Source organism: Variovorax flavidus (assembly GCF_030317145.1).
In the GTDB taxonomy this organism is placed as follows: Bacteria; Pseudomonadota; Gammaproteobacteria; order Burkholderiales; family Burkholderiaceae_C; genus Variovorax; species Variovorax flavidus.
In genome coordinates this window covers 338,636-388,615 of sequence record NZ_JASZYE010000004.1, presented here as the reverse complement: position 1 = coordinate 388,615, position 49,980 = coordinate 338,636, and the positions used below count along the sequence as shown (strand labels likewise).

43 protein-coding genes are annotated in these 49,980 nt (G+C 62.4%); 17 read left to right on the top strand and 26 right to left on the bottom strand.

Annotation, left to right across the window (positions count from 1 at the left end; all coding sequences use genetic code 11):
• Positions 1-268 precede the first annotated feature (268 nt).
• The 3 genes from QTH90_RS21690 to QTH90_RS21680 all read right to left on the bottom strand — a co-directional run bounded on the left by QTH90_RS21690 (position 269) and on the right by QTH90_RS21680 (position 1,639).
• Positions 269-577 carry a DUF6980 family protein gene (locus QTH90_RS21690; RefSeq protein ID WP_286666638.1) on the bottom strand — a complete coding sequence of 103 codons (309 nt, stop codon included), beginning with the start codon at positions 575-577 and terminating at the stop codon, positions 269-271.
• 98 nt (positions 578-675) lie between these two features.
• Positions 676-1,281 (bottom strand): hypothetical protein, encoded by a 606-nt coding sequence (locus tag QTH90_RS21685; RefSeq protein WP_286666637.1) that lies wholly within the window; start codon positions 1,279-1,281, stop codon positions 676-678.
• Between the two features lie 97 nt (positions 1,282-1,378).
• Positions 1,379-1,639, bottom strand: coding sequence for a hypothetical protein (locus tag QTH90_RS21680; protein ID WP_286666636.1), 261 nt, complete (start codon positions 1,637-1,639; stop codon positions 1,379-1,381).
• 803 nt (positions 1,640-2,442) lie between these two features.
• Between QTH90_RS21680 and QTH90_RS21675 the strand changes: the two genes are divergently transcribed.
• Positions 2,443-3,732, top strand: a complete 1,290-nt coding sequence (locus tag QTH90_RS21675; RefSeq protein WP_286666635.1) for a TniQ family protein — start codon at positions 2,443-2,445, stop codon at positions 3,730-3,732.
• Here the strand turns inward: QTH90_RS21675 and QTH90_RS21670 are convergent.
• The 6 genes from QTH90_RS21670 to QTH90_RS21650 all read right to left on the bottom strand — a co-directional run bounded on the left by QTH90_RS21670 (position 3,729) and on the right by QTH90_RS21650 (position 11,470).
• A complete protein-coding gene (locus QTH90_RS21670) occupies positions 3,729-4,976 on the bottom strand; it encodes an ATP-binding protein (RefSeq protein WP_286666634.1) in 1,248 nt (415 codons plus the stop codon). The genes QTH90_RS21675 and QTH90_RS21670 overlap by 4 nt on opposite strands.
• Positions 4,973-7,228: a TnsB C-terminal domain-containing protein gene (locus QTH90_RS21665; RefSeq protein ID WP_286666633.1), complete on the bottom strand. Its 2,256-nt coding sequence runs from the start codon at positions 7,226-7,228 to the stop codon at positions 4,973-4,975. Before QTH90_RS21665 ends, QTH90_RS21670 begins: the two co-directional genes overlap by 4 nt.
• Positions 7,213-8,109, bottom strand: coding sequence for a PDDEXK family nuclease (locus tag QTH90_RS21660; RefSeq protein WP_286666632.1), 897 nt, complete (start codon positions 8,107-8,109; stop codon positions 7,213-7,215). Before QTH90_RS21660 ends, QTH90_RS21665 begins: the two co-directional genes overlap by 16 nt.
• Before the next feature lie 124 nt (positions 8,110-8,233).
• Positions 8,234-9,466 carry a TniQ family protein gene (locus QTH90_RS31540; RefSeq protein WP_353506625.1) on the bottom strand — a complete coding sequence of 411 codons (1,233 nt, stop codon included), beginning with the start codon at positions 9,464-9,466 and terminating at the stop codon, positions 8,234-8,236.
• Between the two features lie 208 nt (positions 9,467-9,674).
• Positions 9,675-10,661, bottom strand: coding sequence for an AAA family ATPase (locus QTH90_RS21655; protein WP_286666631.1), 987 nt, complete (start codon positions 10,659-10,661; stop codon positions 9,675-9,677).
• A gap of 308 nt (positions 10,662-10,969) precedes the next feature.
• A complete protein-coding gene (locus QTH90_RS21650; RefSeq protein ID WP_286666630.1) occupies positions 10,970-11,470 on the bottom strand; it encodes a hypothetical protein in 501 nt (166 codons plus the stop codon).
• A gap of 264 nt (positions 11,471-11,734) precedes the next feature.
• Here QTH90_RS21650 and QTH90_RS21645 point away from each other — a divergent pair, with 264 nt between their 5' ends.
• A complete protein-coding gene (locus QTH90_RS21645) occupies positions 11,735-12,022 on the top strand; it encodes a helix-turn-helix domain-containing protein (protein ID WP_286666629.1) in 288 nt (95 codons plus the stop codon).
• A gap of 883 nt (positions 12,023-12,905) precedes the next feature.
• On the opposite strand, the gene QTH90_RS21640 is transcribed toward QTH90_RS21645, so the two are convergent.
• Complete coding sequence (locus tag QTH90_RS21640) at positions 12,906-13,526, bottom strand: ATP-dependent DNA ligase (RefSeq protein WP_286666628.1); 621 nt, start codon at positions 13,524-13,526, stop codon at positions 12,906-12,908.
• Positions 13,527-13,676: 150 nt separating this feature from the next.
• Here QTH90_RS21640 and QTH90_RS21635 point away from each other — a divergent pair, with 150 nt between their 5' ends.
• The gene (locus QTH90_RS21635; protein ID WP_286666627.1) at positions 13,677-13,853 is read left to right on the top strand and encodes a DUF3606 domain-containing protein; all 177 of its coding nucleotides are present in this window, start codon (positions 13,677-13,679) and stop codon (positions 13,851-13,853) included.
• 653 nt (positions 13,854-14,506) lie between these two features.
• Here QTH90_RS21635 and QTH90_RS21630 read toward each other — a convergent pair.
• Entirely contained in the window at positions 14,507-15,862 is a 1,356-nt protein-coding gene (locus QTH90_RS21630) for an HNH endonuclease signature motif containing protein (RefSeq protein WP_286666626.1), read from the bottom strand.
• Positions 15,863-16,416: 554 nt separating this feature from the next.
• On the opposite strand from QTH90_RS21630, the gene QTH90_RS21625 reads away from it, so the two are divergent.
• On the top strand, positions 16,417-17,403 hold the full coding sequence (locus QTH90_RS21625) for a hypothetical protein (RefSeq protein ID WP_286666625.1): 987 nt from the start codon (positions 16,417-16,419) through the stop codon (positions 17,401-17,403).
• A gap of 382 nt (positions 17,404-17,785) precedes the next feature.
• On the opposite strand, the gene QTH90_RS21620 is transcribed toward QTH90_RS21625, so the two are convergent.
• From QTH90_RS21620 to QTH90_RS21610, 3 genes are all read right to left on the bottom strand, one after another.
• Positions 17,786-18,400, bottom strand: coding sequence for a hypothetical protein (locus QTH90_RS21620; protein WP_286666624.1), 615 nt, complete (start codon positions 18,398-18,400; stop codon positions 17,786-17,788).
• 1,454 nt (positions 18,401-19,854) lie between these two features.
• The gene (locus tag QTH90_RS21615; RefSeq protein WP_286666623.1) at positions 19,855-20,505 is read right to left on the bottom strand and encodes a hypothetical protein; all 651 of its coding nucleotides are present in this window, start codon (positions 20,503-20,505) and stop codon (positions 19,855-19,857) included.
• A gap of 153 nt (positions 20,506-20,658) precedes the next feature.
• Positions 20,659-22,440, bottom strand: a complete 1,782-nt coding sequence (locus QTH90_RS21610) for an adenylate/guanylate cyclase domain-containing protein (RefSeq protein ID WP_286666622.1) — start codon at positions 22,438-22,440, stop codon at positions 20,659-20,661.
• An 853-nt stretch (positions 22,441-23,293) separates the two neighbouring features.
• On the opposite strand from QTH90_RS21610, the gene QTH90_RS21605 reads away from it, so the two are divergent.
• A complete protein-coding gene (locus QTH90_RS21605) occupies positions 23,294-23,953 on the top strand; it encodes an NUDIX hydrolase (protein WP_286666621.1) in 660 nt (219 codons plus the stop codon).
• 654 nt (positions 23,954-24,607) lie between these two features.
• The gene (locus tag QTH90_RS21600) at positions 24,608-27,253 is read left to right on the top strand and encodes an excinuclease ABC subunit UvrA (protein ID WP_286666620.1); all 2,646 of its coding nucleotides are present in this window, start codon (positions 24,608-24,610) and stop codon (positions 27,251-27,253) included.
• An 89-nt stretch (positions 27,254-27,342) separates the two neighbouring features.
• On the opposite strand, the gene QTH90_RS21595 is transcribed toward QTH90_RS21600, so the two are convergent.
• The 5 genes from QTH90_RS21595 to QTH90_RS21575 all read right to left on the bottom strand — a co-directional run bounded on the left by QTH90_RS21595 (position 27,343) and on the right by QTH90_RS21575 (position 32,662).
• Entirely contained in the window at positions 27,343-30,177 is a 2,835-nt protein-coding gene (locus QTH90_RS21595; protein ID WP_286666619.1) for an ATP-dependent Clp protease ATP-binding subunit, read from the bottom strand.
• Positions 30,178-30,190: 13 nt separating this feature from the next.
• Positions 30,191-30,643 (bottom strand): PRC-barrel domain-containing protein, encoded by a 453-nt coding sequence (locus QTH90_RS21590; protein WP_286666618.1) that lies wholly within the window; start codon positions 30,641-30,643, stop codon positions 30,191-30,193.
• A gap of 30 nt (positions 30,644-30,673) precedes the next feature.
• On the bottom strand, positions 30,674-31,237 hold the full coding sequence (locus QTH90_RS21585; protein ID WP_286666617.1) for an Hsp20/alpha crystallin family protein: 564 nt from the start codon (positions 31,235-31,237) through the stop codon (positions 30,674-30,676).
• A 28-nt stretch (positions 31,238-31,265) separates the two neighbouring features.
• Complete coding sequence (locus QTH90_RS21580; RefSeq protein ID WP_286666616.1) at positions 31,266-31,883, bottom strand: HdeD family acid-resistance protein; 618 nt, start codon at positions 31,881-31,883, stop codon at positions 31,266-31,268.
• Positions 31,884-31,990: 107 nt separating this feature from the next.
• Complete coding sequence (locus QTH90_RS21575) at positions 31,991-32,662, bottom strand: BON domain-containing protein (RefSeq protein ID WP_286666615.1); 672 nt, start codon at positions 32,660-32,662, stop codon at positions 31,991-31,993.
• A gap of 572 nt (positions 32,663-33,234) precedes the next feature.
• Here QTH90_RS21575 and htpX point away from each other — a divergent pair.
• The 4 genes from htpX to trxA all read left to right on the top strand — a co-directional run bounded on the left by htpX (position 33,235) and on the right by trxA (position 36,953).
• Positions 33,235-34,140 (top strand): protease HtpX, encoded by a 906-nt coding sequence (gene htpX, locus QTH90_RS21570; protein WP_286666614.1) that lies wholly within the window; start codon positions 33,235-33,237, stop codon positions 34,138-34,140.
• A 10-nt stretch (positions 34,141-34,150) separates the two neighbouring features.
• On the top strand, positions 34,151-35,437 hold the full coding sequence (locus tag QTH90_RS21565; RefSeq protein WP_286666613.1) for an NAD(P)/FAD-dependent oxidoreductase: 1,287 nt from the start codon (positions 34,151-34,153) through the stop codon (positions 35,435-35,437).
• Between the two features lie 278 nt (positions 35,438-35,715).
• Positions 35,716-36,555, top strand: a complete 840-nt coding sequence (locus tag QTH90_RS21560; protein WP_286666612.1) for a universal stress protein — start codon at positions 35,716-35,718, stop codon at positions 36,553-36,555.
• A gap of 14 nt (positions 36,556-36,569) precedes the next feature.
• Complete coding sequence (trxA, locus tag QTH90_RS21555) at positions 36,570-36,953, top strand: thioredoxin (RefSeq protein ID WP_286572592.1); 384 nt, start codon at positions 36,570-36,572, stop codon at positions 36,951-36,953.
• A 27-nt stretch (positions 36,954-36,980) separates the two neighbouring features.
• Here the strand turns inward: trxA and QTH90_RS21550 are convergent, their stop codons facing one another.
• Positions 36,981-37,778 (bottom strand): MEDS domain-containing protein, encoded by a 798-nt coding sequence (locus QTH90_RS21550; RefSeq protein ID WP_286666611.1) that lies wholly within the window; start codon positions 37,776-37,778, stop codon positions 36,981-36,983.
• An 83-nt stretch (positions 37,779-37,861) separates the two neighbouring features.
• On the opposite strand from QTH90_RS21550, the gene QTH90_RS21545 reads away from it, so the two are divergent.
• The 3 genes from QTH90_RS21545 to QTH90_RS21535 all read left to right on the top strand — a co-directional run bounded on the left by QTH90_RS21545 (position 37,862) and on the right by QTH90_RS21535 (position 40,731).
• Positions 37,862-39,313: a sigma-54 interaction domain-containing protein gene (locus QTH90_RS21545; RefSeq protein ID WP_286666610.1), complete on the top strand. Its 1,452-nt coding sequence runs from the start codon at positions 37,862-37,864 to the stop codon at positions 39,311-39,313.
• Positions 39,314-39,635: 322 nt separating this feature from the next.
• On the top strand, positions 39,636-40,475 hold the full coding sequence (locus QTH90_RS21540; protein WP_286666609.1) for a helix-turn-helix transcriptional regulator: 840 nt from the start codon (positions 39,636-39,638) through the stop codon (positions 40,473-40,475).
• The gene (locus tag QTH90_RS21535) at positions 40,465-40,731 is read left to right on the top strand and encodes a hypothetical protein (RefSeq protein ID WP_286572596.1); all 267 of its coding nucleotides are present in this window, start codon (positions 40,465-40,467) and stop codon (positions 40,729-40,731) included. The genes QTH90_RS21540 and QTH90_RS21535 overlap by 11 nt, the downstream gene beginning before the upstream one ends.
• Positions 40,732-40,796: 65 nt before the next feature.
• Here the strand turns inward: QTH90_RS21535 and QTH90_RS21530 are convergent, their stop codons facing one another.
• Together QTH90_RS21530 and QTH90_RS21525 are read right to left on the bottom strand one after the other, a co-directional pair.
• Positions 40,797-40,919, bottom strand: coding sequence for a hypothetical protein (locus tag QTH90_RS21530; protein WP_286666608.1), 123 nt, complete (start codon positions 40,917-40,919; stop codon positions 40,797-40,799).
• A 135-nt stretch (positions 40,920-41,054) separates the two neighbouring features.
• Positions 41,055-42,200, bottom strand: a complete 1,146-nt coding sequence (locus QTH90_RS21525; RefSeq protein ID WP_286666650.1) for an EAL and HDOD domain-containing protein — start codon at positions 42,198-42,200, stop codon at positions 41,055-41,057.
• A gap of 409 nt (positions 42,201-42,609) precedes the next feature.
• On the opposite strand from QTH90_RS21525, the gene QTH90_RS21520 reads away from it, so the two are divergent.
• Positions 42,610-42,909: a hypothetical protein gene (locus tag QTH90_RS21520; protein ID WP_286666607.1), complete on the top strand. Its 300-nt coding sequence runs from the start codon at positions 42,610-42,612 to the stop codon at positions 42,907-42,909.
• Positions 42,910-43,498: 589 nt separating this feature from the next.
• On the opposite strand, the gene QTH90_RS21515 is transcribed toward QTH90_RS21520, so the two are convergent.
• Positions 43,499-43,945 carry a hypothetical protein gene (locus QTH90_RS21515; RefSeq protein WP_286666606.1) on the bottom strand — a complete coding sequence of 149 codons (447 nt, stop codon included), beginning with the start codon at positions 43,943-43,945 and terminating at the stop codon, positions 43,499-43,501.
• A gap of 194 nt (positions 43,946-44,139) precedes the next feature.
• Positions 44,140-45,183, bottom strand: a complete 1,044-nt coding sequence (locus QTH90_RS21510; protein ID WP_286666605.1) for an LLM class oxidoreductase — start codon at positions 45,181-45,183, stop codon at positions 44,140-44,142.
• A gap of 189 nt (positions 45,184-45,372) precedes the next feature.
• Between QTH90_RS21510 and QTH90_RS21505 the strand changes: the two genes are divergently transcribed.
• The 3 genes from QTH90_RS21505 to QTH90_RS21495 all read left to right on the top strand — a co-directional run bounded on the left by QTH90_RS21505 (position 45,373) and on the right by QTH90_RS21495 (position 48,261).
• Positions 45,373-46,794 carry an aminotransferase-like domain-containing protein gene (locus QTH90_RS21505; protein ID WP_286666604.1) on the top strand — a complete coding sequence of 474 codons (1,422 nt, stop codon included), beginning with the start codon at positions 45,373-45,375 and terminating at the stop codon, positions 46,792-46,794.
• Positions 46,795-47,062: 268 nt separating this feature from the next.
• Positions 47,063-47,371: a sensor histidine kinase gene (locus QTH90_RS21500; RefSeq protein WP_286666603.1), complete on the top strand. Its 309-nt coding sequence runs from the start codon at positions 47,063-47,065 to the stop codon at positions 47,369-47,371.
• A gap of 386 nt (positions 47,372-47,757) precedes the next feature.
• Positions 47,758-48,261 carry a hemerythrin domain-containing protein gene (locus QTH90_RS21495; protein WP_286666602.1) on the top strand — a complete coding sequence of 168 codons (504 nt, stop codon included), beginning with the start codon at positions 47,758-47,760 and terminating at the stop codon, positions 48,259-48,261.
• 128 nt (positions 48,262-48,389) lie between these two features.
• On the opposite strand, the gene QTH90_RS31535 is transcribed toward QTH90_RS21495, so the two are convergent.
• Both QTH90_RS31535 and QTH90_RS21490 read right to left on the bottom strand, forming a co-directional pair.
• A complete protein-coding gene (locus tag QTH90_RS31535; RefSeq protein WP_353506167.1) occupies positions 48,390-48,602 on the bottom strand; it encodes an FAD-dependent oxidoreductase in 213 nt (70 codons plus the stop codon).
• 126 nt (positions 48,603-48,728) lie between these two features.
• Positions 48,729-49,949, bottom strand: coding sequence for an alkene reductase (locus QTH90_RS21490; protein WP_286666601.1), 1,221 nt, complete (start codon positions 49,947-49,949; stop codon positions 48,729-48,731).
• Positions 49,950-49,980: the final 31 nt, after the last annotated feature.

Here is a 49,980-nt window from a genome sequence, read left to right as displayed (position 1 = left end):
TAGAACTCAATCGTTCGGTCCACGCGCGCAACACAGAGAACGATGTGATCCAGGCCAGCAATTTTCATGGTTGCCCCCTTTAAATGCGACGCGTCGCGCCGTCGATCGACCTGACGTTTGTCCCGCTTCCGGAGATTTCTGAGCTTCGAGTTGAACGAGGTCCTGCGCTGAAATAGTCGAATCACGACCGGGGGGCTGCTCCCAAGGCGTGGCGAACGTCTGCTTTCCCGTGAATTCTGGGACGCCTGCGACCGACCGGTATTGGCCGTCAGGCGTCACGATACCAAGCGTCTGTCTTGTACTTCTCGGGGATTTCTTGCGCAGTTGGCTCATCGAAGCCGAGCGCCTCTAGCTCGTCGAACCACCGATCTCGACGCGAGTCCGGTAGCTTTGCACCGCACCAGGGACAGTGGCTTATCAAACGCACGCTCTGGCCGCCGTCGCGGATGATGAGCCCGTATTCGTCATAGCGAGCCGCATATGCAACGAGCACATCGGGACACTCAAACAAATCCTTGTGCATGTCACACTGAAAACTGACCTGTTCGCGCATCGCTGGGCAACAGTGACTGTTCATCGAAGTCCTTCTCGCAACGTCCGCTCCTAGGCGAATTCTGCCCCGCCGCCGAATGACCGGTCCTGGCCGTATTCCGCCGCTCCGCCCTTTCGGATTGCTCAGAGCCGCAGGTCGTCGCTCACGTTGCCAAACATCATGACCCGGTCCACGCACTCTTCATCGGGAGTCCTGTTGACGAAGAGTACCCCGCGGCCTTTTCGAAACGTGCGCACGGGAGGCACCGACAAGAGAGTCTTGTGTTCGGCTACAACGCGCCAGCCTATCCTCGTCGCGGCTTCCTCAAAGTCCCTTGCCTGAAGGCAAATCTCTACCCGGGTATCCTGCGCGCGACGGGGTTCGAAGCTAAATGCAGCGGCTCCGTTGGGCTGTCTCGATACATGCAGCTTGAAGTACCAATCTTTCCCTGGAACGACTTCGAAGCCATCCCCGGCGCAGGGAGCCGAGCAGGCCTGCTGGCGAGGAATCTCTATTGCGAAGATTTGCTCCGCAGTCTCGCGCGTGATGACGCCGTCTGGAGCGGAAATCACTTGCTCCAACTGAGCTTCCAGCTTGCCGGCGGCCTCGAAGTAGCGCCCTGAGTAGGCTGGCCGGCCATTGACTGCGGCCCCGGGAGTTGGCGCGCCTTGCCCATGCGCGTGCACAAACGGCAGGACGCATAAAGCAAGGATTAGCAGCGCCCTGAGCGAAAGGTTTGGTTTATGCATTGGCACCGCTCGGAATGTGAGGCTTGGGTATGCATCTCGTTCAAAACTGGAGCGATTCTGCATTGTGTGGCTGCGTCCCTTATAGGCCGGCATCGCACTATCGGCCAGGCGGCTTCCTAACCGATTCTTTGATGTGCGCGGACCGGTAGCGCCAAGCCAGCAAGCCAAGGCCGGGCACCGCTATGACAAGCGCGACCGCGGCCCAATTCTCTCTGATGAAGCTGAAGGCCGACCAGACGGCGATGGCCGCGAAGACGACCACCATCGCGACGAGCGGAAAGTGGAAGGCGATGGTCTCCAAAGCTCCGACTGCCAAATCGTCTGGCCGGTGCTCCTGAACGTCATCCTTTTTATTCATAGCGCGACGTTATCGACTCGCCTCACGTCACGCAAGCGGGACGAAGGTCCGCAATTTGCCGCATTCTGCCTTTCCTGCTGACGCCGCCACGGGCGTCGAGGGCTGGCTGGCTACCTTGGAGTTCCCGCGACCTATGAGGTCCCACGCAAGGCCAGCAACCCAACCGATGCCCACCAACCATGCCCGGCCTGAATGGTGTCGATGTCGCCCGCGCAGCCCAGTGGACCACCATCGCGAGCGCCAAGCCGGCAAGGGCGCCAAGACGAGACCAAGGTGAAACGAGAGCATCAAGCATTTGGGAGGTCGCGGCGAATGTCTGGTCCTGGCCGTCAGCAGGCGGGGGCCCAAAGTTCGAACGTACTAACGCGCGGAAGCTCACTGTTCCAGCGGAACTGATGCTCCCAGTAGCCTACCTCCTCAGCCGTCGTGTTGTGAGTCGGGAGTTGTTGTGCGAAGGCCGACTCACGAGTCCCCCCGGAGTGAGCCTGTAGCTAGCGTCCTCGCGGATGAGGCGGCCTTTCTCCACCCAGAAGCCCAGCGCGCGGCCCTTGACAAGAAATTCTAGTACCGGCTTTGACAACGCGATAGGGAGAGCTGGTCGCTTCCTTGCGCGACGCGAAAAGCCGCGACTGTATACACCAGACCCGACGAGTCAATGCGGGGGGCCGTCTGTCGTGTTGGGCGCACAACTTGCCGCCGGGGTGCTCGGCGGTGCCTTTCCATGTCGCGCCGATACGCTGACTATTGAATAGCGGCCCCTCGTCTGCTGCAATGTGTCTTGACTAGGCAACCAGGGTGCGAGCATGGAGTCCAGTACGACCAATCTAGACAATCCACCTTTCATCAGGCCGATCCTAATGCCCGACGAACTCGGAGGCTGGGGCCATATAGGGCGCCTGAAGGCGCTCAATGGGTTCATCTCCGTCGACGCCACTCGTCAACACCTTTTCTCCTGGACCGGCGAGGATTCCAAAGCTCATGGCAAACGAAACGCGACGATAGTGAGGCCCCTGGCGGCCGCCGCCGGCCTGGAACCAATCGACTACCTGCAGCATCACTCTTTGCACTACCTCAGCAATGCAATCTGGCAGCCCGGGCAACAGCGCCTGGGGCTTGGGCAGTCGTTGATGCTCCTGAGGCCAAACGTTTACCTGTGCAGAAGATGCGTGCAGGACGACTTGCAGCATTACGGTATGGCCTACTGGCACCGCGAACATCAACTGCCGGGCAACTATTGGTGTTTCGTCCACGAAAGTCCCCTCAAGTGCGTTGAGAACAGCAAGGCTCTTTACCACAGCCCCTCACAAGCGCTGAGGAACTGCTCGAAAAGTCAGTTCTCCCGGCTTGAAGATATGGGTCATGCCAATCTCATCAAGCGCTTCCTGCAGATTGAAAAGGGATTCCTCGCGGCTCACAAGCCCTTGGATGGTCTGGCCGTAACACGCGTATTGCTCGAAGCCGCCGCCAAAGCGGGGGTTCGCGATTGGCGAGGAGCCAATCACACGCCGTTCAGCGACTTGCTGCACTCCAAGTTCAGCGCTCAGTGGCTCTGCTCAGTTCTTCCCGTGTTCAGGGAGAAGCAGATGGGTTTACGATTGGAAACCATCGACAAGGGACTGAGTAAGGGATACGCAAGTGTGACCGCCTTCATCGTTGCTCTGGCCGCGCTATACGACGCCGGCTCCTCTGAGATCGATGCTCTGCTCTCGGAGGTTCCCGATCTGTCGCTAGCAGGCCCTGCGAGCCCGCAAATCATGAATGTGGACAAGCTGCGTCGGGCATACGTCAAAGAGTCGGGCCGACATCGCAGAGTGGCCAAGAGATTGGGCCTGCCGCGGCGTACCACCATCAATCACCTCCATCGAATGGGGCTGCCAAGTTTGGACAGAATCGGGTGCGTTCCCTCAACGTCCGCAGAGGAGCCATTGCTACGTTTGAGGAGGGCGATCGAGCGATTTGTCGAGGACGGCCAATCTGTAAGCGAGGCCTGTGAAGGATTGGGCCTCGATGTTTCCTACTTCGAGAACTTGCTACGCGCTACGGCGGGAAATCTTTATCAAGCAACCCGCCTTATGGCGTATGAGAACAACTAGGCGATCCAGATCGAAGGGTCGACGGCTCGTACAAAATCTTCATACAACCTCAACCTGTCGGGGTCGTTGCTGAGCAGCGCAGCCACCGCCGGCGCAAGGGGCGCGAGAAAGGTTTGAGAGGCATGACGCAGATGATCCAATCGCAGTTCATCATGGCGGAGCGAGAGTGCGACCCGTTGCGCCATGAACCATAGGGTGACGATGATCCGCGGCACACCCGCGGTCAATTGAAAGATCTCGGCGGAAAGTGTCGTCGTCAGTTTCAGCTTCTTCTTTGTCAACTGGCACGCGATCAGTGGCGGAAGGAAGATTAAGACGAAAGCAGGATCGTCCGCGTCGCGAAAAGGCTCGTAGGCATGAAACCCCATCGACGTAATCCGGCTAAGGGTGCTGAATCGATGACCAAGAGCATTGATACCGTCGTTGGTGCCAGAAGCCAGCACCGCGTACTGGCCCTTGTTGACGATTGAAAGGAACCACTTGATCGCTTGATCCTCTTGAACACTGAGCTCTGGCTCACCCGACCTCCCCCTGCGCTGCAACCGCTGCTTGAGAGTTTGCAACTTGAAAAAGTTCTGGACTTCATCGAGATGAAGGATTCCGAGAAAGTGACTTCTCGCCCAGCTATGCCATTCCTCCAGCGCTTGGAGGGGGTTCTTCAAAACTCGCTTGGCGAGCCATCCGTCGAACCGGTCAGTACCTGTGGCTTCCTTCGAGGCATCCATCAATGCTAGTGCGAGATCTTTCGCCTTGCCCGACGCCGGAATCTCAACCGAAAGGTAGACAAGTTGCAGAACAGGTCCATGCAAGCCGGGAAACGACTCATGCCTGTGGGTCTGTTTCCCCAGACAGCCACGCAAGCACCGTTTGACGCCTTGCGACTTCCCAGTGCCAGAGGGGCCTCCAACCGCCGCGGCCAGTGGCGGACTGTCGGGACGCCTCAACAGAGGCACTTCCCCACTAAGGTCAGCCCATGTAGTATTGAGCCGAGGGTCGCGACAACGATAGATCTCCCGCACCACCAACTCAATGGTTCTCCATAGGTCCTGGTCTGGCTGAGATGGAACGTGAAGCGCCAGCAGCCTCATCAGATAGTGCAATCTGATGTGGTGAGGTGCATCCTCAATGCCCTCAGGAAAGACGGGATTCGTAATTAGATCAGCCAGTACTTCCTCAGGCGTCTTGATGAGGTTGAGGTTCGACGCAAGAATGTTTCCCTCATCGGGATCCCAGGAATCGCTCATGTGGAGACCTTTTTCATCACATCGCTGTAGGCTGCGTAATACGCGGCAAAGGCTTCGTTGCGCAGGTTCTCAACAACTTTGGATCTGGACGGCTTTTTGTCACGAGACGTCTGGGCAGCAATCTCGGCAGCACGCGCTTCCCTGATGGGAGGCGGCTTCGAACCCGAGGACTTTGCGAGAGCGTCGGCGGTTTGACGTCGCCCGGAGTCAACAATCGCCTGCATGCGATCCATCGAACTCTGACTGATTTCCTTGACTTGGTGCTTTTCTTGCGGACGCCTCATTGTTTGGATGGCGAGCGCATCCAACCATTCGTCGTAGGATGTTTCCGGAGATGCGCGCGACTCGTCCCAGAGTTCCAGCTTAAGCATCCCGGAGGCGGCCGGATCTGGCGTCCAGATCCTGGACATCGAACCAGGATAATAGTGAGTCCGAATATCCCAGCTACCCAGGTTTCGAGCGATGGTCGTCCACTGTTCTTGCTTAATCTCCTCCGACATGTAGTCGCATCGCACATGGCGGATGCTCGAGCGTCCGACCGTAGCGATGCTGTGGGGTAGTAGTTCGGAGATCAGTTCGCTTTCGGAGATTTGACGACGAACGCCTATGCCGACTTGATGTCCCCACCTCCAGAGCCCGCTCGGACTTGGATATACCCCCGCGGCAATCATATGTGCGTCGAGCCGCTCAGACCGATCGGCAGTCAGGTTGTACATCGAGAACATCTCGTGGAGGTACCGGGTGTACTGCGCCAAAGTCAAAACACTCTTCGATGGATCAACTCTTTTAAGCTCCATCTCCTTCCTCCTTGCATCTATCGCGCCAGGGACAAAGAACTGGAACTGCGAGTCTTTCTCGATCCGATGAAGCACTTCAACCAGACCCTTGAGGTCTGGTCTGTACGGCATTGCATAACTCGTCAGTGGCAGCAACTTCATGGCGGTGGCCCGATGTTTCGCCGACAGGTACTCACCCCGATCGCACATGAGGGCAAAGCAAAGGGTCGGAGCCGGATCCAGCGTAGCTTGCCACTGGCAGCCCCACAGCTCCCCCATCAACTCGGCCGACGCCACGGCGTTGAACAAGCTAACTTTCGCGGTGTCCCAGCTCGGTCCTGTCAGGCAGACGTAGAACCCGACGACGGCGGTCGACCAGACATCGACGATGACGTAGACGATAGGTCGGCCTATGATCCAGTTGCGATTGACCGAGCTTCTGAGATGCATATCGGCGATCGTTGAATCGATCGCCCATGTGTGCCCGGGGCCGGCAACTCCCATCCAGTTTCGCCCGGTGAGGCCCCGCTGACTTCTTTGGAAGTGCCCTTTCGTCGTCTTTTCTCGAATCCTCTCGAGCTCAGTCAAGTTGCTCGTTAGTACACGCGCGATTTGCTCATCCGTGGGGTACGAACCTAGCTCGGACAGGACCAGCTCAGTTCGACCGTTGATTTCAACGACCTTGGAACGAAAGTCTTTTAGGATGATGTCGCAGCGCGTCGGCATCCGAGGTTTTGGCGGCTTGATTGCACTGTCAGCCGCCAGAATCCTGAATGTCCATTCCGAACTCATTCCCGGCTGCTTGGGAGGGAGGATCACGTTGAGAGTGTCTCGAGCAACACGCTGCTCCTTCGTCTTCCTGCCGGCCTTCTCGCGACCATCGGGGTCACAAGGGCGCGATACGCCCGGCGCCCCTTTTAGGTCATGGCGGGGAATGAGGCTGCTTGCGAGTAGCCCCTTCCTGCATAGTAGCGACCACAACGCATAGACGAACGAGCGACCCGTGCCGTCCACCGCTCTCGCCTCCGCCACAAGTCCTCCGAGCCCGCGATGCAACAAGATTCCGTCCACAAGTCGGTCGTAGTCGAGGAAGCACGCCATGGTTCGACAACGACGGTCATACTCCTTAATCTGGCTTTTCTTCTTCGGTTCATCGACGTTCTCGCGCTCGATCTCAACCGCCGTGAGCAATCCGCGAGCCCTGAGATCGATGAGTGCATCCCGATCGGTCCATATCAAGTCCCCCACCAGGGGCGGCGATGGTTTTCTCTTCCTTTTCTTCTTGGCCGGTGTAGTCTCGGCCGCGCTAGCGTCAACCGTCTTCGATGGGCGTTCCTTCTCCGGAGCGATGCGAACGACAACAAACTTTTGGAGCTGGGGCTCATCCAGAATCACCCTGTACACGCCCGGCTCCAGCGTGTCCGCGCTCCGTGTGTCGCACTGGAAGCATGCGTTGTGAATCAATTCCAAAGCCATGCAGACCTCTGGGAGGCGATAGGGTTCTGCGCCCAGAACGCCTGAGGGGTCAGCACGACAATCGGCAGATGTGGACGCCAGCCACGGCTCAGATCAAGTGGAAGATCTCCTCTCCACACGGATTGCCAGAGAGCGAGTTGGGCGACCTCCATCGATCCAAGATGCTGCTGCAGTTCCTGAAGCACCTCTTGCAGCAGATAGCCGTTGAGCCGACAGCCAAGCTGCGTTGCAACTGCACGCTGCTCTTCCGATGCCGGGTCTGTAAGGGCCCAGGCAGCGGTCCGACGCATCGTCAGTGCGACTCTTTTGTCGAAGATTTCCGGCGTGATCAAGAGCCACTTGACGCCGCGCCTCACCCAGTACTCTCGCTCAAGCCGAAGAAGAGCAATCGTGCGCTCGTGGAGCGACCATCCGTTGGGTTTGAACGAGAGAGCGAGCATCTCCCGTGGAAGCGCTTGCCTTCTAAAGACCAACACGAGATCGGTTGATGCCTTCCAAGGCGCGTTCTGACCGTCCCCGTAGACCCACGGGTGCTTCATCCCCAGTTCCGCGGCGAGTGCCAGCGTCCCGGGATAGAGTGTCAGTGCATCGTGCTCGCTGTATGCGGCAAGGGGGTGCGCTGAGGGCTCCAGCGTCAACTTGAACTGCTCGACGCAGTCATCAAGCCCAGGCAGCATCGCAGCGAAGTACTGTTGCCCGAGTTCGCCGTCCGACAGAAGGTGGCGCAGGCGATTTCGGAACATGAGCAAATTGCTTCGGCCGGAACTTGAGGGATCGCCGCGCGCGACCTTGTGATACGGAACGTAATTCGCGTACGTTCCCTCACCGCGGCGCTCCCGCGCAAATCGCGCCAAGAGTTTCGGAGTAAATCGTTTACCCATTTAGGCCTCCAAGATCCGGCCCGTTTCTGCTCCGACGCTAGGAGGGGTTGCAGGAGCCAAATCAACGCAAGACTAGGATCAATGAGGAGGCGCAAGCATCGGTGATTTGCGCATTTCCAAACATTCAATTAACATGAAATTTAGCCCCACTGCGCCCGGACCTCCTCGAAGGCGTCCCTTGGTATTTGGCGATTGAGGTTACAGCGATTCGTTTCTTGCCGCGGCCCCAAGTTGCCTGAGACTTCTTAATTCGCCGACGGGCCGAAGGCGTTGGTTTCAACGCGAAAGGCGCGCCAGGTCGGCGAGCGTAGAGCGGACGATCAGACCGTGTTGGGCGCCAGACGATGGACCTCTCGACAGGACAGCCCTGTGCCGGCTCCGCTTCTCGCGTTCCCATTTTGCGGCAGTCTCCCGAAGAGCACGCGCTCACAAATGCCTCCAGATCGCCTACAAGCCAGTCGATCGCCATCAAGACTTCGAGAGGGTGAGCACGGGCCCTAGTCGAATGAATGAGGAGCGCTGGAAAGTACTTTCCCAGCGTCACTTCATCCCAACGAAACCCCGGCACAAAGCGCAACGGACTCGAGTACCGCGACCAACTCCAAGCCGCGTCACGTGCCTTTATGTGTCCTGATTTCGCGTTTATCCATCCATACTTTTCCATCTTTATTTTTAGCATTTGAACTACGGCGCGGATATCAAAATGATAAATTGTTTGGTAGATTTCCACGGCACGAATCGTCATGGAGGAAAACCTCGCTAGACGGTTTACGTCTTGATCCTTTAGTTTGGCAGCCCAGTTCCGATTAAGTCGTTCGAATTGAGGCAATCGCCAGGGCCCTCCCTCTCTGATGCACTCGTGGTCCGAGCAAACCATCAGAGGTTCTCCGTGAAAAGGACACACCCACACCCCGGGAAACTGGTGCCGCAATTTCCAGTACGTCCAGCCGTAGCTCGCGAGGTCGCTCCGCATGCATGTTGGACAGGCCTTGAGGGGGTGTTGGGCTCCGACTCGCGAGTACTGCAGGCCCAAGCAGTTCTTTGTGCTCGTTCCTCCCGAACGACACATGCTTTGCAGTGCACACCGTGCACCTTCGTCCGTCTGGAATGGAAAGTAATAGCGAAGCACGGTGTGCTCGAGAGCCGCATCAAGGGCACTGCCTGCGGCTCCGTCCATCTGCCTCGCGAGGTTTTCAAGTGCTCGAGGGAAATCGTGTCGAAGGCGGCAACGTGCATTCCCAAAGAGGACGTGAGCCGTCGAGCGAGTGCTGGAGAATCCCCAAAGCCTGTGCTGCCTGCCGACCAGGCTGAACACGGTTTCATCGGGTAGATAGGTCAGTTTTGGCTCCGTCAACATGCCCCTTGACCTAATCCAGAATCGATTCCCTGGGCTACCTATGCCCCTCATTGGAGCAAGGTCGCCGTCTCTGCGGCCGTGGCATAGAGATCTCTGGTCATGACAGAAGTCCATCTTTCCGGCTCCGGTCGGCCGGAGCACAGCGACTCATCTCCTTCAAACGGAAATATGTGTGGACCGGTCTTGCTGACGTCATAGTCCCCGAAGTTCAGTGGAGAACGACCTTCGGCCCGTCTTCATCAAGCACATCGACAGGCAGATCCGAGGCCTTCAGATACCGCCGGTCGTTGACGATGGCATGTGCCACTGCGCCCTGTACGGCCTTGCGGATGGCTCGGGGCGTCAGGTGCGCAAGGCGATGTGCCAAACGCGGCTCCGGCGGAAGGAAGCCCGGAACCAACAACTTCTCGATCGTGCGAGCCGCGACAACCTGCGCGATTTGAAGCGCGTGCTCTCCCCGGGGAACTGGAATCTCGAACTCCGTAAACCGTGATCGCAGCGATTCGGGGATCTTCTGCGGGTCATTTGAGGCTGCAATGTAAATGGCCAAGCTTGCGTCGAAGGTGATGTCTAGCGCGGCATCGCGAATGGTTGCCGCAGTAAGCGGCTCAAGTAAGGAATGCAGCGGTCTCAGCGGGTCATACGTTGAGTTTGTGGGAGCCTTGTCGAGTTCATCGATCAGGAAAACAGGATTCGCGAACCTCCCCAGCACGATCTCTTCGAATACCGCGCCTGGACATGCGGTACTCCAATGCCGCTCGGTGCCGAGCAGCAAAGAGGTGGTTTGGGCGTTCTCCATGGATTGACGACGCAGCGGAGCGCCCAGCGCAATCGCAAGGTCGTTCGCGTAGTGAGACTTGCCGATACCCGGTGGCCCCCACAGATGGAGCGGAGGGATTGAGAGCGGCCCCTTGCTGCTCATCGACAGCGCCACGTGCTCGGCGACGAAGTCAGTGACAGGCAGAAAATGTGGATGAGATGCACGCAAATTTGCCATCTTGCGAGCCCATCGATCCGGATGGCGGGCGGGGTTGGCGACCTCTCTGAGCGCGCCCAAGGACTTCACTTTCTCCATCAGTTCAAGCTCGCGCTTGTGTTCGTCCCTGTTTCGCACGGTCGCCGTCTTGGCGAGCACACGCAAGACCTCTTCAGCCTTCAACACCAGATGAATTCGCCTCCGGTCGCGACGTGCCACGCCTCGCTCAAATTGCCTGATGAAAGCGAGTCGACCCTCTGGTCCTGCGGGCAAATGGGCAGCAGGTGCCTCAGCGGGCCTCATCGCGTCACGCTCGACCCGCAGGCGCTCCAAGCTTGAGGTGCGCCTCTCTTCCTCGCGAGTCCGGGCCAATGCCCGGCGCTCCTCGGCCAGGCGCCATTGCAGCGCAATGGGGAGCAAGATCTCCACGACTTGATACGAGTCCTGAGAGACCTCCGTGCGATACAAGGAAAAGCCCTCCGGAGCGTGGGAGTCGCTACCCAAATCTGTTCTTCGACGGATCTGGCTCACGATGGTTGAACCTCCCACTCGACCGCCTCCCGCCAAAAGGCCTCAAGCCCTTCATCACCGCTTCGGGCAAGAGCGCTCGGCTCATGCAAGCTGCACAGCGTGAGCTCAGTTCCAAAATAGGAAGCTGCTTCGGCGCGCCGGCCGCAGACCATGCAAGCGGTGCTTGTCAGCCGCTCTGCTTCGAGCACAACCCGATCTACCTCGGGCGTCAGTTCTGCGCCAACATCGTAGGCCGCGAACAGCATGGCTCGGCGCGTATCGCCCTTGAGGTTGACCACGAACGTCCGAAATTCGCCCAAGACATACAAGAAGAGCCCGCAGCCCTGGTCGGCTCGAAGCTGAACCCACCGAAAGCCGAGTTTGCCTGGGGGTAGGAGCCGGTCAATTTGCTCACACGCGCGGCCCAGGATCGGCGTCCAGCCGCGATAGAAGGTCAGGCCAACGTGGTCACCTTCGAACATGTACGGAAAGCGCGCTTTTAAAAGAGCACCGTTCATGCTGATCGCTCCGTCCAGAGCCAACGCGATCGCCCGGTCTCGTCGTCAGACCAGGTCCAGCAGACCAAAGATCAACTTCGCGATCGTCGTCGGCGGTCCTGTATCTTATACGCAGGTGCCTAAAAGCTCAAGCAAACTCGGTAACACTATGGGAGTTTGACTTGCAGTTGTGGAAGGCACGCGCTGCGCAGTTTCGTACGCATTCGTGCATTTTGAACCCGATAGGCTGGTGCGCAAAAGATTGCAAGAGGCGAGATTCGTCTCATGCGTTCCGACCAGGATCCGGCGTTGCTCCGGGCATTTGCAGCAGAGCTGAAGGCTCGCAGGTTGGCGCTCGGGCTCAGCCAGGACCGCTTCGCGCTGGTGGCTGAAGTCCATCGAACCTTTGTGGCAAAAGTCGAGCGAGCAATTGCCATGCCTTCGCTGTCCAGCGTCTTTCGCATCGCCGAGGGCCTTGAGGTCGATCCGGCCGTGCTGATTACCGCCGTTTCGAAGCGGTACAGGAAGGAACTTCGGAGCGCTGCATTGGCGCCTTCCCCTAGTAGATCGTAGAAGAGCTTTGCGCGGGAAAATCGATTCAAGGAACTGGTTCGCTGGCGACGGATCGAGTGTCACATTGCAAGCGCAGACCGGCGCTGATGAGGCGGAAATGCAGCTCCGCCCTCCATCCCGCTTCAGGAATTTGCCACGCTTCAAGCAAGCTAAGGCGGCTAGCCGCTCGCATTGATGTGCAACATCGGTAAGCGACAGACCTTCGTTGCGTTTTATCCGCGCGAATAGTCTGTTACGGATGTTGGATTTGCCGAAGGATGAGGGCATGGCTCAGACGAAGGACGAGCACAACATGGCGGGCCCACTGTCCTTCAGTGGATCCGTTCCCGATGGAGGATGAGCGTCGAGCAAGCTGCGAAGCGCCACCCCGGCGCTACACCCGACCAGTCAACCAAGGAAATCAGAGAGGTTGCCGATACCGAGGCTGAGCAAGCACAGGCCAACACAAGCCTCCATTCTCAGATTGAGAATCGATGGCCGGGTGGGTAGCTCGCGCACGTACGCGATGGCGCGGTCGAAGGCATCCTTTGCGGCGACTCCTTCTCGTGAGCAGCAAACACAATAGGCCTTTGTTCAAGCGAACGGCGCGACGCCCTCCAGAGGAAAATCGCCCTCCATCTTCAGAAAGAGCACGCCAGAGTTCCCTATGCACGATCCCGCTTTCGTCGGACTAACCGTAAGTGCAGCCACGCTCGGGGTTCTCGCTATCTGGAAGCAACGCGTCCCCCGGTGGGTCGCCCTCACGGTATTGGCGGCCAGTGCATCATGGGCTGCTTTTTCAGACTCAAGCCCGCTGAACCACGATCACCAGGTCGATGTGGAAGGTCGCCCTTCCCCAATGGGATTCATGACCGGTTCAGCCGCACCAGGATGAGCCGGGCCCCTAACGCTTGAACCGCTCGGGCGGCCCGGCGTCCTTTCGCTTCACCTTCACCCAGTCGGATGTCCTGTGGCCCGGCTTGTATGGGCTGTCGATGCGCTTGGCGACCAAGCCCTCTAGCTTCATGCCGAGCACGGCCTCGTTGAAGACGCGGTCGATGTCGGAATCGAAGAAGCCGACCACCAGGACGTTGTCGGGGCACGGGTCGAGTAGCTCACCGAGGATCGCCTTGCGCTGCAAGAGCGTCTGGCCTGTCACATCGATGCCGTGATCAACCATCAGGTCGAAGATGGCGTAGCCGACCCGGTCGCCGCCGTCGACGAAGCGTCTGCGCTGGCCTCGCGCCTGGAGCCGGTCGAAATCTGAGTGCCCGAGGTCATCGAACACGCAGACCTCCCCGTCGGTGATGTAGGGACCACCGGCGACGCGGGCCAGACTCTGGCTTACCTCTGGGAACCACCGCGTCGCGTCGGCGCCCCCGCGCGTGCGCAGCTTGCACTGACCGTCCCCGAACATGGCGGTGAGGCGCCACCCGTCAAGCTTGATCTCCCAGATCCAGCCAGGCGCTTCGAACGCCAGCGGGCGTTCGATGAACAACATGGGCGGGTAGTCGCGGAGCTCCATCAATAAGCTCACGTTCACATAGGGTATGGGCTTTTACTGTCAGCAAAAGGAGCATAAAAGGTAATGGCTGATCGAAGGCGTTGGGTGGAACGTATCCAGTCCATAGCGCGGGCTGAGCCGCGCGTTGATCAACTTCAACTGGAGACCCTCATGTCTGACGATCCCAAGAAGACCGGCCAGGACCGCCAACGCATCTCCCTCAAGGAGCCGCACGAGGTGGGCAGCTGGACCGAATCGCTCGGCGTCACCGAGCAGCAACTCAAGGCGGCCGTCGCGGCCGTGGGCGACTCAGCGGAGAAGGTGCGCGAGTACCTGCGGAAGAAATGACCGCAAAGGGGGCGATGGGCCCCGGCAATGCGAAGTACGACTCGGACACCGCGCGCCTGCTCGCGTCGACCCCGCAAGCCGATGGCGCGGGCGGCCGCGAAGAAGACCGTAGCCAAGAAGGCAAAGAAAATTGCCGGGACCCGCTAGGCCGCAGCCGGTCGACCACCGTGGCTACCGCGCGGACGATCCCTCTGCCGCCGCCGACCAAGGCTCATGCGCCAGAGCGGTCCACGCGGACCGGCAGCAACACAAGGTTCGTCACCACCGGAGCGCCACCTCGATACTTGCCACCATGGCGCGCGAAGAGGCCATTTTTTGGGGTGCTGGTTCGACGTTGGCTCGTAGCCTTGGGTGCGCTCAAATATGACCAGTATTTGGCGGCTTCGGCAGAGTACTGTTCAATCTGGACCTCGGCGCCTAGCTGTGAGCTATCTGCCACGATACGTGCTATTGCATTGGGCGGAAATCCGATGCACTGGGTCGAGTGCACCGTCGATGTATGGCATCGGTGGCAGCTACGCAGCGTTAGCGGACGTACGGCCGGTCTCGATCGAACGTTAGGTCCCCGCTGCTAACCGGACACCTATGGCCCGACTGCGTGCAAATGAACTAGGAATGGCCTTTTCTGATCCGCTCGGCCGATTTGGCTGCGACTAAAAGCCGTGTCGTGCCCTGTGTTTGGCCAGGTTCTCGCGGATGCGCTCACGATCGCCTGGCCCCAACCGATCCCAACGCAGCTTCAAGCCTTCGGTGATACCGTAGTGCTTGCGCATCGTTTTCGGCACCTTCTCATGAAGAAGGCAGCCCTCGACATCAAAGGAGATGTGACCTCGGTCGAAGAGCCCATCCAAGGGCACTGAGAGCAGCAGGCCGTTGTTGGGGTCGGCGCGAGCCTCGCTTGTTGATTCAGCCCAGGGAACGATATGCGAGGCTCTAAGGAGCGATTGGCAGTCGTCGCCGTGAACCGAGCAGCAAGCGCCCCAGCGAATCTCGAGCATGTCTCTGAACGCCTTGTGGTGTGGGCCACGCGCCCAGATAAGCCGCTGTATCTCTGAGGCAAGGGAGGCAAGCGTCGCCTGTTTGGAGAGCTCCGCGGCTGCTCTCAGTGCGGGAAGTTCCTCTTCCTGGCTTTCAAGCTCCGCTATGAAACGCATTAGCATGTGAGGGCGACCGGACTTCATTCCTGCCGCGTGTGCACGAAGGGCGCGTAGAACGGTCGGTAAAGCCTCGGGGCCGTCATCGAGAAGGATGCTTGCCACGAAGTACCTGATGGCTTCAATAGACATCAAGCTACTGAAGCCCTCGCCTCTTCGGAGGTGGGAGTAGTTGCGAAGCGCGACGCCTCCGGTGGCCTTGTGATAGCCAGCTGCGACGAGGTCGGACAGTCCGTCGTTGAACGTGCGCAGTCCTGAGAAGATCTGCCTGCCGACGGTGCAAGCAATCTCAATCTGCGCGGCGGTTACCGCTTCCTTGCCTTGACTCTTAGGACGTGCGAGGAGTGGGTCACGTCGAGGTAAGTCACGTAACCGCCCGAGCGACCCTGATGCCATTGGCGTCCCCGCCGGCTTGCCGCCGTTCTCCAGCTTTATCCAAATCATGGAGCCGTCGCATTCGTAGGCGGCGTCCACTATTTCGAACTTGTGATCCAAGGATACCAAGCCCGTCTTGTGGTCCTTCAGTAGCGCCGTCATCTCGATGCCCAGACCAATCGCCAGATCGATGGCATTGAAGAGCGCAACTCGCTTCTTTGGATCCTTGTCTTGCCACTGGCGTGGGACTCGATACCACCTCTCCCGTGTGGCTTGGTCCTCGATGAAGCCGGCACTACCTTCGCGGTTGCCTTCTCGCTCATTCCAAACGGTCATAGCAAACTTCGATGCGCCCTCACGCCGCACCTGTTCAACCTTCTTGTCGAACGAGAACCAACTCCTAGGTGAGTAGCGGCCCACGATCTCCTTGTATGCGTCTTCAGTCTTGTACAGAAAAGTTGTTGCGAGCTCGGAAGGCACGGGATCTCCGGTTGAACTTGGGCGTGGTGGTGTGATGCATGTACCGTCCCGTAACGCCGACGCTCACGTCGTAGTCGCGTTGTGCGTCCGCTCCCGCTGCGGATCGGCTCCAGGTACGAATCGGAGCATCCTATCCATTTCTGAGCGTAGCTATCGACGAGGTTTCGGCAAATGAGCGTGCCGATAGCTGGTTGCCGCGAAGTTCGGAAGCTTGAAATTCGCAGAATCGAAGACGTTGTCATGTGAAAACTGGGGTAGCAGTTCCCTGGTCTCGCGCACTGCCTGGAGAAGTGGCCGGCGGCAGACAGGGGAGTTCCGAGCCAGCTCCGCGGAAGGACCTCATATGTCAGGGCGCTACGTTCGCAACGGGCACTGAACAGCTGGACCGCCCTGCCCGGCAGCCCGGCACGCAGCGAAAGCGGAAGTACCGCTGCCACGATCGAACGTCAGGTCAGCTGCGCTATGCGGACGACTCGGACCGCGTCTACAAACCCCAGCGCCACGTGGATAACTGAGCGTTCCAGCAGCGTGTGAGTGGACACCTTGAGCGCGTATTGGAGAACACCGAGCGCTTTGTGGTTGTCCCGAAGTCAGAAAACGGCACGGCACGGCCCCCAGCGGGTAGCTACCATCGGGGCATGTCGAAACCAAATCCCCCTCCAGGCTACTACGCCGGGCTTACGAACCTCGTGCTGCACCCAGACGTGGAGGAGGTCAAGCTCGGCAAGGGTTTGGTTATGCGAAGGACGTTTGCACACTTCATGATCTCGAACACTGTCGCATTCAGGCCGCCCGTTGCACCAGGCAAGCACCACGGAGGTCCGTGGAAAGCGACGACTCAGGGTGATGGTTTTGATGTGTTCACTGAGATTTACATCCCCTCAACGTACAAGCCGCCGCATGGACTCAAGCCGATTGAGGTTGTCCGCACTCTCACATGCATGCTGCGCCTTCACTGCAATCCAGAAATTCTATTTCTGCTTGAGGCGAACCATTCGCTGAGTGCCTTCGCGGCAGTACCGGATCGGGACATGATCATCAGGCCGATCGAGTCAACGCCCCACTACATCCATCTGCAGATGCGCGACGACGGATTGGAAGCAGCGGCGTCCCGACTAATGTGGGTTGTGCAGAACTGGCAGACCGCCGTTGACCTGATGGGATTGCAGGCTGACTTCAAGTTGGCGATGGAAGCCTATGAACTGTCGACATTCGTTCCATCGCATGCACTGACCCTCGTGTCATTGTGGGGTGCTCTCGAAGCGCTCTTTTCGCCATCCACCGCTGAGCTACGCTTTCGGGTTTCAGTGTTGATCTCGTCGTACCTTTGCAAGCCTGGAAAAGCGCGTCTTGAGAAGCAGAAGGAAATCTTCGACCTCTATGACAAGCGCTCAGCTGCTGCCCACGGCAAGCCGAAGCACAGCGAACTCCACTTGGCGCAGTCATACGGAATTCTGCGTGCTGTGTTGACTCAGATCATTGAATCGAAGCATGTGCCGACAAAGGACGAACTCAACGACATGCTGATGGGCGTGCAGTGATGTCTCACCGCCCCGCCGCTTATTTCTTTTCCGAAGTTGCTCGACTACTACTTCGACGCGCCGAGCGAGCAGACTCCCCCCAATAGCCCCATCTCAGCCTGGCAACTTCGTCTCCAGGACTCGAACGCCTTGCTCGTTGCTACGTTGCTACGAGCCTTGGGGACGGCAAACCGCTTGCGTCGACAGCCGCTCTCGATAGCCTGCGAGTTCGAGGTCAGTCCAAAATCGCCATTCCGGACTGTGCAGGCATGCGCCATTTCCTTTGCCAAGGTCGTCCTTGCAGTAACGCCGCTCCTTCTCCCGGATTGCGTGCATCGCGCGCGGCAGAAGATTCGGCGTTTTTCTTCTGCTCGGCACACTCGCCAGGTTTGACTCGCGAAGGTTACCTAGCCACTGCCAAGCAGTTCGCCAAATCCAATGCGTCTGCGTTGAGTCTTGTGATCACGCCGGAAAATCTCAGGCGCGCGCCTTCAGTCCTTTGATTCCATCGCTTGACATACGAAGCCGCCGCCTCGACCGTCGGGAAGCTTTCGGAGCATGAGACCAGACCTCCAACTCCCACCATCGTTGGGTTGTTTGAGGTAGTCCATCGTGCGACGTGGATTGTGACGTTCTTGCTGGTATCTGCTGCAGCTCGAAGCTTGGATGGAGGAAACAGCAGTTCGCCAGTCCACTCAACTGACCTCCCAAGATGAATTTCCTTGAAGCGCGGGTCGTCGACGATTTCCTCCTTTTCTTGGACACATTGACGCAGGTGCTCAAGCGTAATGTCCACCGCAAAGCAGTTAGGGGCTGGTGGAAAGAGCATCAAAATCCCTTTCACAATAACCGCGACTAGGCCGAGGATCGCTGCGGTCTTTCCCAAGATCGCCGAGACTTTACCTACGGTGCCGTCCCACAACTTCCAAGCCCAACGCATCCCCCGCGCGATCGCGTTGAACATTCGCCGTGCGGGCCCAATCGGCTTGGATTCATTCTGGATTGGAGTTGGGGCCATCGCGCGATCCTTCCATCAGTACGACGCAAGTTACTGGGCAATGAAGGTGAGTCAACAGCATTCTCGCTTCATTGATTGCAACGTGGGTCAGTTTGATATAGCAATGCGACGTGAAACCGCGGCGCCGCTGAGCACCTCGCACTCAAGCGTTCTTGCAATTCGAAGTTCTCCCAGGTGAAAGCCTGACGAGCCGACCTAGATGGTCACGCTCGCCCCAACCAAGCCGCCCTCGAGGCGGCTTTTTTGCGGTCGCATCACTTGGGTAACGGCATCACGCTGCAACCTCTTGGGCCGCCCGTGACGAACTGCATTCGGCAGACGATGAGGCGATTCTTTTCTGAATCTAGCAGCCAAGTGATTGAGGAAGTACCGTCCCCGGACACGCCGATGGGTGTAGGCGGCGATTGCTGCGCCGCGCTGCTGAAACCGGTGAACGCGAGTGCGAGAAACGCAAAGGCTCGAAGGTACATCTCTGTCTCCTTATGTGCGGGCTTGTGTCGCGGACCGGCGGTTCGCCGCCTGCCGTCAGGTGTTGCACGCCACGTTAACGTGAGCCGTGTTGGCTGCCATCCGCCGTTTTGGGGAGACCGTTGGCCGGGATTTCTCTACTCGGAGCTAACCAGTCACGGTTCGTCCCGCGCCGGGCAATTCATCACCACCCGCTTCATCGTCGAACTTGAAGGCGAGCCACCCGGGTAAAGGTGGCGGTTTCTCCGCGGTCAGCTCCGACCGTCATCAAGCAAGGAAGACGGCGAGCGCCAGCCGAGGTAGTCCGATGGCACTCACCACATTGAAGCCGAGACTCGGCACCCTGAAGACAACCAGGGCGCCGATGCTCGAGGCTAAGGCAGGCAGCACAGAGATGGAGCGAGGCAGAGCATGGATGGCAAAGCGCCAGCGTGTAGCCCTTGCCCATGGCTACCAGTGCCAAGGTTGTGACAGAGCATGGCTGTCCTACCGTGACCAGATACCGATTGCGACGTCGCGTCGTTGTGCCCCTGACCAAGGCCGGCGGAGCCGCCCCCAACGGCGTCCAGCGGGCCATCCTGCGAACGCTTTGCGTAGGGCGTCAGCAAAGACGTCTGCCGCTTCCCCCTCGTGAAGCGCGTGCACACCCACTGGCTGGAAGGCAGGATCCGGCCAGAAGCAGTCGGTCAGCACCGAATTCTTGCGGCGCTAGCGTTGGAAAGGTTTCTGAGGTTCAAGCGTGGTCGCACACGCAAGTGAATCGACCGCCGCTGTCTGGCCCTTTGCGGAAGTTTGAGGCCTGGAAAAGACGACGTTCGCAAGGGAAGTTTCGACGTACCCTTCGCCTGCAGCAACAGACGCTCGCCGGCACCTGCCCAGCACTGTGCGCCAAGGGAACATCAACGTCGTAGCCCGCTCCGCAGTGAGAGGGCTGGTGCACCGAAGGCCATTGCGGAATGCGAAGGCGCTTCGCGCGCACTTTGCTATCACGGACCGGGCCTCGACTCAAACCCCACAATCGCCGAAAGTAGGTAGACGGCCGGTTTCCGATCCTCCGTTTCCAGGGTTACGGTAGATGCTGTTACTGCGACAACTCTGCCCTCGATGTGTCGCCCGCCTCCCCTGAAATGGGGAATAACCCACGACTTGCCCGGCAGTACTGACTTGAACGCCGATTCCATCGCCGCGATGTCGGAGGTACCTTGGACAGGTGGCGACATGGCCGCCCCACTCACTGTCGTGGCTGTGCCTAGGCCCATGGCCGCAGCCTTGGTAGGGAATCGCTCCCTCACCTTCTTGATGGCGGAATCGATTGCGTCGGCAGCCGTCGCCAGCGTGGCCACCACCGCGACGGCCTCGTAGCTGAAGTGAAGGCCGGACCAAAGGTTCATGGTGGCCTCAATCCACCACGACCCAGAAAATGACCTATCTATGTGGCACATCGGTTTGAAGGTGCCTGCGGGATACGCACTGAGTACACCGTCCAGACTTTCTGCGAAGGCCTCTTCAGCGACCTCGCGCAGCGCCTCGTTCAGTTTGAGACCGGATTCGGCGGCAAGTGGTGCGTGCACACCGACAAGCAGGCGTGCAATGGGCACCGGGGTGCCCTGGATGGGGTCAGGCAAATCGGTATCCATGATGAGCACCTCCTAAGGGGTCTTCGCGACGTTAGGGTTGCCTAGAGCGAAAACGGAACTCAAACGTACGACCCCTGCTCGCGAATTAGACCGTTCCATGCACAGATCGGTCATCCTCCCTGATGAGGAGAGAGGGACAGTCGCGCGCTCAAACTAGTCTGGTAAGCCCGCGATCCTCAAGCCCTCAGCCAGCCGAGCGAGATCGTCAGGGTTGCGCAGGGCATACCCGCGGATGAATGTTGCAACGCTGAACCTCGGATGGATCTCTAGCAGGTCGCGCGCCACCGCGTGCGCGCCGGGCTCATCACCGGACAGCGCGAGTGACGCTGCAAGAATACGCAGGGTCGGGGGCAAGCGCGGGTTTACGCGGCTGGATTTGCGCGTCCAGGCGATCGCCTCACCGTAGCGTCCGGCTACGAACTCGGCCAGACCCGCGACGGCCCAAAAGTAAAAGTTCATCGGATCGTATGGGTTCAGCCGCCAGACATTCTGCAGTCGTTCAAGGGCTTCATCAGGACGCCCGAGGTACACACACGTCGGCGCGCTCATACCCCAGGCGAAGGCTGAGCTTTCGTTCAGCGCCAACGCACGGTTGAACAGGTCGTTGGCTTGTTCGAGTTCCTTCGTCAAGAAGGAGAGCAAGTGCGCAGCCATGCTCAGCACGTACGGATCGTCCGGGTCCAACTCCAGGGCACGCTGCGACGCCGCAATAGCGCGCTCCCGATCGGCAGCCGGGTTGGACTGGAAGGTGAACAACCATGCCGTGTAAGCGTGCGCCTGCGCATAGCTGGGGTCGAGCGACACCGCCCGCTCAAGGAGTTCCTGGGCTTCACGGTAGCCATCGTCGCTGAAACGGTACAGTCGTGACAAAGCCTTTAACACGCAATCGTAAGCATCCAGGTTCTCGGTCGGACGTTCACCCACCCGGGCCGCCTGCACCGCGCGCAACCGAGGCTCCAGCGAGCCGACAACGCTGGCCGAAATGCGGTCCTGGAACTCAAACAGCCTGTCTTTGCCGCCATCAAAGTGTTGCGCCCACACCGAGCGGTTGTCTGTCATGTCAAGCAGCTCTACCTTTATGCGCAGTTCCGATCCATGGCGCCATACGCTTCCATCGAGCAGATAGCGGACGTCGAGTTCAGCGGCGATTTGCCGCAGGTCCTCGCCTCCACCGCGGTTGCTGTAGCGCAAGGTCGAATTGCGCGCGATAACGTACATCGATCGGCTACGCGACAGTCCGGTGATGATCTCGTCGGTAATGCCGTCGCCGAAGTACGAATCCTCAGCGTCTCCACGGACATTGCGAAAAGGCAGCACCGCAAGGGTCGGCCGCGAGGACCATTGCAGGTAAGGCTGCGGGACAAGCGGCACCTCACCAACGCTGAGCCACTCAACGGCAAACACGCGAACTGGCCGCACGATGTTTTTCATCGGAGGCGTGCCGAGGTCCCGGAACGCTAGGGACAGGCGGTTGAGAACGCACTCGCGCACGAACCCGGTCACAACGATCTGCCCCGGCTCGGCCGCCTGATGGATTCGCGCCGCAATGTTTACACCATCGCCCTGCAGGATCCCGTCGTCATCGATCACGTCGTCAACATTGATGCCGATGCGCAACTTCATCATGAACGGGTCTGACGCGTCATGCCGCGCGTGCAGCATCCGCTGCGTCTGTGCCGCCCAGCGCACAGCATCGACCACACTCGAAAACTCGATCAGCATGGCGTCGCCTGCAATCTCGGCGACGCGGCCTCCATGGCGAACCATCAACGGCTCAATGGTCTCGCTACGGAGCGCCTTCCAGCGCCGCACCGTCTCAACATCGCTACTTGCCATAAGCCGCGAATAACCCGCCACGTCGGCGAACGCCACGGCGGCGAGCCTACGCTTGATCGTGGGCGGCCCTTCCAGCCCGTCGTCAGCCCTATCGCTCATTTCCAAGGCCTGCAGTGAGCCCGCTCAAGAAGCCCGCAAACAGCGACCGGCCAAATGGCCTGGGGAGGCTGGCGAATAGCCGCGCCCCAGCGCGAGGCAAGAGCCTCCGAGCGGGTTTCATGATGGCGACGATCATAAGGCAGCGGCCTGACGCGGGACCCCAGACATTTCCACCACCGAAGGTCCAACCCCTCGGCAGGATCGCGGGCTTCGGCGAAACGCTTCCTTTCGCCGCGTCTACCGATGTGCCATGTCGTTCATGGTCTCATCGCCAACTATTCGGGAACCGGCCCTGTGGCGTTCCGGCATAGGTCAAACCGATTGAATGCCCTCCGCGCCTTGTGGGCAACACGCCACAAAGATCGAGATCCGTAAACCTCGCGTGTGAGATTGCCAGGGTGTTAGGGCTCCGTTCGCCGCACAATTTCAGCCATGAGCACCCTTCGCCAACCCACCTTGTATCGCCACGCGTGGTGGTTGCCGGGCGTATGCTCCACCCGGCAGCGACGTTGGCCGCCCGACGCTGCGGCCGAGTGAACAGAGCATCCTCCTCATGTTCGCAATCCTTTGAGCTCTGCCGTGGTCCCTTGCCCCTCTGCTCCTCGACTTTGGTCAAGGGTTTGCGGACCGTGCAGCATTGTTCGTCACGCTTGGCCTATTCGCCAACGCAGGCTTGACCTGGTGATCACGGCCCTGCTCAGAGCCCGCTTCCGCCACCGTCGGGAAGTGAATCTGAAGGGCGCATGATTTTGGCGCAACACGCTGGCCCCACGCCTTCGCAGACGAACTGCTCGCCGCAGATCTGCTCGCGCCGCTTTCGGAATTTACTTCAGGGTTGTGACCCAGCCTCCAGATGCCATTGGACGAGAACTTGAGACGACGCATCTGCTCCGGTCTCGGGCGCCAAGAGCGCCTCGTGATGGACTCGAAAGCGTTCCGGCCCGCTGCGGTCGCAGTCGTCGTTCTGGAAGAAGGGCCGGGCGGGAATCTTCCGGGCATTGAACCTCCTCCGACCTGGAGCGACGGTCCCGCGATTCTGCTGACCCGCAGGTCCGCAAAGCTTCGCGCGCACGCAGGTCAGTGGGCGCTTCCCGGAGGAACGATCGATCCCGGAGAGTCTGCCGAAGCGGCTGCGCTGCGAGAACTGCGCGAGGAGGTCGGGCTGCAGCTCGGCATGGAGCAGGTTCTCGGCAAGCTGGATGACTTCACGACGCGATCAGGATTTGTCATCACGCCTGTCGTCATGTGGGCGGGGATGGCGAAAAGCCTGGTGCCCAACGATGCTGAAGTGGCGAGTGTCCATCGCATCCCGCTGGCCGAGTTCATGCGACCGGATGCACCGCTGCTCGATGCGATCGAAGACAGCGTGCACCCTGTCTTGCGCATGCCCGTGGGCGATACGTGGATCGCCGCGCCGACCGCGGCCTTCCTCTATCAGTTCCGCGAGTTGTGCATTGCCGGCCAAGCCATCCGCGTGGCGCACTACGAGCAACCGATTTTCGCGAGAAAGTGATCTCCGGGCCGAACCGAAGCCCCGGGGTCTCTCCCAAGTGAGCCCGGGAGGTGGCCCGCAAAGACCGTTATCCGTCTTACAGCGACACGGCGCGAGCGGCCGCTCTAGAGAAAATCGTACAGCCGCTTCGGGCCCACTGCCGTCTTAGCTCCTGCAACTTGCAGCGGCTGGTTTCAAGCATCAAGCGGTCCTAACCTCGACGTCGGCATTCGCTGCTTAGCGGGCATCAGAGGCGCGCGCCTTACCGGAGGGCACATGACGGTCGCGAGTCTTAAACGGGTCCGGCTTTCCGAGGTCGTCCCAGGGGAAACGCCAAACTCCCAAGAGCCCTAGCCCGACTGCAACGTTGGAAAGAGGATCTGGCAAAGCCGCCATGGCTTCTTCCTGCGTCTCAATATGTGCGGCGAAAGCCTTCGCCGTGACAGCGCATCGCCCACCTAGCACGCAGGAAAGCGCTGGTCGTGTACCGAGTCACCCCGAGATACCATCGATTGGGCTTGCCTGGCGGATCGACTGCGAGGTCCGTTCGTGTGCGCGGATGAGGCAGCGACTTACAAGGCAACCGTGCGACAGAGCGCAAGGTGCAAGGTGCAGAGCCTGTGCAGGCGCCGCCCGACAAAGCGGCCCGACGAACGATGCCTAAGAAAGGGTCCCATGGTTGACGATCCCGAGCAGAGCAAAGACCGCAGACGGACAGACCGATGCGTCCGGGTCCGCGGCGCACGCGAACACAACCTCAAGAATGTGGACGTCGACTTGCCACGCGATGCACTGGTCGTGTTCAGCGGCGTTTCGGGTTCGGGCAAATCCTCGCTGGCCTTCGGCACGCTCTACGCCGAGGCGCAACGGCGCTACCTCGAATCGGTCGCACCGTATGCACGCCGTCTCATCGACCAGGCCGGCGTGCCCGAATTCGACTCGATCACAGGCCTGCCGCCCGCCGTGGCGTTGCAGCAGCAGCGCGGCACGTCCAGCTCGCGCTCGTCCGTCGGGAGCGTGACGACGATTTCGAGTTCATTGCGCATGCTCTATTCGCGCGCCGGCACGTACCCGCCGCGCCAGCCGATGCTGTACGCTGAAGACTTCTCGCCCAACACCGTGCAGGGTGCTTGCCCCACGTGCCACGGGCTGGGGCGCACCTACGAAGTCACGGAGCGAACGATGGTTCCGGACGATTCGCTGACGATTCGCGAACGCGCCATCGCTGCCTGGCCGCCCGCATGGCATGGGCAGAACCTGCGCGACATCCTCGTGACGCTGGGCCATGACGTCGACAAGCCGTGGCGCGACCTGCCGAAGAAGGTGCGCGACTGGATCCTCTTCACGGACGAGCGGCCGACGGTGCCCGTGTACGCGGGGTTCACGCCCGCGGAAACACGGGCTGCACTGCGCAGCAAGATGGAGCCGAGCTACCAGGGAACCTTCACGGGCGCTCGCAACTACGTACTGCACACCTTTGCGACCACGCAGAGCGACCTCATGAAAAAGCGCGTCGCCCGGTTCATGGAGCCCAGTGTCTGTCCCACCTGCAAAGGACGCCGGCTGAAGCGCGAGGCCTTGTCGGTGACTTTCGCGGGCCACGACATCGGCACGCTGTCGCAACTGCCGCTGTCCGAACTGGCGGGTGTGCTGGCACCGGCAGCGGGCGGCTCCTTTTCCGGGAAGCCCGACGCCAACGTACTCAGTCGCGACGCGGCCAAGCGCGCCACGGTGAAGCGCGTGGCCGCTGGCGGGTCGGCCCATCTTGCCGCCCCCGACGTGCGGCACACGCCAGCACTCTCGGAGGAAAAACGCATCGCCGCCCAACGCATCGCCCACGATGTGCTCCAACGTGTCACGACTCTGCTGGAACTCGGGCTCGGCTATCTGTCGCTCGACCGCCTCACGCCAACGCTGTCGCCCGGCGAACAGCAACGCATGCGATTGGCCACGCAGATCCGCTCGAATCTGTTCGGGGTCGTCTATGTCCTCGACGAACCCTCCGCCGGCCTGCACCCTGCAGACAGCGAGGCTCTGCTGACTGCGCTGGACCGACTCAAGGCGGCCGGCAATTCGCTCTTCGTCGTCGAGCACGACCTCGACATCATGCGGCGTGCCGACTGGCTCATCGATGTCGGCCCCGATGCCGGCGAAAAGGGAGGCCAGGTGCTCTTCAGCGGCCCGCCGGCCGGACTTCGAGCGGTCGGGGCGTCGCATACCGCGCGCTACCTGTTCGACACGGCGCCACCGCCGCCCCGCACGCCGCGCGAGCCCGCAGGCTGGCTCGCCCTCGCGCAAGTCAGCTGCAACAACCTGAGTCGACTCAACATCGAGTTTCCGCTCGGCGTGCTCGCGGCTGTCACCGGTGTTTCGGGCTCCGGCAAATCGAGCCTGGTCACGCGGGCCTTGACAGAACTCGTCGCCGCGCACCTCGGCCACGAGGCGCCACAGGACGAGGAAGACCGGATCGAGGCAGCGGCGCAGGACCGCGTCACGGGTCATATCGCCCGCGGCGCGGAATCGTTGCGCAGGCTGGTGCATGTCGACCAGAAGCCGATCGGCCGTACGCCGCGTTCGAACCTCGCCACTTACACCGGGCTGTTCGACCACGTGCGCAAGCTGTTCGCCGCCACGCCGGCGGCCAGGGCGCGGCGCTTCGATGCAGGCCGCTTCTCTTTCAACGTGGCCAAGGGGCGGTGCGACACATGCGAGGGCGAGGGATTCGTCAGCGTGGAGTTGCTGTTCATGCCCAGCGTCTACGCGCCCTGCCCGACCTGCCACGGCGCGCGATACAACGAGAGAACCCTCGCCATCCGCTGGCGTGAGAAAAGCATCGCCGACATTCTTCGCATGACCGTCGACGAAGCCGTCGGCTTCTTCATCGACGAGCCTGCGGTGGAGCGCCCGCTGATGTTGTTGCAGGCCATCGGGCTTGGCTACCTGCGGCTGGGCCAGCCCGCCACCGAGCTTTCGGGCGGCGAGGCACAACGCATCAAGCTCGCGACCGAACTGCAGCGCTCGCAACGTGGCAACGGTCTCTACGTCCTTGACGAACCCACGACCGGACTCCACCCCTCCGACGTCGACAAGCTGATGCTGCAACTCGACAGCCTGGTCGCGGCCGGCAACACGGTGATCGTGGTGGAGCACGACATGCGGGTCGTGGCAGCGTGCGATTGGGTGATCGACATGGGGCCTGGCGCAGGCCATGAAGGCGGCCGCGTCGTGGTGGCAGGAGCACCTGCGCAGGTGGCCGCGGCAGGCAGCCTCACGGCGCGCTACCTCGCGCCGGTGCTGCACGGTCGGTCGCGTGAAAGCTAGCAGGTCGCTCGACGACAGCGCGGCACCGCACGTGTTCACCATCGTTGTGTGCAGCATGCGCTTGAACACGCCGTTCCGGCCGTCGTCGCTCAGGCCGTCACCGTACGGGCCTCCGCCCCCGCTTCCGCCTCTGCTTGCGCTTTCGTCTTCGTCGCGTCGGCGCGCGGCTTCGCGCCCGGCGCCGTCTGGTCGGACACCCTGTCGATGCGAAGCGCCTTTTGAACCGGGTCGTAGCCGAGCCTCACGCTCTGGCCCGCCGACACTTCGCCTTTGAGCATGGCGGTTGCCAGCCGCGATTCGACCTCCGAGCGCAGCTTGCGCTTGAGCATGCGAGCGCCGAACTCGGGGTCGTAGCCGATTTCCGCCAGGTGGTCGACCAGCGAGTCGTCGAACTCGAGCTGTACGTTCTGCGCGGCCGCCGTGCGCGCCACACGCTGCAACTGCAGCCCGACGATGGCATGAATCTCCGGCTTGCCCAGCGCGTGGAAAACGACGACCTCGTCGACCCGGTTCAGGAACTCGGGCCGGAAGTGGTGGCGCAGGAGTTCCATCAACCGGTCGCGCAGCGCCGGGTACTCGAGAACTTCACGATCTTCGGCCTTGAGGTTTCGCTGGATCACATCCGACCCGAGGTTGCTGGTCGCGATGACGATGGTGTTGGTGAAGTCGATCACCCGTCCCTTGCCGTCGGTGAGGCGCCCCTCGTCGAATAGCTGCAGCAGAATGTTGTGCACCTCGGAATGCGCCTTCTCGATCTCGTCGAGCAGCACCACGCTGTAGGGCCGGCGCCGCACGCGCTCGGTAAGCTGGCCGCCCTCCTCGTAGCCCACGTAGCCCGGCGGCGCGCCGACCAGCCGGGCGACCGTGTGCCGCTCGGAATACTCGCTCATATCGATGCGCACCAGCGACTCCTCGCTGCCGAAGACCGTCGCCGCCAGCGCCTTGGCCAACTCGGTCTTGCCGACGCCGGTGGGGCCGAGGAAGAGAAAGGTCGCGGTCGGCTTGCCTGCTTCGCCCAGGCCGGCTCGCGCCAGGCGCACGGCCTCACTGACGGCGTGCACCGCCTCCTCCTGGCCGACCACGCGTTCCCGCAGCCGGTCTTCGAGCTGGAGCAGCTTCTCGCGGTCCTCGGTGGTCAGCTCGGACACCGGCACGCCGGTCAGCGCCGAGACGATTTGCGCCACATCTTCCACGCTCACTTCGGAAGAGCTGGTGCCACGCCGCTTCTTCCAGGCCGCAGTCGCGTCGGCGAGCTTCTTCTCGTCGCCCTTGATGCGGTCGCCCAGGTCCTTGGCCTTGTCGTACTGCTTGGCCGCACCCGCGGCGTCCTGCTCCTGACGCAGCTTGCGGACGTTCGCTTCGATATGCTGCAGCTCCTGCGGCCGGGAGCTGGCATGGATGCGCACCCGTGCCGCACCCTGGTCGATCAGGTCGATCGCCTTGTCAGGCAGGAAGCGCGCGGCAATGTAGCGTGCCGAGAGCTTGGCGGCGGCCTCGATCGCGCCTTCGCTGATCTTCACCTTGTGGTGCGCCTCCAGCCGGTCGCGCAGGCCGCGCAGGATCTCGATCGTGTCCTCGATGCTGGGCTCGGGCACCATCACCGGCTGGAAGCGCCGCTCCAGCGCTGCATCCTTCTCAATGTACTTCTGGTACTCATTGAGCGTGGTCGCGCCGATCAGGTGAAGCTCGCCGCGCGCCAGCGCGGGCTTGAACACGTTGGCGATGTCCAGCCCGCCTTCGCCGCCGCCGGCACCCGCGCCGACGATGGTGTGCAGCTCGTCGATGAAGATGATCAGCTCGTCCTGCCTGTCGATGATCTCGTCGAGCACCTGCTTGACGCGCTCCTCGAATTCGCCGCGGTACTTGGCGCCCGCGACCATGCTGTTGACGTTGAGCTCCATCACGCGCTTGCCGCGCAGCACGTCGGGCACCTGGTCCTGCACGATGCGCTGCGCCAGGCCCTCGACGATCGCGGTCTTCCCGACACCGGGTTCTCCGATCAGCACCGGGTTGTTTTTCTTGCGGCGCGCCAGCACCTCGATCGTCGTTTCGATCTCCTGGGCGCGGCCGATCACCGGGTCGAGCTTGCCCTGTCGGGCCAGTTCGCTCAGGTCGCGGCCGTACTTGTCGAGCGTCGGCGTGCCGCTGCGCTGCTTGAGCTTGCCTTCCTCCGCACCCTTGCCGACGACCTTGACGACCTTTTGGCGCAGCGACTGCGAATTGAGGCCGAGTTTGCGCAGCAGTTCGCCGGCAAAGCCGTCTTCTTCTTCCACGAGGCCGATCAGGATGTGCTCCGGCCCGACATAGCTGTGGCCAAGTTCGCGCGACGCGATCATGGCCTGCTCAAGGGCGCTCTTGGCGCGCGGCGACACACCGATCTGCGGCGTCTCGCCCTTCACGACCTTGCGCTCGCCGCGGGGCGCGTTCTCTTCGATGTTCGACCGAAAGTCCGCCTCCGACAGTTTGTAATCGCGCAGGATCTCCTGAACGATTTCGTTGTCGAGCAGCGCCAGCAGCAGGTGCTCGGTGTCGACCTCGTCCTTGCCGTACTCCAGCGCCTTCTCGGCTGCGACCTGGAGCCGATCCATCGCCGCTTCGTTCAGGAAGCTGCGCAGGTCCACCGCCTCGCGCGAGCGCTGGCGCCGCGGCGCGCCGGCATGTGGCCGCGCCTTGTCGCCGCCTGCGCCGCGTGCGCCGCCGGCGCCTGGCGATTCGCCGAACAGCGAGCCGCGATCGCCGAAGAAGCTCTGGAACTCGTCGAACAGACCGCCGCCGAACAACGACTCAAGCGGCGAGCGCCCGAGGGCGCTGCCCATCGTCTCCGCATAGTGTTCGTCGCAAAGTGCGACCTGGCGGGTCTTGCCGCCTTCGCGCAGGGTCAGTTGGGTGGAGGCGGGGCGTCCGCACACGTCGCACTTGGCCATGACTGCTCCTTCTTCAGGCGGTGTATTCGAACTTCGGCAGGGCCTTCAGTTCGTCCTTGCTCGCCTTGGGCAGCACGGCCTTCGGCGCTATGTGCGTGAACTGACGCACCGGAATCGCAACCAGGTGCTTACCCATGCCGAGAAAGCCGCCGACGTTCACGATCGCGGTCGAGAGGTTGCCGTCGGTCGAGACCACGAGGTCGTCAACCTTGCCGATCTTTTCGCCCTTCTCGTTGTAGACATCTTGGTGAAGCAGCTTCGAGGCGCGGTAGCCGGTGGCGACCAACTGGGTTTCGGCGATGGTCACGCCAATCGTGGCCTTCGCAGCCACCGGTGCCGGGGCTGCCTTGATGACCGCTTCCTTCGGCGCCGCGGGGTCAGGGGCTGCCTGGCCGCCGGCGAGTTGCGTCAGGCCGAGGCCGAGCATTGCACAAACGATGCTGGTGCGAAGAAGTTTCGTGTCCATGATGTTTTACTCCGTAGGGGTTGAAGGGAATCACTTGATTTCGAGCTTGCGCGAAGCCTTGGTGTCGCCGGCCTTCTTTGGCAATCGCAGCGTCAGCACGCCCTGGTCGAAGCGTGCCTCGGCGTGCTCCAGGTCCACGCCATCGTGCAGCGGCAGCACGCGCTGGAAACTGGCGAAGGCCCGCTCGAGCGGATAGCAGGCCTTCCCGACCCGCTTGGCATCCACGCGCTTCTCGCCGCGCAACACCAGGATGTTGTCTTCGACGTCTATTTCCAGGTCCTTCTTTTCCATGCCTGGCAGCTCGGCCGTGAGGCGCAATGCGTCGCCGTCGTCGAAGATGTCGATGCGCGGCTCGAACACGGCCGGGCCGAAGTCGCCGAACCACCCGCTTGTCCCGCCGAATGCGCCGCGCAACGGGCCCGGTAGCATGTTGAAGGGGTCCAGCGCCTGCAGCAGCTTCGTCGGTGCGGGCCACTCGGTTGACGAGCGCGCCTGCGACGAAGCCTCGCCGGTGGCGCCGCTGTCGGCAGGCCGCTCGGCGGCGCCGCTTCGGTTGAACTTGAAGGGAAACCACTTCTGTGGATCGAGTGTCATGTTCGAGCTCCTTGTTGAGACTGAAGACTCAATGGCTGCCCAATGCGAGCGGCGCGTGCGTCGCGGGTTCTTTTGCTGCCCGTCGGATGTGCAGGCCCACGCCGAGCAGGAGCACTCCGGTGAGCACCGCATGCAGGCTGATCAGCCACACGAGGGTCAGCGCGCCAGCCCCGGGCGCCGCGATGACCAGCGCGCCGAACACCAGCGAGACGATGCCGCTCAGCACCAGTGGCCACCTGGCGCGCAGCACGCGGCGCAGGCGGATCGCAAGCGCGACGTCGAGCGCACCGGTCAATACCGCGTTGACGCCCATGATCAGCACCAGCACGAGGGCGGTCAGCGCGGGATAGACCAGCGTATAGACGCCGGCCCCGACGCTCACGCTGCCCAGCAGCAGAAGCAGCCACCATTGCCGATCGCTGTGCCGCCTCACGAAGGCGGCCGCCACCGAGGAAAAACCGCCCACCAGCGTGTAGGCCGCGAACATCGCCAGGAGCAGGATCAGCGTCAGGCCCGGCCACGCGATCGCGAGCACCCCGAAAAGGATCGCGAATGCGCCGCGCAAGATCAGCATCCAGGACGCCGCGCCGTCGGCTTGCGTATTCGATGACTCGTCATTCGCCCCAGGATCTGCATTGGTCGACATCTGAATGCTCCTTCGTATAAGTCGGTGGGAGGACCGAGGCTAGAGCGCCGGCGACGGCCTGTCTTGCCCGATCCTGCCGTTCGTGCCGCAAAGGTGCGGAGCCAGACTCAAAGACCGATCGTGATGCGGTTCTCGACCGCGCTCACGCCCGGCGCCTTCCAGGCCGCGCGCTCCGCTTCCTCGCGCTCGGCCCAGGCGCGCACCCTGCCCTTGAGGGTCACCTTGCCACCGTCTACCTCGACCGTGATCCGCGCGGCGTCGGTCTGCGCACTGCGTACCAGTGCCTCCTCGACCTGCTTCTTGATGTCCGAAGCTTGCGCCTTGGGCTTCATCTCGATCAGGTTGCTGACGCCCTTCACGCCGGCGAGATTGCGCACTACCCGCTCGGCCTGCTGCTTCTTGTATTGCCAATCGACCGTGCCCTTCAGCGTGACCCAGCCCTTGGAGACGGTGACGTCGATCTTTTCCCGCTCCAGCAGAATGTCCCATTGCAGGGCGCGCGCTGCGGCGGCGGCAATATCCGAGTCGGTGCGCTCGTAGCTGGAACCCAGCCGGACCTCGATGTCGTTGGCCACAGCCTTCACTCCGCGCACGCGATGCGAAGCCTCTTCCGCGGCCCAGCGCTTGGTGTAGGAATCGACATAGCCGGTCAGCGTGACGACGCCTTCTTTCACGGCCACGCCGATCTCGTTGGATTGCACGCGTGGTTCCCATTTCAGTTCGGCCAGCACCTCGTTCTGAATATCGACGTCGGTGCGGGCAGCGGTAGCAACGGTCATGATTGATCCTCTATCTGTTCATCCAGCGCCCGCTGGGGAGAAGCGACTTCCATCCGACAACCACACGCGGGCGCAATGGCGCGAAAGTCGGTTGTTTGAAGAATAGGTCGGCAGATCGGCGCGGTCTTGCTCAGACCTGCGCAGCTATGTCGCGGGACTGCGCGCAACGAATCAAGCCACTGCCGCGCATTCATCCTGAAGCTGCGCGGCGTGAGGCCGGTATGGCCGCCTGCCCGTTAGAGATGCCGGGGCTGCCGGTCGCTGCTTGATCATGCGGACGCAACGGAATGGGCTCACGACCTCTTGATGCCGAGGCCTCGCTCGGTGACCTGCCATGCGGCCTTCGCTCGCGATGCCATGTGCTTGAAATGCGACGCACTGCCCAGCGCCGGACTTCGCCAGCATGCGCAGGAATCCGGAAGACGACTGCGGCCACTGCGCCTTACGCTGGCCCGTCGAGAGTCAATCATTGGAGATGAGGAGCAGGCATGCCGAGCCGACGATTCTCGAATCCGACGAGACCCTCGCTTCGCAGTACCGAATGCGCCGAACCCCACTCAAGGAGAAGCCCGATGAAGCGTCTGTTCCTCTTCCTCGCCACCAACCTCGCAGTGATGATGGTGATGTCGGTCACCGTGCGGCTGCTGGGCGTGGACCGCTTTCTGACTGCCGCTGGGTTGGACGTCGGCACGCTGATGATCTTCTCGCTGGTGATCGGCTTCGGCGGTTCGTTCATCTCGCTGCTGATGTCCAAGCAGATCGCGAAATGGTCCACCGGCGCTCGGATCATCGAGCAGCCGCAGAGCGCCGACGAGGTCTGGCTGCGCGACACCGTGCACGCGCTGGCGAGGCGCGCGGGCATCGGCCTACCGGAGGTCGCGATCTACCCGGGTGCGCCCAACGCCTTCGCGACCGGTGCCTTTCGCAACGCATCGCTCGTGGCCGTGTCGACCGGCCTGATGCAAAGCATGAACCGCGCGGAGATCGAGGCGGTGCTCGGCCACGAGGTGTCCCACGTGGCCAACGGCGACATGGTGACCATGACCCTGGTCCAGGGCGTGGTCAACACCTTCGTGGTGTTCTTCGCGCGCATGGTCGGCTACCTGGTCGACAGGCTCGTGCTTCGCCGCGACGATGACGAACACGCCGGCGGCGGGATCGGCTATTACGCGACGGTGTTCGCCTGCGAGATCGTGTTCGGAATCGCCGCTTCCCTGATCGTGGCGTGGTTCTCGCGCCACCGCGAGTTCCGCGCCGACGCGGGTTCGGCACGCCTCTTGGGAACATCGGAGCCGATGATCCGCGCGTTGGGCCGTCTTGGCGGCATCGAAGCCGGTGAGCTGCCGCAGTCGCTGCGGACGCTGGGCTTCGCCGGCCTCCCGTCGTGGATGCATCTGTTCGCCAGCCATCCGCCGCTGGAGCAGCGCATGGCAGCGCTGCAGGTCGGACATGGAAGCCCCGTGCCGTGGGCGAACTGAGGCTTCGATCATGGCCTTTAACGATTTCAGAGCCCCGCCGTCGCCGGCGGGGCCGGCGCTGGTGAGGATTTACGGACGGCTGGGCAATGCCGCCGCCTGGGCCATACGCGACTTCCTGCATCGCAGCGACGTGCCCTTCGAATGGATCCCTCTGCCGAGCGACGACAGCGCACGCAGCAAAGCGCAGGTCGAACACTTGCACGATGCGCGCCTGCCGGTCTGCCTCTTCCCCGACGGCACACGCATGGAATGCCCGACGATCCGGCAGATCACCGAGAAGCTCGGCTGGTTCAGGAATCCGTCGCGCTCCGAATACGACCTGGCCATCTACGGCGCCGGGCCGGCCGGCCTGAGCGCCGCGGTGTACGCCGGGGCCGACGGCCTGTCGACCGTTCTGGTCGAGCGCCTTGCGGTCGGCGGCCAGGCGGGCAGCAGTTCGAAGATCGAGAACTACCTGGGATTTCCGCAGGGCATCAGCGGCATGGACCTCGCGGAGCGCGCCCGCGAGCAGGCGTGCAAGTTCGGCGTCGAGATCCTGCTCGCCCGCGAAGGCGTGCGCGCAGAACTGGAGCCCGGACGCGGCGTGGGCGTGCTCGAGGACGGCACTCGAATCGTCGCGCGCGCCGCGATCTGTGCGACCGGCGTGGCCTACCGGCGGCTCGGACTGCCCAACGAGGATCAGTTGATGGGCTCCGGCCTCTACTACGGCGCCGGGGCCAGCGAGGCACCGCTGGCGCGCGGCCAGCATGTGTTCATCGTCGGCGGCGGCAACTCGGCCGGCCAGGCTGCGATGCACTTCGCGTCACACGCGAGCCGCGTCAGTATGGTGATCCGGGACGCATCGCTGAAGGGCACCCTGTCGCGCTACCTGATCGACCGCATTGCCGCCAGTGCCAACATCGAGGTCCTTGCGCGTACGGAGGTGAGTGCGCTGCACGGCGATACCGCGCTGCGCGAGATCACGTTGCGCGACCTCGCCGCCGGTGCCGAACGCCGCGTCGCGACGCAATGGCTCTTCGTGTGCATCGGCGGCGAGCCGCAAACCCATTGGGCGGAATCGATCGGCATGGAGCGCGACGAGGCTGGCTACGTCCTCACCGGCCCTGATCTGCTGCAAGGTGGCCGGCGCCCGCCGCAGTGGCCGCTGGACCGCGAGCCGTACTTTCTCGAGACCAGCACCCCAGGCGTTTTTGCGGCAGGCGACGTGCGGCACAACGCGGTGCGCCGCGTCGCATCGGCGGTGGGTGAAGGCGCGATGGCGGTGGCCTTCGTGCACCGCCATCTCGACGCCAGCTGATCTCGCCTTCTTCACGCGTCATCAGGTGCCAATAGGCCCGCCGCAGCTGTCCCCCCCGAAATTGGACACAGATCGCAGGCCGCAGGAAGACGCGGCGCAGGTGCGATTCCTATGCTCGACCCGTCACATCTTTGACCTGCACTCTCAAGGAGACCCGATGAAGACACTTTCCCTCGTCGTCGCGCTGGCCCTCGCCCCGTGCGCACAGACAGATACCAGGACCTCATCCATGGATACGGACGATGTGCCCGTCGCGGCAGCGCACCGGGAGCAATGACATGGACGGCTACCAATCCATCCTGGTTCACCTGGATGCCTCGCCGCGCTGCGCGGAGCGGCTCGCGATGGCGCGCAGGATCGCGCCGGCCCGCGGCGCGGCGACCTTGATCGCGCTGCTGGCCGTCGAGCCGCGCTTGTTGCCCTTGCCGCTGCGCGTCGATGTCGAGGCCCTGGCCGTGCCGATCGTGCCCCAGATCGACCCCGAGCATCGCGACTTCGCCCGCACCCTGTTCAACGGGGCCCTGGCCTCCGGCGATCCGGCCATGACCTGGGCGGAGGTGCCGGGCGATCCGCCCGTCTGGGGCACGGCGCAGGCCTCGCTCTATGTTGATCTGATAGTGCTGGGCCAGCATGATCCCGAAGAGCCGCGAACGAGGGACGTGCCGAGGGACTTCGTCGAATCGGTCGTGATGGAAAGCGGTAAGCCTGCCCTGGTGATTCCGTATGTCGGGCGTTATCCGGCCGTCGGCCAGAACGTGCTCATCGCATGGAAGCCCACGCGCGAATGCGCCCGCGCCGTTGCCGGCGCGCTGCCGCTGATACGGCGCGCCAAGCGCGTGCACGTGGTGTCCTGGGGACCGGACAACTACGGCCCGGCGGAGACCACCTTCGGCATCGTGCGCGCGCTGCGCTGGCATGGCGTCGAGGCGTCCGCGAACCGCTACCCCGACGAGCCGAGTGAGCTGGGCGAGCTGCTGCTGTCACACGCCGCGGATCAGGCCAGCGACCTGCTGGTGATGGGCTGCTACGGTCACCATCGCATCCACGAACTGCTGCTCGGCGGCGTGACGCGGACCGTGCTGCGCTCGATGACGCTGCCCGTGCTGATGGCGCATTGAAAGAGGGAGGCCCGATGTCAGCAGTAATCCATGCAGGCGAACGCGATTTCGAATCGACGCTCGCCGCGCAGCAGAATCCGGTGCTGGTCGATTTTTCGGCCTCCTGGTGCGGACCGTGCCAAGCCATGGCGCCGGCGCTGGAGTCCTTCGCGGAGCGCCGGCGTCAGGAACTGGCCGTCGTCAAGGTCGACATCGACGAGGCGCCGTCCATCGCGGCGAAATATGCGATCCGTTCGGTGCCCACGCTGATGCTGTTCCACCAGAGCCAGAAGCTGGCCATGCAGCCGGGGATGATGAGCGAGTCCCAGCTCGCCGCTTTCGTGGACCGGCACCTGCCGCGCAGACCTGCCGCGGTGCAACAGGATCCGGGGCGCCCGCAGATCGACCTGGACTGGTAACGAGCCTGCTGCGCGGAAGGCGGGCCGTCAGGACGCTTCCTTGCGCGCACGAAGTTCGGTGATGAATTGGTCCGCAGGTGTGAAGAAGGGGTTCTCGTGCAGCACGCCACCGAGGATAGTGACGGGGTGCGTGCGCAGGACGTCTGCCATCAGCGCCGCACTGGTCGTCGAAAGGTCGTACATGCACACCACGGTATCGCGCCCTTCCGGCACTACGTCGTTGAGGCGGGCTTCGTACTCGAGGAAGTCTTCCACGCCCGGCCAGTCTTCGCCAGCCCATTCGGCGTGACCGGTGATCCGTGAGATCGGGGTCTGCGCACCGCCCGAGATATGCTGCTGGATGAAGCTGAGCATGCGGGAAACGTCGAAGTGCCCGTCCCGCAGGTACATGTCGAACACCGAGTGGACCTCGAGCTTCCCTTCGCGCTCCTCCTGCGCGACGTCGATGCCGGCCGCATAGAGCTGCCGCAGATGTTCATCGCGAAGCGACGGGTCAACGATCTGGAAGGCCCGATCGCCTCGCTCGAGCCCATCCTTGATGAAGGGCATCATGATGCGGTTTTCCTCCTCGGCGGTGCGGAAGAAGGCGCAGATGTGGCGGTACTTGCCCAGTGTCGAGCCTGCGATTTCCATGGCGACCTGTTCGCCCTGACCGGACGACAAAGCCACGAGGCCGGTGAAACTTGAATTCATGATATTTCGTCCAGGTTTTCTGCCAACGTACGCCAAACCGCGCGCGGCGCGAGCGGTCGCACGCGGATCCTCAGAAACTTTTAGCACCTTTCTGAAAAAGAAAGTGCACTTTCCGAGGGCGATCCGTGCCACGCTTGCTGGTTGCCCTTGAATCGCAGACCATGGATGAAACCGCCATTGAAATCCGCCGCCTTCAGGACTGCATCAGCGGACTGATGAGTTTGCTCGCTCTGCCGTCCCTGTGGGACAGCCGCGACCCAATGTCCATCCTGCGAACGTTGCTCGAGATGCTGGCGCGCATGCTGGCCCTGGACTTGGCATACGCGCGGCTGGACGGCGAGGCGGCGCCGATGCTCGAGCTGGCACGCAGCGAGCATCTGCCCGACATCGCCCGACGTGCGGACGAGATCGGCGCAGTCATCGAACCGTGGCTACTGGCACAGCACCCCGGCGTGCCCTATGTGGTGCCGAATCCGTTCCAGCAAGGCGATCTCCGCGTCACGCACCTATGGCTCGGGGTCAAGAAAGAGGTCGGAGTGATGCTGGCTGCCTCCCGGCGCCCCGGATTTCCGAGCGCCACCGAAACGCTGCTGCTGCGGGTGGCCGCGAACCAGGCGGCCGTCGAACTCCAGCGGGCACAGCTGGCCGCCACCCGACAGCGCGCCGAGGCCGCGGAACGGCTCAACGACGAGATCAAGGCGCACAACGCCTACCTGCGCCAGGAAACCGAACAGCCTTGGGGCGAGATCGTCGGTCGCAGCAAGTCGCTCGCACAGGCACTGACGCTGGTGGAGCGCGTTGCGCCGACCAATGCATGCGTCCTCGTCCAGGGCGAGACGGGGACCGGCAAGGAGCTGATCGCGCATGCCATACACCGGCTCAGCCGCCGCCGACAATACCCCTTTGTCCGGCTCAACTGCGCAGCCATCCCCACCGGGCTGATCGAAGCCGAGTTGTTCGGCCACGAGAAAGGCGCCTTCACCGGAGCCGTCGGCAAGCGCATCGGGCGCTTCGAACTGGCCGACAAGGGCACCATCTTCCTCGACGAGGTCGGCGAGATTCCGCTTGAACTGCAGGCCAAGCTGTTGCGCGTGCTGCAGGAGCACGAGTTCGAACGCCTGGGAAGCACCCACACGCAGAAGACCGACGTGCGGCTGATCGCGGCGTCCAATCGCGATCTGGCGCGGATGGTCGCCGCCCGCACCTTTCGCGACGATCTCTACTACCGCCTGAAGGTATTCCCGATCGAGACGCCGCCCTTGCGCCATCGCGCGGACGACATCCCCGTGCTGGCCCAGCACTTTCTGCAGGTTCACGCGCGCGCCAACAACCGGTCGATCACGACCATTGCCCCCGAAAGCCTGGCGGCGCTCTGCCGGTATTCCTGGCCGGGCAACGTGCGTGAACTGTCGAACTTCATTGAGCGCTGCGTGATCCTCACGCAAGGCGCCACGCTGGAAGTCCCGGCCGGCGAATTGAAGCCTCGCCCCAATGCGGAAGATGCCTCGGACGAAAGTCTCGAACGCATGGAGCGCCAGCATATCCTGCGGGCCCTGGAAGAATGCAACTGGGTCATCGCCGGCCCTGCCGGTGCGGCCGCCAAGCTGGGCATGAAGCGCACGTCGCTGCAATCCAAGATGCAGAAGCTCGGCATCACGCGCAATTGACCGCGCTGCCGGAATGCCGGCAGCGGTGACGGAGGGCCGGCAGCCCAGTGCCTCATCAAGCGAGTCGCGAGCGCGGTCCTGCTGGCTTAAACCCTTGTCACGCCTCGTGATTTTGCAAGGCAGCGCGTCATTCGCCCGCGCTCGCGATATCGGCACGTCCCTTGCGAGATGAACAGCATGCCTGTCGTCGGCAGCGCAGGAAACAGTTGAAGAAGGGGGCCCCATGCTTGCAGAAAACCATGCCGCAAACGACGGCTTGTTGAGTGTCCATTTTCCAAAGCGGCCGTCTCCTCCGCCTCCAGGAACTGTGTGCGATCCGGTCATGCGCATTGCGCATCTGGGTGCAGCGGATCTCGGCAGCGTGCGCACACGCAATTCCGTCGACATCCTCGTGCCGAAGGAAACCGCGAATCTGTGCACCACCCATCGCATGGAGGCCGCGCGAGACCGAACCGCTTACGTCCGCGCGCCGCTGGTCGCTGTTGTTCCGCCGGCGCTCCCTCATTCGCTTGCAGACAGACCCGGCTCCAACACGCTCATCCTCAGCATCGCAGAGCCCTTCTTCAGCGAGACGGCCCGTGCCGCGCTGGGCAGCGACGAGTTCAGTTTTGTCCAACCCCATGCGGCGACCGATTCGCTGATCCGCGAAGTCGCCGACGCTGTCGACCGGGAATTCCCGAGCCACCGACTGGCGGCCAGTTTCCTGAACGCATTGGCCGCCCTGCTGGCTGCCCACGTCGCCAGGAACTACGTGGCCGCGGGACCTGCGAAGGCCATGCCCACCGGCGGATTGGCGCCCCACAAGATGCGCTGCGTCCGCACCTTCGTTGCCGAGCATCTCGGCGAGACGATCCGCGTCGAACAGCTGGCCGCCGAGGTGAATCTGAGCCCCTTTCATTTCGCGCGGATGTTCAAGCAATCGACGGAACAGTCGCCGCACCTGTACATCCTTCTGCAGCGCATCCAACGCGCCAAGGAGCTCCTGGCCGGCACCGACTCGCCGATCATCGAAGTGGCCGCTGATGTGGGCTTTCGCACGCAAGGCCACTTCACCGGCGTCTTTCATCGATACACCGGGTTCACGCCGAAGGTATTCCGGACGAGCGCGCGCGAGGCCTCGAGCCGGCCCATTGATCCATCAGGAGGCCACCATGACCGATGAGACATCCATGCACAACGCCGTCGCGTTCGAGCTGCGGTTCCAGTCGCTGTACCAACTGGGCCGGGCGCTCTCGTTTCCCTGTGATTGCCATGGCCATGTCGACCTCGATCATTGCAGCGAACGCGCGAGGAACAACTACCTGTTCGCAAGGGCGATGATGGGGCGAGAGTACGAATGGCCGCGGGTCACCCCCTGCCCGGGTACGTATGGCGCAGGCGATGACGACAGTGGCAAGGGCAGCGTGCCCTCGCCCTGACCGCCGGAGTTCGTCGAGTCGGCCGAAAGCTCGTGACGGCCTCTTTCGCAGTGTCCCGGCGGGGCTCATTGCGCGATGGGAGAGTACGGCCGACCTTCGCACTGGCAGTCGCGCAGGGCCTCCTTGGCGTGCAGGGCGACCAGCCCGTAGAAGGTCAAGTCGGGCCGAAGCGTCACTGGTACGAGCATGGGAACATCAATGTGAGCCCGATCGGGCGCTCCACCAAGGGTCAGTTTCATCAACGTACTGCAGGCCAGGTAGAGGCATTGCCCGCGCACGCGGCGCGCCTCACGGAGCCGAGCAGGTCGAAATCCAATTGGCCATTAGCAGGCCGAGTCCACAGTGGCCACGTCCTGCGCCCATGCCAACGCCGACAGGTGCGCGGCGTTCACCTTCTCCGCGCTCATGAAGAGCGACTCGGACAGATGCGCCGCCTCGCTGCCGTCGACTTCGCAGGATTCAGCCAAAGCGATGAAGGGTCCATATACGCCCTCGCGCTTCAAGATCGCGAGCTGCACCGATTCGGAAAGCTGGACCTTTTCCAGGACCTCTTCCAGGGAGACGCCGAGCAAGTGATCGATGAGTGAAAACATGCCGGCGACGAACAGGTTGTCGGCCTCGTCCCGTGGCACGATCCCCTGGCCCATCAGCTCGACAAACCGGCCGCGGATGATCGCTTTCTTCGTCATGAACGCCGCGCAGCCCTTGTTGCTCGTCGCCAGCAGCACCGAAAGCCACCGGAACAGCGGCGAATAGCCGAGCATGGCCACCGCGTGGCGCAGCGACTGGATCTGGACGCCGATTCCAATGCCGGGTGAATTGATGTGACGCAGCAGGCGGTAGGCCAGCGCGGCGTCATGCTTGAGGGCCGCTTCGATGGTGCGCAAGTCCTCATTGCGTCGGATCGTCTGCATCAGGCGGACGATCAGCATGGCCTCCGGCTGCAAGATGGCCCCCGTTTCGATTCTGGGGATGATCGCTTCCCTGCCCTGCACGAAAACATCCAGGCGGCGCGCAGCACAGGCGTCGAAGTCCTGCCAGGTCGTCATGTGCGTGGCGATAGGCTGAATGATCGGCGTCCGTAGCGGCTGTTCGCGCCGGATGTTCGTGACGAGTTCGGGATGACCGTCACCCACGTCCACGTAGGTGATGATGGAGCACAACTCAAGGTCTTCAGGCAGCGCCTCGGCGCCGCATTGCATGAAGCCATAACCCTGTGTGCGAAGCTGCAGCAGCGTCGGCCGGATGTCCGCATCCATCAGGTCGTCTTGACCCATGCACAGGACGACGTTCTCCGGTGGCAAGGCCTGCAACTCATTCAGGAAGAGCCCGTCGACCGTCATGTCGAAGAAGAGGACAAGCCTGCCAAGGCGCCACCCGGTCTTGGGAGGATTGAGGTTAGTCGCGACGCAGGAGAGGAGCGCCCGCAAGTTCTCGAAAGCGTTCGGCTCGCCGTTCGGCAATGCCATGCGCCATGCGAGCTTGTAGCCCTTGACACGCTTCTCGGCGTCCAACAGAAGCGCGTAGGTCACGAAGCCGCCTGGTTCGACGCGCATGGCCTCGCTGACGGCCGGCTCGTTCGCCTCGACACCGCATGCTGCGGCCGCGCGCGGGCGGCTGAAAAAATTGAATGGCATTGTCTTGGTGTGAAGAACCGTTCGATCTCCGGCGTTCCGATTGTTTGCAACCCGGCCTGCGCCGAACAGGGTCAGTCGGTGCTAGTTCGACCGGGCCAGTCCATCGGCGGCTCTCCGGTCCCCCGAACTGGACCGCCCGAATGCGTTGGAACTGACCCTGTGCAGCTGGTGCCTGGTCGGCAACACTGCCTCCTTTGCGAATCGTTGCCGCGCGCTCCTGATTGGGCGTTGGAATATCGGAATGAAAACCCCTGAAGTGATGGACATGGCGATCGCCCGCCAATTGATAGAAGTCATGCTCGACCGGTGCAAGAGTGGCGATGCATTCGAATCGAATGTCACCGTTCAGGACAGGAGGGCGGTTCAGAAGAGCCTCGAGTCATCGAGGATGCTCATGGGCGTTGCGCATCAACTGATGGTCCAGCCCGAATCCTTGACGGCCAGGGATGGCGCAGAGCGTTTGAGGGCGTTACTCGAGGAAATCAAGATGGCGGCACGCATGGCCTACCAGGCGGGATTACTTTTGACGGGAAGGGACTGAGTGCGATGAAGAATTCTGTCAAGACGCGAACCGCGGCGGTTTCAACACCGCAACGGCTCGACGAGCAGACCCGAGCAGCGACTTCGTTTGCACGAATGGAGGAAGCGCTGCAATACGCAGCCAGCGAATTGAAAGCTGGCCGATGCGTCACGGTTTGGCCTGTTGACGCAGCCGGCTTCAGGTTGGCCGCATGGGACTTCGAGCAGCAGGTCGACGACGAGCACTTCGCGCCCACGGCGCCACTGGAGCTCGACCTCCCGGCCAAACGAGGGGGATCTATCTGAAGCTGAGTAACAGCGGCCGAGCCAATTCTTTGTGCCTCGCAATGGCCGCGTGTAGTCACCTCAAGTTCGATCTGGGAAGTTCAAAGTCAGCTCGCGGCAAGTCGAACCGCCAACTCGCCCACTTTGCGGACTGCGGGGAGGAAGCGCCCGTCACCTCCATGACCTAGTTGATGCGCACGCAGTGGGTGAAGCGCCGGTCCGCAAATGCTCGATCGCGACCATTTCGCCCGCACCCGTTCGGCTCAAGTGTTCCTGCCGGCAGCTTGTTGCATTGCCCCATCGACGGCCTCGGCCGAGCCGGTATGCTAGCCCAGCAGCATCAATGCGGCCTGGTGGGCGGACCGCGCCCCGGCGCGGATTTCGTCCACCAACTCGCGTAGCCGCCGGGCGTGATGCTCGGGCGACCGGTAGACGGGTTCGGTCATGAGGAGCTGTGTCACCGTCAGCAGCCTGGCGGCGGACGTCAGGCAGAAATGAATGGCCGCGCGCTCCTGGGATGCCTTGTTGGCCTCCTCGACTCTGCGGATGACGACCTCCTGCGCTGGCGGAGGCAGTTCGCCTAGATTGGTGGGGCCGGACCAGGGCGCAAATTCATGGTCGCCGTAGCGGGCGGCCAGGATCAGTTCGATCGAGTGGAGTGCCCGTTCGAGCTCTAGCATTTCGGTTGTTTTCATCTGACGTATGACTGCCCGCGGCGGCGTGGCGGCCAGATGCCGCGCGAGTGTGTCGCCGCCTCGGGTCAGGCTTTCCATTCTCGGCAATCAAGCGCCCGGCGAACATGACCAGTTTCGGGCAATTCCGACCGGGCCAGATGGGCACTCCGCGTGCAACGGTACTTGCCCCAACTGAGCCACCAACGGGATCGCCAGGGACCGCGCCGCTCCCCGAGCTTGGTGGCGAGGAAAACGAAGCTGCGCTTTATCGGTGGTCTCCTGAGGCGCACGCCTCAATGCTGCGGCGCGAGCGTTTCGTTGACCTCGGCATCGCCAGGTTCCAACTCGCCGCCAACAAGCTTGTCGCCCTGCGCGTCGGCCAGGGCCGGCAGCACCTCGGTGCCGATCTCCTCGAGCACCTCGGACGCCGGCCGCGCGCCGTACTTGAGGTTGAGGATGACGTGGTTGACGCCGACCACGCGCAGCGAGTCGAGAAAGCGCAGCAGGAAGTGCCGCCCGGCCTTGAACCCGAGATGGATGGGCGTCGGCGGCAGGTGCGGATCGTCGGCGACATCGACGTAGAGCGATTGCACGAACGGCTTGAAGGCGCCCGGCTTGGCGGCATGGACCTCGTCGCGCCAGCGCCCCACCGTTTCGGCCTGGCGATCGATGCCGCGCGGATAGGTGATCCAGCCGTCGGCATGCCCGGCGATCCACGGCAGCGGCTGCCCGCTGTTTCCGGTGACGAGCATCGGCAGACGTCCGACCGGCTTGGGCACGAGGTCCGCGTTGGCGGCGAGCACCCCGGCCGTCGACGTCAACGTCGGGTACTCGCGCTCCAGCACGCGGCGGATCACCTCGAAGTATTCGCGGAACAGGGCGGCGCGCCGTTCGATGTCGACGCCGAAGGCCGGGAACTCCACCGGTCGGTCGCCCGACGCCACACCCAGCACCAGCCGGCCGCCCGACAGCCGGTCGACCGAGGCAGCGGCCTTGGCCACATGCAACGGGTGCCGCAGCGGCAGCACGATGGAGCCCGTGGCCAGCGCGATCGTTTGCGTGTGTGCCGCAATCCAGCCGAGGTACACCCAGGGATCGTAGATCTGACCGAGGTCGCCGAAGCTCGGATCGCGCAGCGGCACGTCGCGCACCCACAGGGCGGCGTAGCCGAGCGCCTGGGCGCGCTGCGCAAGCCGCTCCTGGTCGTGCATCGACGCCTCATCGCCTGTGTAGGCCTCTATGGGGAAGAAGACGCCGAGCGTGAGGCGGCCCACGCGGAACATGCGACTAAAGCCTGGCGCTTCGTCGACCGTGGCCATCGAATTGACTTTCAGCATGCGCGCTCCTGTTTGATGGCGCAAGCGTACGCAGGGCGAGGGCGCCAGTATTCCCGATTGCTGCGAAAACTGCCCAAGGACAGCGACATGTGCGGGCGGACGCGAATTACTGTTGTCCGCACCGAAACATGTGGGTGCCTAATGCAGGCGACGCCTTGTGCAAATGGAGCAGCCCCCTTCCTTGAATTCATGAACCTCTACGAACGCTATGCGAACGAAATTGCTGAGCTGATCCGCTCCGGAATGCTGCGGCCGGGCGACCGACTTCCCTCGGTGCGAGCTGCGAGCGCAGCCCGCGGCCTCAGCCGGACGACCATATTTGAAGCCTACTATCTGCTCGAAACGCGCGGTCTGGTCGAGGCGCGCTCCCGCTCCGGTTACTACGTGAAAGGAGACCTTGCCCAGGCGGAAATAACGGCGCCCGACGATTCGAGGCCCAATGGACGAGCGAGGATGGTGGACACTGGCCAGTTGGTCTTCGAGTTGCTGGGTTCAATGAACCGCCGCGAGTTCGTACCGCTCGGCTCGGCGTTCCCGAGCCCGTCGCTGTGCCCGCTCACGCGACTGGCGCGACACCTCGGGAGCGAAATGCGTGACTTCAATCCATGGCGCTTGGTCGAGGACCTCGCTCCGGGCAACGAGGCGCTGCGCCGTCACATCGTATTGCGCTACGCGATGGACGGAATGGTCATCTCTCCCACCGAAGTCGTGCTGACCAATGGCGCGATGGAGGGGCTGAACCTGAGCCTGCAGGCGGTCACGAGGCCGGGGAGCGTGGTGGTGGTGGAGTCTCCGACGTTTTACGCCGCGCTGCAGGCGCTCGATCGACTGCAATTGCGCGCGCTTGAGGTCGCGACCTCGCCGGTTTGGGGCATCGACATTGACGCCTTGGCCGCAGCGCTGAAACGTCATAGCGTCGCGGCCTGTTGGCTCATGACGAACTTCCAGAATCCCCTGGGAAGTTTGATGCCCGATGATCGCAAAAAGGCGCTGGTTGCGCTGCTCGCAGAGCATGAGATTCCGCTGATCGAAGACGACGTCTATGCCGAGCTTTACTTCGGCGCAAAGAAGCCGCTGCCTGCCAAGGCGTTCGACGCCAAAGGCCTCGTGATCCATTGTGGCTCCTTCTCGAAGTGTTTGGCGCCCGGCTACCGCGTCGGCTGGGTTGCGGGCGGACGATTCGCCGCGAAGATTGAACAGATGCGCCTCATGTACACACTCTCGCCGGCGATTCCCTCGGAGGCGGCCATCGCCGCCTACCTTGACCGTGGCGGCTACGACCGGCACCTGCGGCGCATGCGCGCAGCGCTCGCCCGGTATTTGGCTGTCGCCATGGAGGCCGTGCAGGCCAACTTTCCCGCCGGAACGCGCATGTCAGCACCGCAGGGCGGCTATATTCTCTGGCTCGAATTGCCCGAGAGCGTGGACACGACCAAATTGCACGCGCTGGCGCGTGAGCACGGCATCAGCCTGGCGCCGGGGCCGCTGTTTTCCGCCAACAGGCGCTTCACGCATTGCCTGCGCCTGAACTATGGCCACGGCGGCGATCCGCGCTTTACGTCGGCCATGCAAACTGTCGGCCAACTTGCGACATCCCTGATGCAAGGGTGACGGGGCTCAACTCAAAGCCCAGCCAGTCCGGTCGTCCGAAACCTCGATGCTCGCGAGCTCAGCGTTCGAGCTCGACGGGCCCAGTCCAAGCCGCACTCCGCACCTCGCCAGCAGTCATGCAGGCGCATCCTGCAGTCCTTGAGGTCGCAGAAAGCGATCCGTTGCCTCATGGCAGACCGAGGTGGCGAATGGGGCAGTCGAAGAACGGAATGGACCGCAATGATGCTGAGAGAATGCCGCTTGGGTCGACGCGAGCCCCAAGGGCTGCATGTTCTCGGTTGCCGATGTAGACGTCACCCTCGCCATCTCCGGGAATCGAGACCTGCTGCTGGCGGCCCTGGTGTACTTGCTTCACAACGCATTCAAGTTCACGCATGCGCACACAGAGGTCTCGCTAGGCGCCTATGCCGAGGGCGACCATGTTCTGCTGGACGTGGAGGACAACTGCGGAGGTCTTCCACCAGGAACGACCACGTCCATCTTTCAGCCGCTTGTGCAGGTTGGTGACAACAGGAGCGGATTGGGCCTCGGCCTATCCATCGCGCGGCGGAACGTAGAGGCCGATGGGGGGTGTTGACCGTCAGGGATCTGCCGAGCACGGGGTGCATCTTCACCATATCCCCACGGAGCAGTTCTAGGACAGGCTGTCGCGACGCAGCTCGCCTCCGGAGCGCAAGCGGCGCTTCAAAGCTCGATAAAGACACGAACGGGCCCATTACGCCTGTGTATAGATCACGGCCTGAACGTCCACTGGCGCCGCGAAGGCGCAGTGCTTGGCATCGAGGTGGAGGGCAGCAATGGGCCCATCCGATGCCATCTGCAGCCTGTGTTCCAAACACCCTGTCAAGAACAACTCCCATTCCTCAATCGACGGCGGCGATCGGCGACACCCCCACTGAAATCATGTTGCGGCGCTGCGCCGGACGCAGTAGAAGTACCTCATTGCTCTAAGGGGACAAAGACATGTTGGCAGCTGAGTGTGCATGGGCAGTGTTGCGTGTCGAGCACGCGCGCTTGCGTGAATTGCTCAACCTCGTCGACGACGCCCTGAACGACGGAGCTTGGGCCTGCAGCGGCCCTCAAGCGGGGGCGCTTTCCGCGCTTATCGAACGCTTGCAAGCATTCGACCACACCACGCATCGGCCCAAAGGCGTCGTTCTGGTGCAAACGCTGCGCGGCAGATCGGTGCAGGCCGACGACCTGCTGATCCGCCTCGAATCCACACGCGATTGCTGCGATGACCTGCTTCTGCAGGCCAAGACGAGATTGAAGGCCGCGGCCTCCGGCCCGGCCGGCGTAGGTGACGGCATTGAAGCGCTGCTGCATGAGCACCGCCGATTGATGCTCGTCCATTTAGACGAAGAAGACTCTCTGCTGCATTCGCAGACAGCGACGCATCTGACGCGCGAGGAATGGGCCGCGGTGGCATCCTCGATCTCGGTGGCTATGGGGCAGGCCAAGGCTTGATCGCAGGTGCTGGTGCCGGTCCCTCGCGTATTTGCGAACCACCCGCTCGCAATGGCCTAGCCCAGAGAACCCGTTGCTCAAATTCTGCATGAGCGCGCGCGACGCTTGCTCTGAGCCTGAACCAGCAGTCAGTGCTCCTCGACGAGGTCCAGGCACATGGCCGCCGCGGTCCCCGCCGCCTCGCCCATGACAGCGCAGGTGGCCATCACCCGCGTAGCGCCAAGCCTGCATGACTCGCACTGATGTTGCGGCCAGCAAAGAGCAGATTGTCGTGCTTGCCATTCGCACCGATGCCATCGGCATCGAGCCTCCTGCGTGCGGGGAATCCCACGCAGGTCCACGCGTGCGACAACGGGAACGCCGCTCGGCTCGCGTTAGGGCCCGGTGCCCTCGAGCGATCCGCGGTCAGACCTTTCCTGCTCTCCGGATGCGCAGGACATCTGGCGCGCCAATCCCCTCGGCTGAGCCTAACGCCAGCTCTCGTCCACGCAAGCCTTGGGCGCCTCGCCGCGCTCCTGCGCCAGGCTGGGGTAGTCCGTGTAGCCCTTCTCGCCGCCGCCGTAGTACGTGGACCTGTCGTCCGCATTCAAAGGCGCGTGCGCGCGCAGCCGTTCCGGAAGATCCGGGTTGGCGATGAAGTTGCGGCCGATGGCAATCAGGTCGGCCCGGCCCTCCCTCAGCCATTGTTCGGCCGTCTCGGCGTCGAATCCGCCAGCGAGCATGAGCGGGCCGCTCCAGGCCTGGCGAATGCGCTCCAGCATCTGCATGGCCGCCGCACTGGGAGGCGTCTTGCTCTCCAGCGCGGCCATGGCCGGGTTGACGACGTGCAGGTAGGCCAGCTTGCGGGAGTTCAGCTCGCACGTGGCATAAGTGAAGGTGGTCAGGGGATCGTCGTCGCGGATGTCGTTTGCCGTTGCCATCGGCGACAGGCGCACGCCCACCGCGTCGGCGTCCCAGACCTGGGTTACCGCGTCGACGACTTCCAGCAGCAGGCGCGCGCGGTTCTCGACCGGACCACCGTACGCGTCGGTTCGGCGGTTGGTGCCGCTGCACAAGAACTGGTCGAGCAGGTAGCCGTTGGCACCGTGGACCTCCACGCCGTCGAAACCGGCCTTGATCGCGTTGCGCGCCGCGCGCTCGTACTGGCGCACGAGGTAAGGCATTTCCTCGGACTGCAGCGCTCGCGGCGTCACGAAGGGCGTCAGCTCGCCTTCGCCCTTGTCGTTCTCGATGAAGGCCATCCCCTCCGGCCGGATGGGAGAGGGCGCGACCGGTGGCATGCAATCGGGTTGCAGCGAGGGATGGGAGATCCGGCCCACATGCCACATCTGCAGGACGATGCGGCCGCCGGCTTCGTGCACCGCATCGGTGACCAGGCGCCACCCCTCTACCTGCTCACGGCTGTGGATGCCCGGAGTCCAGGCGTAGCCCTGCCCCTGCATCGAGACCTGCGTCGCCTCGGAAATGAGCAGCGCGGCCGAGGCGCGCTGCTGGTAGTAGCAGGCGTTCAGCGCCCACGGCACGTTCCCCGGTTGGCGTGCACGCGACCGGGTCAGCGGTGCCATGACGATGCGGTGCGGCAACTGGAAGCGACCGACTCTGATGGGCTGGAACAACAGCCGCTGCTCCGCGTCCTGGGGCTCAGCGGCCTGGTTTGTCGCGGCGGGCGACTCGATGGTGGCGGACATAAAGGACTCCTTCTTTCGGGCATGACGAGCC

Coding starts and splice junctions, on each gene's coding strand:
- QTH90_RS21690 (WP_286666638.1), bottom strand. CDS start 577: ATGAACAGTCACTGTTGCCCAGCGATGCGCGAACAGGTCAGTTTTCAG.
- QTH90_RS21685 (WP_286666637.1), bottom strand. CDS start 1,281: ATGCATAAACCAAACCTTTCGCTCAGGGCGCTGCTAATCCTTGCTTTA.
- QTH90_RS21680 (WP_286666636.1), bottom strand. CDS start 1,639: ATGAATAAAAAGGATGACGTTCAGGAGCACCGGCCAGACGATTTGGCA.
- QTH90_RS21675 (WP_286666635.1), top strand. CDS start 2,443: ATGGAGTCCAGTACGACCAATCTAGACAATCCACCTTTCATCAGGCCG.
- QTH90_RS21670 (WP_286666634.1), bottom strand. CDS start 4,976: ATGAGCGATTCCTGGGATCCCGATGAGGGAAACATTCTTGCGTCGAAC.
- QTH90_RS21665 (WP_286666633.1), bottom strand. CDS start 7,228: ATGGCTTTGGAATTGATTCACAACGCATGCTTCCAGTGCGACACACGG.
- QTH90_RS21660 (WP_286666632.1), bottom strand. CDS start 8,109: ATGGGTAAACGATTTACTCCGAAACTCTTGGCGCGATTTGCGCGGGAG.
- QTH90_RS31540 (WP_353506625.1), bottom strand. CDS start 9,466: ATGTTGACGGAGCCAAAACTGACCTATCTACCCGATGAAACCGTGTTC.
- QTH90_RS21650 (WP_286666630.1), bottom strand. CDS start 11,470: ATGAACGGTGCTCTTTTAAAAGCGCGCTTTCCGTACATGTTCGAAGGT.
- QTH90_RS21645 (WP_286666629.1), top strand. CDS start 11,735: ATGCGTTCCGACCAGGATCCGGCGTTGCTCCGGGCATTTGCAGCAGAG.
- QTH90_RS21640 (WP_286666628.1), bottom strand. CDS start 13,526: ATGGAGCTCCGCGACTACCCGCCCATGTTGTTCATCGAACGCCCGCTG.
- QTH90_RS21635 (WP_286666627.1), top strand. CDS start 13,677: ATGTCTGACGATCCCAAGAAGACCGGCCAGGACCGCCAACGCATCTCC.
- QTH90_RS21620 (WP_286666624.1), bottom strand. CDS start 18,400: ATGGCCCCAACTCCAATCCAGAATGAATCCAAGCCGATTGGGCCCGCA.
- QTH90_RS21615 (WP_286666623.1), bottom strand. CDS start 20,505: ATGGATACCGATTTGCCTGACCCCATCCAGGGCACCCCGGTGCCCATT.
- QTH90_RS21610 (WP_286666622.1), bottom strand. CDS start 22,440: ATGAGCGATAGGGCTGACGACGGGCTGGAAGGGCCGCCCACGATCAAG.
- QTH90_RS21605 (WP_286666621.1), top strand. CDS start 23,294: ATGCCATTGGACGAGAACTTGAGACGACGCATCTGCTCCGGTCTCGGG.
- QTH90_RS21600 (WP_286666620.1), top strand. CDS start 24,608: ATGGTTGACGATCCCGAGCAGAGCAAAGACCGCAGACGGACAGACCGA.
- QTH90_RS21595 (WP_286666619.1), bottom strand. CDS start 30,177: ATGGCCAAGTGCGACGTGTGCGGACGCCCCGCCTCCACCCAACTGACC.
- QTH90_RS21590 (WP_286666618.1), bottom strand. CDS start 30,643: ATGGACACGAAACTTCTTCGCACCAGCATCGTTTGTGCAATGCTCGGC.
- QTH90_RS21585 (WP_286666617.1), bottom strand. CDS start 31,237: ATGACACTCGATCCACAGAAGTGGTTTCCCTTCAAGTTCAACCGAAGC.
- QTH90_RS21580 (WP_286666616.1), bottom strand. CDS start 31,883: ATGTCGACCAATGCAGATCCTGGGGCGAATGACGAGTCATCGAATACG.
- QTH90_RS21575 (WP_286666615.1), bottom strand. CDS start 32,662: ATGACCGTTGCTACCGCTGCCCGCACCGACGTCGATATTCAGAACGAG.
- htpX (WP_286666614.1), top strand. CDS start 33,235: ATGAAGCGTCTGTTCCTCTTCCTCGCCACCAACCTCGCAGTGATGATG.
- QTH90_RS21565 (WP_286666613.1), top strand. CDS start 34,151: ATGGCCTTTAACGATTTCAGAGCCCCGCCGTCGCCGGCGGGGCCGGCG.
- QTH90_RS21560 (WP_286666612.1), top strand. CDS start 35,716: ATGGACGGCTACCAATCCATCCTGGTTCACCTGGATGCCTCGCCGCGC.
- trxA (WP_286572592.1), top strand. CDS start 36,570: ATGTCAGCAGTAATCCATGCAGGCGAACGCGATTTCGAATCGACGCTC.
- QTH90_RS21545 (WP_286666610.1), top strand. CDS start 37,862: ATGAGTTTGCTCGCTCTGCCGTCCCTGTGGGACAGCCGCGACCCAATG.
- QTH90_RS21540 (WP_286666609.1), top strand. CDS start 39,636: ATGCGCATTGCGCATCTGGGTGCAGCGGATCTCGGCAGCGTGCGCACA.
- QTH90_RS21535 (WP_286572596.1), top strand. CDS start 40,465: ATGACCGATGAGACATCCATGCACAACGCCGTCGCGTTCGAGCTGCGG.
- QTH90_RS21530 (WP_286666608.1), bottom strand. CDS start 40,919: ATGCTCGTACCAGTGACGCTTCGGCCCGACTTGACCTTCTACGGGCTG.
- QTH90_RS21525 (WP_286666650.1), bottom strand. CDS start 42,200: ATGGCATTGCCGAACGGCGAGCCGAACGCTTTCGAGAACTTGCGGGCG.
- QTH90_RS21520 (WP_286666607.1), top strand. CDS start 42,610: ATGAAAACCCCTGAAGTGATGGACATGGCGATCGCCCGCCAATTGATA.
- QTH90_RS21515 (WP_286666606.1), bottom strand. CDS start 43,945: ATGGAAAGCCTGACCCGAGGCGGCGACACACTCGCGCGGCATCTGGCC.
- QTH90_RS21510 (WP_286666605.1), bottom strand. CDS start 45,183: ATGCTGAAAGTCAATTCGATGGCCACGGTCGACGAAGCGCCAGGCTTT.
- QTH90_RS21505 (WP_286666604.1), top strand. CDS start 45,373: ATGAACCTCTACGAACGCTATGCGAACGAAATTGCTGAGCTGATCCGC.
- QTH90_RS21500 (WP_286666603.1), top strand. CDS start 47,063: ATGTTCTCGGTTGCCGATGTAGACGTCACCCTCGCCATCTCCGGGAAT.
- QTH90_RS21495 (WP_286666602.1), top strand. CDS start 47,758: ATGTTGGCAGCTGAGTGTGCATGGGCAGTGTTGCGTGTCGAGCACGCG.
- QTH90_RS21490 (WP_286666601.1), bottom strand. CDS start 49,949: ATGTCCGCCACCATCGAGTCGCCCGCCGCGACAAACCAGGCCGCTGAG.